This is a genomic window from Pseudomonas sp. ESBL9 (assembly GCF_036668715.1).
Classification (GTDB): domain Bacteria; phylum Pseudomonadota; class Gammaproteobacteria; order Pseudomonadales; family Pseudomonadaceae; genus Aquipseudomonas; species Aquipseudomonas lundensis.
Genome location: NZ_JAZEVV010000001.1, coordinates 1207821 through 1261616 on the forward strand (window position 1 = coordinate 1207821; position 53796 = coordinate 1261616).

Here is a 53796-nt window from a genome sequence, read left to right on the forward strand (position 1 = left end):
CAAGAACACCGCCTTGGCCGCACGGGTAATGGCCGAGTCTTCACCAAACGCGGCGATGGCTTCGCGCTCGCTGGTCAGCAGTACCAGGTCATTGGGTTTGGCCGATGCGGCCGGGCTGACGGTGTAGGTGTCGCAAAGGCCGATGATCGAGGTCGACGGCAGCGCAATGGTGCGCGCGCCGGTGTCGACCAGCGTTACGGTAACGCCGTGAAAACGGCTGGCTGTGCTCATACAGGTACTCTCCAGAAACAACAAAGCCCCGCAGGGCGGGGCTTGTGTGGGTCAAACGATGGATACAAAAACGCCCCGGGGTGCGGGGCGTCAGGCAAAGTAGTCAGCCAGCCAGTCCGGCTCGACCGGGCGCCGGGTGGCGTCCGGAAACGCCTCGGATTCGGGCCAGTCGCGCAGGTCCATGCGAAAGCCTTGCAACGCCCGGTATTGATCGGCGCCAAGCGTGGTCGGCCGACCGGCTTCGGTTTCATCCCGATGGCGAACGATCAGCGTGTCGGTACTCAGCAGCAGCCGGTCACGCCATTGGCGCTGTCCGGCGGCTTGCTGGGCAGGGCTGGGTGGCGGCCGGTCAACCAGACACGGCACACCGTCCTCGTCCAGGGCCACGACCTTGCCTGCCGCCGACGCGTGGGACAGTTCCAGGTACAACGCCTCGCTCAGTTCCAGCAGCTCGTGCTCAGGCGGCAGTTTACAGCCCGGGTTGGGCACGCTGATCAAGGGCGGTATGGCGTCCGGATCGGGCATTTCAATGTTCGGCGCCGACGCACTGAGGTTGTCGGCATCTGGTGACCAGTCCGGGTCCGGCACGTACACCACAGGCGGCGTCCACTCGGGATCGACCACGTCGATGCGACGTGGACCAAACACCGAATCACAGTAGAAATTCAACTGCGTGCGGTGCAGGTAATAGGTGTCAGTCTTCAATCTCCCCACGCCTCCCAATAACACGGCCCTACGCCGTCGTTGCCGTTAACCAGTGTAAACCCTTGTCGGGTCACGTCTTTGACGCCGTAGTTACCCACCGCGCTGGGCTTCATCTCGGCTTTTTGTATGAAGTCGACGCCGAACACTTCGTTAGGGAAGGTCATCGGCAGCGACACCGCCACGGCCGAATCCTGCCCGACACTGTTGGTCACCCCCCACATACGCATCAGCCCGGTGTCAGCGCATCGCCACCAGCCCGTGGCGCCCATGCTGCCGGTACTCTTAGGGGCATTGCCCGAGTGCCACACGGTGTAGGCATTGGCGCCCATCGAGAGCCCGCCGACCTTGAACTGGTTGTCCGTGTCCAGGCCAAAGTAGGCCCCAAAAATCCCTTTGCGGTGAAACAGCATCACCGCCGAGGCCGCGCTGTTGGCCTCGTTATGCACTTCCAGCGAGCCGGTTTCGCTGGTCATGGACGCGATATACGGCGAATTCCCAGAACCGCAATGCAGGTTGGAACCGCTGGCCAACGACTGGTTGACCTTGAGGTACTGCGCAGGCGGGTACTTGGACACGTCCCACAACGCGCCGCGTCCGTTGAACACGTCGCCGGTGGCAAAGTCGGCCGAAAAGATCTCTTTCGACTCACTGCCGTAATAGCCGATGTAGCGCAGACGCTGTCGGTAGACGTTCAGCGAGCCGACGCCCTCTTCAGACTTGAAGCTCATCGAAGGGCTGCTGGTGGTCAGGCCCGCAAGGGTCAGCGGGCCGGTCATGGTGTCGCCGGTGTTGCGCACGCGCTTGGCCAGTTCTTCGTTGATGGCCGTGGCGAAGTTCGGGTTATTGCCCAGCGCGGCCGCCAGTTCGTTGAGCGTGTTCAGCGCTTCCGGGGAGGAACCCACCAGCGCGGTAATCGCGTTCTCGACCAGCTGGGCCGTCTGGGTTTTGGTGTAGGCGTCCCCGATGCGGTAGCCCGCCAGCGTGGTCGCGTTGTCGGCCTTGGTCGCCAGTGCGGCCGTGACCGCTGCCGCGTCCGCTTTGGACGCCGGGTTGAAATTGCCGGTGTTCCAGAACGTCGACGGCGGATAGGTGACCACGTCCCACAAGGCGCCGCGAGCGTTGGCCACGTTCCCGCTGTTGAAGTCCAGCGAGAACAGTTGTTTGGATTGCGACCCGTAATAGCCGATGTAGCGCAACACGCCTTTGTTCAGGCTGAACCCGCCAATACCGGAGGCATCGCGAAAGCTGAGCGAGGGCGATACATCAGTGCCATTGCCGAGGGTCAGGCCCCCGGACATCTCATCGCCTTCGCGGGACACTTTGCGCGACAAGGCATTGATGATGGTGTTGGCAAAGTTTGGATCACCGCCCAAGGCGTCGGCCAGTTCTTTCAAGGTGTCCAGCGCACCCGGCGCGCCGCTGATCAGCGAGGCAACCAGCGCCTGAACGAAAGCCGTGTTGGCCAACTGCTGACTGTTGCTGGTCAGCGGCGCCGTGGGCGCTTTCGGGGTGCCGGTCAGCACCGGGCTGTCGAGCGCCGCTTTCACCTGCAGCAAGTCATTGACTTGCGTTTTGGTGTAAGCGTCCTTGATTCCGTTATCGGCCAGTGTCTCGGGGTTGCTGCCCTCGATCACCACGCCGCGTTTGTCGATCAGCACCTTGGTGTAACTGCCGGGCTTGCGCGTCGGCGGCAACACTTCAATGATGCGGTCGTCCACGTACTGCCGGGTCGCCAGTACCACGCTCGGGTCGATTTTGAGCGTGACGTTGGCGGCGCTGCTGACGATGAAGTTAATGCGCACCACTTGGGTCTTGCCGGAGCCCTGTGCCAGCTCCGGTTTAAAGCTGGGCGCACAGTTGGCCACCGCCACCAGATCGCCGTCCGCGTCGTACAGGCCGATTTCACGAATCCACCAGCCGCCGACGTTTTCCGGGATCACCTGCTCGGCAATGATCACGTTGGTGTTTTTCGGGTCGATCTTGACCTGATTCAGCGGCGCGCGGCGGCGCTCGTTGATCAGCTTGGTTTGCGCCCGGTTGGGCTGCGGGTCGGCACCGTTGGCATCGCCCACGCCCATTTGAGAGAACGTCCACGGGATGTTCATTGCGTCGGCGTTGGCCTGCTTGGCCTCGCCCACGGCCGTGAGGATCGCCATAAACTGGCTGCTTTGATCAATCATGAGTACACGTCCAGGTATTCGGTTTGATGTTCGCGGCCCGCCGGGCCGTAATGCCCCGTGACCTCGATGTCGCGCGGTGCCGGTGGGTACACGTCGATCACCTCGCCCTCGTACAGGCAGGAAAAGACGTTGAGGTGGCCGGTGCTTTCAAGGCTGATCACCAGTTCGGTCAGCGTGCGGCTGAGCGGTTTGGCGTCATCGATCAGGGCTGTCAGCTCGCGGTACATTTCCTCGGTGATGCCGGTATCCAGCACCCCGACCTTGAGCCCGAACGTGCCCGGCACGCCCAACGGCACGGTCTGCCACCACTCGATCACTTCCAGCAGATAGCCCAGCGGCTCCACCACCCGGCGCAGCGCGCCGATGGTGCCCTTGTGGGCATGGATGAAGAACGCCGATTCAATGGCCGCGCGCTTTACCTGCTCGCTCCAGCGGTTGTCCCAGCGGTCCACCGACCACGCCCACGCCAACTGGTGCAGCAAGTGCGCCGGGCAGGTTTTCGCGTTGTACAAGGTGCGAATCGGAATCGCCGGGTTGTGATCAATCGCCGCTTCGATACCCCGCTCTAACTGTGTGCTGTTGAGCGGAAGCAGGCTCACACGGCACCGCCTTGGGTCACGCTGTAGCCTATGCAGTATGCGGCTTGGTGCCTGGCCCGGGGGATGTCGACCCAGCCAGGTAAGTCCACGCGGCTGACGCCGGTGATGTGCAGTTGCGCATCAATGGCCGAGCGGGAGATTTCCACGCCAAGGCGCCGACGCGGGTTGATCCAGGCCGCGAGGCGCCGGGTGGCTTCGGCCAGAATCGCTTCGTTCTCCGAGCCGGTCCCGGCCATGTGCAGCACCGCGTCAATGCGATATTCCTGCACCTCGGCGCTTTGCACCGTGACCCGATCCCCGACCGGGCGAATGTCTTCGTCGCTGAGGTGAGCCAGCACCTTGTCTAGCAGCGGCTGGTTGGCCACGCCGTTGCCCTCAAGATGCAACACGGTAACCACCACGTGGGCCGGGCTCGGGCTTTCGGCCTGCGCGTCAGCCACCAGCGCCGAGGCGTTGCGCGCGTGCAGGATGTAGCTGTTGCGCGGCCCGGCCGTGGTCAGGCCCTCGTACACCAGTTGGATACGCTCGCGTAATGCGTCGTCCAGTTCCATCACCTGCGGCACCGGCGGCACGCTTTGCAGATCGGCTTCCTGAATCACCAACCGTTTAAGCCGCACGTTGGCGGCGAGGTGATCGAGGTCGGTGCGCTGGGCGTAGGCCAACAGCAGTGACTTGGACGCATCGTTGATCCGCGCCCGGATCTGCAGCCGCCGATACGCGCCCAGCTCCAGCAGCTTGACCACCGGGTCGCTCTCCAACGCCGCGTTCCAGTTGTCGCCCATATAGCTGCGAAACACCGCCAGTTCTTCCTGATAGGCGTCTTCAAAGTCCAGCGACTCCAGCACCTCCGGGGTCGGCAATGCCGACAGGTCCACGGTACTCATGCGCTCACCTCCATTGCTACGCCCTCGCCCCGGTACAGGCCCTTGAGTTCAAAAGTGATCACGCCATCGAGCACCGCCGACACCCGCACCGACTGCAGCTTGAAACGCGGCTCCCACAGGTTCAACGCGTGGGCAACCTCGGCCTGTACCGCGCTTTTCCAGCCCGCGTTGATCGGCATGTCGACGAACCGGCGCAACTGGCAGCCATACGCCGGGCGCATGCGCCGACTGCCCACCGGGGTGGTGAGGATGTCGGCAATGGATTGGCGCAAATGCTCGACGCCGGAAAGGGCCGCGCCGGTGTGGCGATCCATTCCGATCATCGCGGGTTACTCCGTCAGGCGTTCAAAATCCGGGTGGCTGTTGAGGTACTGAAACTGCTGATCGTCGACCGCCGTGGCACGGCCTTTGGCGACCGGAAGCGTGGCACCGCTGGGCAGGATCAAAGTGCGCGAGGTGTAAACCTTGTCTCGAAAGACACGGGCCAACTCAACGTCAGGGGTGTTCTTTTGAAGATCAGGCACAACAACAGCGCCTGCTTTATCGTCAGATGTCTTGGCCATGCGTTTCTCCTGGCATAAAAAAACCCGCACTGAGCGGGTGGTGTGAAATGTGAGCGACTAACGGCCCTGTGCTTTCTCAAGCTCTGCGGCCAGAGCCTTCGCTATCTCGCCAGAAGGCCCTTGCGCCGTCACTGTCACGTTAAAAACTGTCTGAGCTTGCTCTGACTTCTTTACATATTCACCCGAACTCAGAACGCAACAGAGAGCCTGCGCTATTACCTTTTTGTCCGTTGGGCTATCCAGCAAGCGTTGCCAAAACGTCATCATCCGATAACGATCAAACTCACGATCAAGCTGACCTTTAACCATCCGAACAATCTCTAGCATGTCCATCTCTGGCATAGGTCGATGGTCCACCGACGTATCATTTTTCTTTAGTCACAAAAGCCTCAATGTTTATGGTTCGGCGTGTTGCCACCGGTGTCGATGATTTTACCGAGACCGTTGACATCGCCTGTGACCAGAAGGGTGCCGTCGATTTTGACCTGCCCGATCAAGTCGATGGCACCCGCTGTTACCTTAACGGCGCTTTCAGTGACCACCGCCGAACTGCCACCGACCGCGATGGTCACTGTGCCGCTGGGCAAGGTGATGCTGTAGCTCTTGGCCTTCCAGTCGTAGACCAGCGAGCCGCCATCATCAAACCGCCACACCTCGACGTGGTCGCGGTTGTCCGGGGGGGCCCCGGCGTCGCCATACAAGCCCGGCACAAAGGTGCCCATGCCTGCCTGTCCGCTGGGGTTAAACAGCACGCCTTGCTCACCCAAACTCGGTGCGCGCCAATGCCGGGCCTTGCCCGCCGCCACGCTATGCCAGCGCACCCAGGCGCTGGTCCAGTCGCCGGTGGAGACCCTGCAGGCTGGAGGGGATGCGGCCAAATCCACCGCGACCACGTAGCAAGGAATCAACAGAGCCGCGATCATGCGGTCGTGTTCAGCACTCGCGTAGCTCATGCCAGATCCTCGGGGGCGACGTGGTCTTCGTCGTTGACGCTGATCAGCAAGGTGCCCGGCGGTTCATCAGGCCATGGCCATTCTTGTTCACCGAGGTAAACGGTCTGGGTCCACTCGACCAACCACACGGTGTAACCGTCCAGTTCCGGCCGGGTCCAGTCCTGACTCGACCGCTGAAACTCGGCCGGTTCAACCGGCAAACCCCACGACTGTGCACGCAGCAGCACCGCCAGTTGGGTGGCCAGGTGCACGGCTTGCGGGTAGTGATCGGCGCGGATCACGTCGACAATCACCCGCGCTTCAAAGGTGAAGGTCAGCGTGGTTTCACCGGTGCCGATATCGGTACCGGGCTCGATCTCGGCGATGTCGAGAAACACCGCCGGGAGCGGGATGTGCTGCTGGATGTCCGGCCAGAAGCTGACCAGTTGCACGCCCGGCAAGTGCTGCTGGAGGTGCTGCTCGATAGCCTGATACAGCTGGTCGAGGCTAAACGGCTGCTCAGGCACGGCGTGTCCCCTTCAAATATTTTTGCAGTTCGAAGTTCATCTCTTGTTTGAGGACGTGCATCAAGCGTTCGTCGGCCTTGCGGCTCCAGGCGTCGAAGTGGGGGCGCACGGCGTCCAGTGAGATTTTGGCTTTAGCCAACGGGAAGCGGTCACTGTTTTCACCGACGAAACCGGAGCTGGCCCCGGTACGGGATGAGACCTCGCTATCAGGGTAATCAGCCGGGTCGAAGTGCTTGCTCGCGGTGCGAATCCACACGTCAGCCTGATTACCGTACACCTTCTTATAGAAGGCGCCCTGATAACGCCGCCCCGCCACCGACACGCCCGCCTTGGTCTGACGGGCGCGCCCTGCCCGGCTGGCTTCCAGCGGGTTGATGCCGAACCAGAGTTTGCCGCGCATTTCACTGCCTTTCACCGGGTAAGTGATCAAACGCTGCCGCACGGCTCTCACTGCAATTTTTTCTTGCTTACCTACATTACTGGCGATTTTTCCGCGCAACCAACCGAGCGTTTTGTTGATCGCCCGTCGCTGAGCGACGGCGGCAGCCTTGGGCACCAGGATGGCCAAGTCTGCAAACGCTTTCAGATCCTCAGCCGAGGCCTGGATGTGCAGCATGCCGCTGTTTTTTTTGACTTCACTGAAACTGCCGATGCTCATGGGCGTTTCCTCAAGATCAGCGACACCAGCCCGTCGCCGCTGGGCTCCAGTTGCAACAGGTCGTAATCGCCGCCACCGTCCAGCACAGGCAGGTCGATGGTGACTTTCAACCCTTTGCTCAGCCCGTCGGAGTCCGCCACCCGCACCACAAAGTGCGGCTCACGAATGGCCGTGTTGAGACGCCCGATCTGCGGCTGTTTCCACGGTGCCGAGAACATGCCCAGCACCGGCTCGGCGCGGCCTTCGATGTGGCCGGTGTCGGCCAGCACGTCGAAGATCACGCTGTCGATGTCGGCCACCAGATCGCGGATGCCCACGCTTACAGCTCCAGCAGGATCTGCGCGCGCGGCCGGGTGCAGATGTGCAGCGGGTTGGACTGCGCTTCGCCGGCCATGCCTTTGTTGAACGGCATCGGCTCGATCTTGCTGTAGTACGGGATGCCCTGGGTGTTGACCGTTTCCATGTAGTCGGCCGGGGCGAAGGCCGAGATGTACAGATCGGGCACGCCTTCGGGAACGAGCAGAGCTTTGTCATCGTGGACAAAAGGCTGGCCAGCAATGCGACCCCGGTAGCGTTCCCATGTGATGCCACCGAACTCAAAACTTTCACGCGCATCACCGCGCAAGGCAGCAGCTTGTTGGGTGTTGAGATAGGTTTTTTCGACATCATCATGGGTGACGAGCGCTTCCCAGAAAGTTTTGCCACAAAACGCTCGCGAACCGCTGGTAGTGGTACTGCCCAAGGCAACCTCTTGCAGATCAAGTGCCTTGAGGCATTGAACGCGCAATTTGGTACCAGCGTTGTTGAAACCCATTTTTAGCGTTTGTTTGTCCACCCCAAAGCGCTGATACAGATCGAGCAACACGGTCTTGCCGTCAGCGTCCAGAATTTGTCCATTCAACGCGCCCATGCGCTGGAATTCGTGAGTCACGTCCAACTGGCGACGCGCCTTGAGCAAGCGCGCATTGACAACGTCCTGCACGGCCTGCAATTCGCTGCGGGTACCAAAAGCGCGGATGCCCTGAATCTCATCGGCCTTGATGGTGAAGCGTTCCGGCAGGTGCACGGTGTTGAACGGGATCAGCGTACGTTTGCTGGCACCGACGATCAGGCCCGAGGTGCCACGCTCACCAGCCGGGACCAGGGCCAGGGTGTCACCGTCCTTTTCGATCTGTACGGTCAGGGTAGTGATGCCCTCTTCCTGAAACAGGCCAAGGCTGCTCAGGCGGCCGGGCTGGTACGGTTGTTCGTTGATGGCAGCGGTCAGCGACGAAACAGAAAACGCATCGTCTTCAAAGATGGCGATGTCGGCCATGGGGGACTCTCCAGAATGTAAAAACCCCGCTCGTTGGCGGGGTGCAGTAAAGAGATGGTCGGCTTAGCGCACGATCACAAAGTGTTCAGCCAGCGACTTTTCGCCCTCGGGGTCGAGGCCGGTCAGGTGCGCTTCGCTGACTTCGGCTAGGCGCACCACCGCACGGCCACGACGCACGATGTCGGACTCGCCCAGCGGGCCATACAGTATGGCGACGGCGGTCTGGCTTCCGTCTTCGGCAGTAGGCACGTACGGCGCGAATTCACCCGACGCGGTCACCAGCCCCAGTACCTGGCCGGGGTTCAGGGCCGGGCCAGCGGCCACGTTGATGGCTTCGCGGGAGATGTTGCCCGCGCCTTCGGAGAGCAGGAACTCGCCCGCGTGCATCGGCTCATGTTTGATGGTCATGCTTTTACCCCTGTCTGGGCGGCGCGACGGGCCGCGTAGATCGCGTTGGTGTCAGGTTGTTTGGCCTGGGTTTTCGGCGCCGGGTCGTCGTTGATCGGCAGGCTGTTGTCGATCTCAAACCCGCCGCCACTGACCAATTTGTCGAACAGGCGACCGCGTACCGCTTCGGCGGGCAGCCCGGACGCCACGAACTGCTGGGTGAACTCCTGCAGCCGCGCCGCCACGCACAGGTCGCGCACGGCTTTGGCGTTGGTGATGGCGGCGTTGACCGTGGCTTCGTCGGCCAGCTTGGTGGTGTTGATGATGGGTTCGATCAGGTTGCTGATCCCGGCGGCGTTGCAGCTCTGGGTGATCAACAAGGCCAATGCGGCCGAGTCAACGATGGGCGGCTTTTCGGGGTCTGGTTCAGGCTCCGGTTCTGGCGGCTGCTCTGGCGGTTCCTCCAACTGAGCCAACAAGGCTTGCGGCGCATGCTGATAACGCTGCAATGCGCCGCCCTGGCCCAGACAAGCTTTGACGGTGACGCCCTCGCCCACTTCGTCGGCCAGCCCCAAGGCCACCGCTTCACTTGCGGTGAGCCAGGTTTCGGCATTGACCAAACGCCGCAGCTCCACTTCGTCGATGTTGGGCGACTTGGCCTTGTAGGCGGCGATGATCACTTCCAGCGCCTGATCCAACGCGGTGGCGACCTTGCGCAGATCCTCGGCATCGCCAGCCGCGTAGGTCCACGGGTTGTGGATCATCAGCATCGCGTTGCTTGCGATCACCACCTTGTGCGCCCCGCACACCGCGACACTGGCCGCGCTGGCTGCCAGCGCATCAACCCGCCCGGTGCAGCGCTCGCCTAACCGCGACAGGGCGTTGTGAATGGCCAACCCGTCGAACAGGTCGCCGCCGATGCTGTTGAACGCCACCACAATCGGCGACACGCCGTCGTCCATGGCTGCCAGATCGCGCACAAACTGGTTGGCGGTGATGCCCCAGGTACCGATCTCGCCATAGACGTAGACCTCAATGCTGCGGGCTTCGGCCTCGCCGCTGGCCTTGAGGCTGTACCAGTGTTTGTCCTGCGGCAACGGCAGGTCACTAGCCTTGTTGAAAATGCGTAGCCTGTTCATGGCGTCTCCTTGTCGGCCGGTTCGGTGGGCAGCTCGACGAGCGTTTTGTAATTGAGGCCCAGTTCGCGGGCGCGTTTTTGGTCAGCGGCGTTTTCTTCGTCGACGGTTTCGGCGTCGTAGCCCTGACGCAGGACCATTTCGCTGCGGGAGTTGAAGCCCGCGTTGACTTCCATCATTCGCGCCTGAATGTCTTGCACCGGCTGGATGTAGGCCCAGCCTTGCGGCACCCAACGGGTGCGCAGGTATTCACGGCGCCGTTGCGCGTAGTCGACCAGTGTCAGACGACCGGCGAGCACGGCCATGTCCAGCCACGCCGCGCGCACCGGGCGGCACAGTTGGTGCACGTACACGCCAAATTGCAGTTGCTCCAGACGGCGCCGGAACTCGTTGAGCACCACCCGCAACGCCCGGTCATTAACCTCGCGCATGTCGCCGGTTAGAATTTCGTACGGCGTGCCGGTCCCGGCGGCTGCGGCCATCAGTTGTTGGCGCATAAAGTCCGGGTAGTTGTTGCCCGCATCCGGCGGTTTGGAGAACTCCACCTCTTCGCCCGGCCCCAGTTCCTGCATGGTGCCCGGTTCCAGCGCGACCATCGGGGTGAAGCCGTCGCGGTCTTCGGTCAGCGGCAAGCCGGTGACCGGGTCGCGCGGTTGTTGCGTGGCTTCGGGCGGTGGCCGCGAGATAAAACCGGCAAACAGGTTGGCCACTTCCTGACGGAACAAAACCGCGTCGTCGTAGTTGTCGAGGCTGCGCAGGCGCTTAAGCACTGGGGCCAAACGCGGCACACCGCGCAACTGGCCCGGCTCGACCGGTTCGAAGATATGCAGCACTTGTTCGGCAGGGACGCGCACCAGTTGGTTGTAACCAGCGTTGAGCGACGAGGCGTCACGCGGGTGGACGCGGTACATATGATAGGCCACGCGCTGGTGGGCCGGGTTGAACTCGATCCCGGCGCGGATGCTGTTGCCGTTTTTGCACGGTTCGAATTTGTCGTGCGGCACAAACTCCGGGGCCAGCACCTGGAGCTGCAATGGCACCGCCAAATCCTCGTCCAAGCCGCGAGGCCGCAAGCGCACGAAACACTCACCGGCCGTTTCCACGGTACGGGCGATCAACGCCTGCTGGCCGTAGAAGTCGGTCAGGCCATCGGCGTCAGACTCGTCGACCCAGTCATCCCACAGGTCTTGCTGCAACTTGCGCAGGGCATCGTCTTCGGTTTTGGGACGCGGGGTGATGCCGGTGCCGATCAGGTTGCTGACGCGTTTGTCGATGACGTTGAACGCATACGGATCGTTGCGCACCGCCGAGCGCGAACGGGCGCGCAGGTTGCGCAAGGCCGGGGTGTTGAGGCTGTTGATGCCGATATCCGGCGCCTCCCAACTGGCCGAGCGCCTGCCCTCACCGGCCCCCTCGTAACTGGCTTTGATCCGCTCGGGCAACAGAAACCCGTTGCGGGTCAGGGTTGGATACTGGCGCGCCATTTAAAGCCCCTTGCCTGCGTGATACAGCCGGATCACCCGCGAGCGCGGCCCCGTGGCGGCGACCAGCGAACTGCGGATTTGATCGCGCGCCTTGAGCAGCTCATCGACCGTGCGGTATTCCACGGTGCGGTCGGCGTAGCGCACGGTTTTCTCGCCACGCGCGATGGCCGACTCAACGGCGTCGAGGTGCTTTTGGGTAAAGGACATAGGGGGTGCTCTTGGGTTGAGGTGACGCGGGGTGGTATCTGGGGCAAAGTAGGGCCGGATTGGCTGAACCGGCTACGATTCAGTCACTGTTTTGACTTTCTCGCGCTCAGCACTTATGGATCGGAGTCCTGTGACATGTCAGTTTCCAATATCGATAATTTCAACAACCTGACTGGCAAAATTTTTGATGATCTGTATACGCACTTTCCAATGCCCTGTGACTTGATCGCAGCCAAGCTCATGCCCCCGGCCACCACCCCGGAAGGCAATGATGATTGCCTGCTGAAATTGCCCGACAATGACGTGCAATTCTTTCTGGCGAGCGTCCGCTGGTTGATCGGTTCCGGTTTTCTGAACGGCGAAGTTACTCCCTCGGGTCAGGTGACAGGGGCAGTGCTGACGATCAAAGGGTTTGAGGCACTAAAAGCCATGCCGCACTGCCTCACCCATGGTCACTCCATCCGTGAGCGGATTGCAGAAACCATGAAAGAAGGCAGTAAGGAGACCCTAAAAAGCCTGGTCGCCGAAGAGATCGCCATCGGCGCCAAGCTCATTACCCCCGTGATCGAGATCCTTTAATTTCAACGGCGCTTCAAGTAGCCACTGCTGGAGCTGCGACGTTGTGGGGGGCGTGCGACCGGCTGCGGCTGAGCGGCCACAGGTGGGGCCGTTTCAACCGGTGATTGCACGGGCTTTGTGGGTGTTGCAACGGGCGCGGCAAGGCGTTCGGCCTGTACCGGTTTTTCATCGAACAACCCGGCCTGCGCTAGGGCTTGGCGGATGCGCTCCCAGTCGTGTTCCTTGTAGCGGTTCAGGCCCAGGTAATGCGCCATGGCCAGGTTGTACACCATCAGGTCGAGGGCTTCGTTGCGCTCGGCTTTGCCCTTCACCCACTCGATGCGCTTGTGGCCGCGCACGTAGCGCGCCACCTTGCGCTCGGCCACGCACTGGTCGAAGAACTCGTCCGGCAAGTCGTTGGCAAAGTGCAAGGCGCCCGGCCCGTCTTCAAACGGGTAGCGGTTGTAGATCCAGTCCTTGGCGGTGTCGGTACCGACGAACCACAGCTCAGCGCCGTTGCGTTCGGTCTGGCCTTTCCAGGTTACATCGACCATCGACGGGCGTTGTGCGATCACCGGTTTGCCCGGCTTGCTCGCGCCCTTGATGGCGAAGATGTTGCGCCACCGGCGCACGCGGCAAAACTGGTAGACCTCGTCGGTGTGGTGACCACCGGAGTCGACAGCGGTGGCCAAGATGCCAAGGCCCACGCCGCACGGATGTGGGTAGCGCACCTTGAGTTTGTCATCGAGCACGGCCCAGGTACGGTCGTCTGCCGGGTCGCCCCAGATGATCTGGAAGTCGATCACCCAGCGCTCCATACCCACGCCCCAACCCATCACCATCAGTTCCAGGCGGTTGGCCTGCACGTCGACCGAGGCAGTGAGCATCAGCACGCGGTGGACCATGGCGCCGAGGCCGAACGGTTCAAGGCGTGCGCGGTCTCTCAATACCGTGGCTTTGGTTTGTTCCTGGGCGCTGTCCCAGACCTTGGCCAGACGGGTGTTGTAGAACACCTGCATAGGCTCCAGGTCACCCCGGTTCTGCGCCTTCTTAGCTTTTTCAAACTGCTTGGCCAGCGACGGCCAGTCCATCCAACCCAGCGGGGAATACAGGGCGTTGAGGTGAAAGCCGATGGTTTCGCCGTCACCCTGCGCGTGGGAGCGCCATTCGCCATGAGCCAGCATCAGGCCCTTGTGGTGTTCTTCGATCAGTACGTCGCAGTCCGGCCCGGCGCATTGGTAATGGACCACGCGGTAATCGGCCGAGTAGTGCAGGTTTTCCCACTCCAGCACCTGCATGTGGCCGCAGTGCGGGCATGGCACGTAGTAGTAACGCTGGTCGCTGGTTTCAAACAGATCAGCAATACGCGATGCACCCTTGATCGTGGGCGAGCTGGAGAAGTAAAACTTGGCGTTTCGGCCGAAGGTACTGCCCCGGGTTTCGGCCAGCTCGATGGGGTCGCCCTCTTCGCCCACGTCGACATCCCAGCGGTCGATCTCATCGCCGTAGATGTAGCGCGCCGACAGCTCGGCCAAGTTGGCCGCAGAACCGGCGGTGGTGACGTACAGCGAGCCGCCTTCGAACTCTTTGGTGTCCATGGTGTTGCGCGAGTCACGCGAACGGGTCGCCGCCACGCGCTCGCGCAGCACCGGCGTGGCCTTGATGGTCTTGCCGATCCGTGACGAGACCCGCTTGGCCAGGCTCAGGCTGGGCAGCAGGGTCAGGATGTTGGACGGCACCATGTGGATCAGGCCGCCGATCCAGTTCAGCGCGATCTGGGTTTTCATTAACTGCGAGGCCACCATGGTGACCACGCGTTTGCAGGGGTGAGCCGGTGACAGGCAGCGCATGGGCTCGCGTGCATAGGGCGTGCGCGAGGTGCGGTACTGGCCGGGCTCGGCGGCGCCGGTGTCACGCGGGATGCGCATGTATTCGTCGGCCCACTGGTCGACCCACAGCGACGGGTCAGGCCGTAGCCCACGGAAATACGCCTCGCGGTACACCTCTGCACCGTTCGGGATTTCCGTGTGCATGGGTTAACTCTTGTGGTTGAGGGCGTGAACCAGGTCAGCCGAGGACATGCGCTCGGCGTCTTCCAGCGAAGCGCGGATCGCAGCGGTAAGGCGGCGTTCGATTTCCCACGGGTCGGTCATGGCGGCTAACTCGGGGGCCAGTTGTGGCGGCATGCCCAGCAGTTGATCGCGCAGCAAACGGCCCGCGTTGAAGGCGCCGGTTTTCACGGCTTCCAGCTCGACCTGCGAGCCCTGCACCTTGTGGAATTCCGCCTCGGCCAACTGCGCCAGGTAGTACTCGCGATGGGCTCGGGCCTTTTGGAAGTCAGGTTGCTTACCGGCCGGGCCGATGGCGGGCTGCGGCGCAGCCATGCTCGGCGTGGATTCGACCAGCGGGGACAACTGGCTGGTCACGTCGCGCTGCACCCGATCCGCTTGATGCCGGGCCGTGACGGCGGCTTTGCTGGGGTCGGCCGTCTCGCGAATCAGCGCGATGGTGGCGTAGACGTTAACCAGCTTTTCATCCGCTGACAGCACCAGTCGGTTGTTCTTTCGAAGCCAGGTGATGTAACTCGGCGCCTTGCCGATGTGAGCCGCAAAGGCGCTCTTCGACAGAAAGATGGGGTCTGTCACAAGCCCTCCTTTTCAACGGCTTTTCAATGCAAGCCTTTCAATTTCAATGGATTGAATTTCAATAAGCTGCCAGCCCAGCGGCTAACGATTTCCCGCGGGTTTCCTGCCCCGTACCCGTGGAAAATGCCCAGGGTCCCCGGCAGGATTTGAACACGGGGGGATTATTACGAGCGATCCGATGGGGTGGTAACGTCACAAACGCCGTCGTTTTAAGCACCTATCAGCAACGCGACTGCTACACAACCGCTTGATAGAACACCAACAGCCATGCCAACCGAGAACGGCCAAGCAGGTGCAGGATTAGTCTTGAACTCAGCGAGCCGGGCGGGGGCGGGCAGCGCAACACATGATTCAACCCGATCAATTGGCTGTACGCCATAGCCCAATGTCGGCTCACGCAACAGGTCGGACTGGACAACAAAACCACGATCAGACGAACGAGCTACGATTTCTCCGTCTTTTTCCAATGCCAGCTCACACCCAAAATACTTGAAGGTGTCAGCCTCAACGCAAAGGGGTAAAGGGCGGTCAGGAAGATATACAGTCAGCGTGGACTTGCTCATTAGCTCACCTTTGCAGGTATAAGGACCTGCCAGGATGGCAAGTCGCTGGATTGGCACTACAGAGAAATGATCGGCCTCGATAACCAGGTCGGCCAAGGAATTACCCAACACTCTTAACTGGAAAGGACATTCAGAATGTTGTTAGACATCTATAGTGATCAGGAACTTGAGAAAATTCTGATCGTTGAAAAAAACAAGAGCATCAAAGATATCTCGATCACCGATGTTAATTTCCTAAAAGGCTTAAGCCATCAGCGCTCAGTCGATAGTGAACACGACAAGCTGCCAACCGGCATTGATAAGGACGACGTAGTAAAACGGATAAATGAACAGGGCTATTACGCCGGCACTTCCACGGTAACTCTTCGCGAAATAGATATTCCAAGCTAAAAGCGTATCGGAACCAAGCAACCCACCATGCTCCGTAGGCCGGCGCCTACACCTACCTACGGAGCAGTCAGCACATCATTTTGTCGTTACTGTCCACGCTCACTATCCTTTGCAGTTAGGTCACAAACACCCAACCGCTTTGCAACCCAGCGCTCATAAAGCCCGATGGCCACATCCGCGCCGGCCATGGCTGTGAGGCAGCCCAGTGCCGAAGACGCCCAGAGTGAAACGCCGTTGACGTGAAGCAGCATCATCGTCGACAACCCGCACACGACGCAGGCACCGGAGCGCAAGACCAAGCGCCGCACCAGTGACCAGCCTCGCGCCCCGTCCTTGTCCGCCCGCCACATCTCGCCGGACACCCCGCCGATCATGGAGAGGACGATCAGTAGCCAGATCGGCATATCAGCTAACGCTTGTTGCTCTGTTGTCATCGCCTGCCCCATAAACGCAAAAACCCGGCGCAAGGGCCGGGTTTAGTGGTGGGTGCCTGCCGCTCTCTGCGGTCGCACCTATCGAAGATGACTACTTTTTACAGGTGGATTCTCATGGCAGCAAGCCGCTTTTAATGCCACCGGTGAATAAGTGGGTTACGCGGGTGAACGCCCGATGAATGTCGGCGAATACATCACCCCGGCTAGCGCTTTTGGGGTCTGTCTGCCCTGCCCCACTGTTCAGGTTAAAGGTGGGACAAGGGAGAACGCCTAAATCAAAGACTGTGCCCCACTGTCCTACTTCTTTTACTTTTTTCTCGTGTAGAGAGAGGTTTATAAAAACACGCGTGCGCGTGACACGCGCGTATGTCTGCCCGCTGCGCTCACATGGGCGGGAGGCACTTTTAAGCGGGACGGTGGGACAGCCCGTCAACGACGCGGCCTGCGGCTGACCCACTGCGACACAAAGCAGCGGGACAAGGCGGGCCATTGAGGTGTGATAGGCAAAGGTAGTGAGCAGGATCACGCAGCCTGCTTCCCGAGCAACAGGTTAGCGATGCACTGGTGTGCCTCGTGAAGGCGGCGGTAATAGGTCGGCGCACTGCATCCGCAATAAAGCATCTTCTGCGACAAGAAACTGTCGTGGTTGCAGTAGTGCTCATGCACCAACACAGACAACTGCGGCGGCAGGTGTTTGTTGACGATCAGCTCGATGTCCGCCGACTCGTCGAGCAACACCCGACTGCCACGCGTGCCACGAATCAGCTCGCCCTTGGTTTCCATCAGCATGGCAATCATGTTGCCGCTGCCCGTGCCCTCGGGTGATTCGCTGTGCAGGTCTTCCGCCCACAGCTTGAGCAAGGTGTCGATGCGCTTAATCAAAGCAAGGCTCCTCGACTTTCTGCACCTGCAAGGCCGAGGCGCCGCCCCAACCTTGGGGCTTCTTGTAAGCCCAAGGACGCTGCCCGCTTTTAGCCAATGCTGGCAGGCGCACACGTCGCCATCCGAGCCGGTGCATGATCGCGCCCACGCGCATTTGTTCAGGCTTGCCCCAATGGCCGAAGTCGAGTTTGAGCGCGCTGGCCAACACCTCGCTGCCGCTGGTGGTTTCACCGATCTGCGATTCTTCCAGCCAGTTCAGGATCGGACCTTCCCATTCATCCACCACAAAGCGCTCATCTTGGGCTTCGGAGAACATCGCGGTTTCGTCGCGGTTGACCCACCAGATCTCGCCTGCTTCGTAACAGAACATCGCCTCGGCCCACAGCTGGTCGCGGATCTCGCGCAGTTGCTCCAGATCGACCTTGGTACACGCGACCGGCCAGTAACGGCGGTTGCCCGTGGCGTCTTTAAGGTATTCGTCCTGGTTGGTGGTGCCCACGAACACACACTGGCGTGGCACGTCATTGGTTCTGCGGCCATAGCTCTCGCGGTAGGTGTCGGTGGACGCGGAGAAAAACTGTTTGGCCTTGGTGCTTTCGGCCTTGTTGAAGCTGTCCAGCTCGCCCAGCTCGATGATCCATTTGCCCCGGATCGCCTGAAAGCCGTCCTTGTCGCCCAGGGCAAACGGCGTGTCCATAAACCAGTCACCACCAAGAATGCTCATGGCCGTCGACTTGCCTTCGCCCTGCCCGCCTTCAAGGATCATCACCGAGTCCGCTTTACAGCCGGGGCGCATCACACGCGCCACGGCCGAGATCATCCAGCGCTTGCCGACCTTGGCGCTGTAGCCGCTTTGGGCTACACCCATAACTGTATTCAGCCACGTGTCGAGGCGAGGCACGCGGTCCCATTCCAGTTTATTGAGGTAGTTACGCACCGGGTGGAAGGCGTGGTCGTGGGCCACAACACTGACGGCCTCGATCACGCTGGAGGCTTTGACGCGCAGGTTGTATTGCTGAGCCAGCCACTTCATGACGCGGATGTCGTCGATGTCGCCCCAATCACCGGTGCCACCGCCATACGGCGGCGTGCGCAATTTGACGATCTTGGAGCTGAATGCGCTGAAGGCGATCACCCCGGCCCAGCGCTCATCGTTCCCCAGGATCAGCTCGACGTTTTGCATGTGCGCAATCAGTGAGCCGTTCTCAGTGCGGGCAAGTTGGTCTTTCCAGCCACCGGCTGCCGGCGGTTTGACCACCGCCAATACCTGACGGCGCACCGCGTCCAGCCCTTCGGCGCAATGCAGGTCGTTAAAGTCCGTCCACTTGATGTCGCGCTCACCTGAAAAGATCGGCCCGACCACTTGGCCGCCGACGATCAAGGCCGCGTTGCTGCCCTTTTCTTCACCGGGGTTCCAGGGCTCGCCGTTGGGGCGTTTGGTTTTCCAATCATCGTCGCGGCACACGATCAAGGCACGGCCGGGGAAACGCTCGCGCATGGCCTTGGCCACAGCGCTGAGATTGCCTGCATCAAACGCAATGGCCACCGCAAACGAGGTGGCCATGTGCAGGCTTGCGCCGGTGGCGTAGCCCTCACACACCAACACCGGCTCGCCGGGTTCAGGATGCGGGCCGATCAGGTGATAAGCGCCTTCTTTGGACATGCCATGTGGCCAATATGACTTGTCGCGGCCGGTATCAGCCTGCTTCTCGGGGTAGATCACTTGCAGCCCGACGATCTGGTCACGCGCGGTGGTCATGGGGATCAGCAATGCCCCGGTGCGAGGGGCATAACGTACACGCATCCCAATGATCTGCTTGCGTTCCAGATAGGCGCTGCGGCCCTTTTCCGGCATGTGTTTGAACAAGAACGCCGCGCGATTGGCAGCCCGGCGAGCGGCATTGGCGGCCACCTCAGCGGCACGCCGCTTGGCGTCTTCCTGACGAGCACGCATCACGTCGCGCTCCTCCTGACTCATGCGCCCGGGTTTTACTTTGATCTTGTTGCTGTCGCCCGTGCGCCAATCACCGAAGCTGCCGAAAATCAGAATTTCGTTTTTCTCGGTGCGGTGCTCATGGATCACGTACCAGCCGTTTTTCTCCTTGCCCTTGTCCTGCGTAGTCTTGCAGCGGGTGAGTTTACCGAAAGTCAGCGGTTGCGCAGGCTCAAGGCCGTGGTCAGCGAATTGACCGAGAACGTCATCGAGCATAACGAGTACCTACTTGTTCATTCAGTTGTTGGCAGGCTGCACAGCGTGTGCAACTGGTGACGGCCATGCGACGGGCCAAAGGGATAGTTGAATCGCAATCCACGCAGAACTCGTAAGACTCAAACACCGGCAACGCCTTACGCGCTGCCAGTGCTTGATCGATACGTTCCTGCACCAGGTCGTTGGCAAAATCAGCGATGTCAGCCACGGTCGCCACCTCGCGTGGTCGAGTTGACGTAGCAGGCACGGTTGAACAAACCCAGCAGCCCTTGGATACCGCGAAACACTTGCAGGCGGATCTCGGCCAGTTCGCTGTCGTTGACCACGCCGTCGCCAATGCTCTTGGCCCAGGTGTCGGCCAGATCCGCAACCTGACGGAAATACACGGCAAGGCCGGTGGTCAGCGTCTCGGGCATGTCATCGGTATACGCCTCGGCCAGCTCCTGCCAGATCGTGTCGCCCACCAACGCGTGCACCGCATCCAGGATGCGGCGGTCTTTGGTCAGCTCAAGGATCTCAGCGAACTCTTGAACGTTCACCGTGTGGCTTGGGTGAGTCGGGGACAGTTTATGTTGCAGCGTGGTGGGGTTACGGCCGGTGGTGGCGGCAATGGCAGCAGCGCCGCCAGGGTAATCGCGTGCAGCGTGGTACAGCGCCAAATCGAGCGGCAGGATTTCCCGACGCGCTCGCTGGATGCAACTCAGAGCAATACGGCTCATGGCATTAATCCTTGAATGTTGCCAGTGCCGCGCGGCGTATTGTGGTGGTACATTTGCCGCGTGGCTTGTAAGGGCCCAAAAAGCCGGTCTAGATTCTCAAGATCGAAACCGGCACCGTGCCAAGGCGAGCGATCCGTCGCTCACCTCTGGCGCAACAGCTGCCAGATCTGTGGTGGAGAAGGCAGCAACCCAAGGCTTCCGAGCCTTGGAAAGCGCGGTTAAAGGGAGGTGGTTTAGCATGTGGTGTGCCCGCCTACCTTTACCGCGACCCGACAGCACTGTGGTGGTGTGTGTCGGGAGGAACTGGGCGGCCTTATGGGTCGCCTTTTTTCTTTCTAATCTATGCTGCCGCTTTATGGGGCGACGATGCCTCTAACAACCATGCAGCTTCAAACGAGTGACCGTTTTTGCTTGCCGCTGCTGCTAACAGCTCGGCATAGCGGGTTTCACCGGTGTAATCAGTCCGAGGCAAACACGCTGCCTGACGCCATTTGTTCAGCGCCTGATAGCTACGTTTACACACCTTGGCTGCGGCACCGATGCCACCTACAGCTTCAAACGCGAACGCAATGGCATTCGGAAAATCTGCGGGGTTCAGCATGGCAACCTCTATTTATCAACTTGCGGTTGATATTAAACATCAACTGACTTTTGCGCAAGCTCTATGAGAGTCTCAACCTATGGTTGATAAAGATGAGTTACGCGCCGCGTTTAGCGCGCGCCTACATGAAGCACTCGACGACGCCGGGGTTCGCACCCGTGGACGCGGAGTGGACATTCACAAGCGCCTGAAAAGCGTGGGGGTCCAGAAAACCACCCAAGCGATCAGCAAGTGGCTGAAAGGCGAGGCTATGGCCGAGGCCGACAGCATGGTCGCCCTGTGCGACTGGCTGAAAGTACGCCGTGAGTGGCTGGAATACGGTGTTCTGCCTAAAGAGCAGATCGGCGAAGGCAATGTTTATCAACTGCGAGTTGGCGACGATAGCAACGTCAGCGGCCTGCTTGAACGCTTTGGTAAGGTGCCGCTCATTTCATGGGTACAAGCCGGGGCTTGGTGCGAGTCGATCTGCAACTTTGAACCTTACGACGCAGACGAGTGGCTTTCATGCCCAGTGCCTATTAGTCCGAGTGGCTATGCACTGAGAGTCTTGGGCGACTCAATGACTAACCCAGGGCCAGGTAGAAGCTACCCGACTGGCTGCATTATCTTTGTTGATCCAGAGGTGCCAGCCAACACAGGGGATCGTGTGGTTGCGCGGGTTCCGCGTACCAATGAAGTGACCTTCAAGGTACTGGTAGAGGATGCAACTCGGTTTTATCTGCGCCCGATCAATCCGCAATATCCAATCATTGATATTACGGAAGAGACGCATATTTGTGGAAAGGTAGTTGGGTCGTTTATACCTGAGTGAATATTAACCGTATTAAAGTACAGCTCTCAAGGGGGGGGTCTGCTCAAACGATATAACTTCTTCTTTTGATGTACCCTTGCCATCAAACTTATGAGGAATAGATATCAAGACGGACACCCCAACACCTTCCTTGATCCATTGATGGCATGCAATGTTCAACTCGTGACTACCAACTGTATCAACGTGGTATGCATTCCCCGAATCGAATACACAGTGCTTCCTCACCTCTAAACCATTTATACATGTCAGATTTAGACGAAATCCATCAGTGGGCTGCAATGCTTTAAAGGTAAACATAAACCAGTGATCTAGGCCGTACTCTCGCACATGCAATTCAATATCTAAATGGTCGTGACCACTTCCAATTTCGTTTGTATCAATAGAGCCCAGCCGATCATGTGACCCGACATTTTCTTGAGGAAAAAGCTCGACAGCATCAAAAACTTTTCTTTGCCCATCCGGCTTATGGACGATTACTTTCTCAACTCGGGAGTTTATGTCCCCCTCATCAAATCCGACCTGTATTGGTTGATACCCAGATGCTGCCGGAAACAACCTATAAGAATAGATCCCATTAACAGCCACTAACTTTTTTTCATAATCATAAAAAGCCCGCGCGGTAATAGTATAATTACTCCGAACACTTTTATTCTTAACTTCAAGAGTATTACTGACATGATGCTCATAAAATCTAGTAATATTAGAATACTTATTACTTTCCTCATCACTAGCTTTGAGAATGGCGTGCAACGCTTCTTCTTTATCCTTGGTGCTGAGATTACCAAGAAAACGCCTACTAACAACTACATCCTCTAACAGATCTTTAATTTTATCTACAAACTCAGCAGTACCCATCGTGTAAGTAAATATAGAGGCTACGATAATTGCTACTGCCACACTTTGCAAAAGCTGGATAATGACATAGAGCACAAAACCTATTTGACCGAAATATTTATTAAGGATAATAGCTAGAAGAAGAAGTATCACCCCCAGCCATAGATACTTAGAAAATAACAGCTGTGTGTGTCTCATTGTAATTAATCACTTATATCAACAAGTCTGAAATCAATTTTTAAGCGCTTTATTATAGCTAAAGCAGTTTTAATCCTGAGCGCTCAGCGCGCGACATCAATATGACATCATTTCGATTTTTGACAAAGAAAATTAGTTACGGTTTGCAGTAATCAATAGGCCTTTTTTAGCTGTTGACACAAATCAACCATTGGTTGATATTAACCTCACTCTCCCACCACAGAGCGAGGCAACACCATGCACACCACAGCAACCCTGCACGTCCACCCAACGTGCGCCAGTAACCGTCGACTGATTGAGCAGCTGCAAGCCACCACCGGCTGCTTGGTCGTCCTCCACAACCACAAGCCTACGCTGGTTCCGCGCAGCAATCGCCCTACCCCGTTCGATCCAAACAACGGAGGGCATGCGGCATGAACCGGTTTACTTTGGCGGATAAAACCCTTCGCCTACTGGCTGCGCAGGTCAATTTGAACGGCACGTTTAACCACGTTTGCCGCCCCCAAAATACCAACCAGCCGTTGACCTTTGAGTTACAGGTTGAGCGTGGTTCACCCGAGACGGTGTTCACTGTGATCATGGGCCACGAGAAGCACAGCCTAATGGTGCATGCCCCTAACAAAGACACGCACCTGGTGGTCGCTGACTTTATTGAGTCCATCGTCAATGGCCGCATGGACACTGCCGAACCGGCAACGCCACGCGTGAGCGCTGAGTCAGTCGAACGTGGACAATTGCTGGACGCCAAACAACACGAGCAGTTGCGCCAATTGGTGCGCAACGGCGGCTCCTTGTTGCTCGACATCGGTTTCGATGAAGACGTTCGAGTGGCTGTGCACCTCACCCTTAGCCGTACGGGCATCACGGCGATCATCGTCGCCGGCGACACATGCCCGCGCACTCAGTGTTTTACAGCCTATGGCGACGAGCAACACTGCGTTGATCGGCTGATGCAGTCCCTCACCCACTTAGCTGCGTCGGTGGTTCCTGCCGCGCTCGCCGCTTAGGAGGGGGTATGGAACGCACCCTCGCCAAAGCGGCCGCGCACCTGGGAACAACGCGGCCCAAGCTGATCAAGTTGATGCGCGATAAAGGCTTGCTCAATGACCGTAACTTGCCAGCCTTCCCGGTTCGGGATCGCGAGTTTTTACGGGTCAAGGACAGCAACTGGTTCCACGCTGAACTCGGCATGCAGTACAGCCAGTCGACCCGGGTGCGTCAGCCCGGCATCGCTTGGCTGGCCGAACAGTTAGGCCTAGCCCTGCCACCGATTGCGGCTGACCACCGTGACGTGGCCTAGGGAATACGCGCGGCAGATCGTGGCCATGCCGACACGCGAGGAGCGCAACGCTGCGCTCCTTGAAGTGCCGGAACATTTGCGCGAGCTGACCAAGCGCCACTGCCTGAACGCCTGGCACCACCCGACCCGTCGCCCACCCAAAACGAGCGCGCCCTCCCATGAGTAATGCCAATCAAAGCCCGCTGCGGCTAGTGCCAGCACCGGACGCGGCTACCGTTGAGCTGCTGTATCGCAACTTCGGTGACGTGCTGATCCCCCTCGACAAGCTGCGCGAACAGTACTTTCGTTACCTGAACGAACAGTCGTTCATCGCGGAAATCATCAGCGGCCGGATTCAACTGCCGATCACCACACTCGACAGCAGCCGCAAGGCCACCAAGTTTGCCCACATCAAACACGTGGCCGCCCTGATCGACATACGTGCGTACAAGGCGGACGAAGAGATGGGCAAAGCGCACACCGATGCGGCTGAACCGAACAACTGACCCAACGCTGCCACCACCAGCCAAGCACCAGGATCACACCACATGACTTCGACACAGATCTACGCGCTGATCTTTCTGGCCTTCAACGCTGCCTTTTTGTATTGGACCGGCTACAAAACCGGCCTGGCCGATGGCCGCAAGCATCAACACGGTGCCAGCACCCGGAGGAAAGCGGGATGAAGCCCTCACAGACAAACACCCCAACCGCGCCCGCTTTGCTCTGCATCGAAAGCGGGAGCGACACGCCTGTAAAAAACAGTCTCTGTTGCGCAGCAACAGGCGTTATTAAAGCCCTTCGCGCCACTGCGGGAGTGCTTATACCCCACGTAAAGCTGCGCCGGGCAGCGCGTGTTGATGCAACGCTAAACGCTCAAAACCGCCCGCTCGCGCAGCTTGTGGTGGGGTATACGGGCCAAACAAGATCAACTGCGTCTCTATCAGCAGCCAACATTCAGGCGGTGGAACTATGAATACTCAATTTCTGCTGCTTGCGCAGTATGGCGGCCAGGCAATCATTCCTCTTGAGCGAGTGTGCGCTGACTACTTTAGCCATCTGACACCCGAAAAGATGAAGATGAAAGTCGCAGCAGGCCAGATTGACCTGCCACTTGTAGCCATCGAACGCAGCCAAAAGTCAGCACGCGGGGTTCACCTTGCCGACCTGGCTGCCTATCTGGATACCCAGCATGCACGTGCTCGTACGGAGCATGACAAGCTGATGCGCAACTCTAGTCTACGCCGCGCTTCTTGATTCGCTTCCGGGCCTCAATGATGGGGCCCGTTACTATCGTCTCCAGCCAAGACCAGTTTTCGTAAGGATCGCCATTCCCTTTCAAGTGCGTATATCTGCGCATTGAATTCCAGTCCCGGTGGCCGGATACAGAGGCAACTTTCGGGATATCCCAGCCCATTTCAAATAGGCGGCTGACACCATCGTGGCGAAGGTCATGAAAGTGCAGGTCATCGATCTCAAGAAAGTGGCAGGCACGGGTAAAGGATGCCGAGATAGAGCGAGAGTTATACGGGAAAACATCCTCTGCAACCTTTGGCATAGACATCATGATCCGCCACGCTTCATCAGGGACATGGCACCAAACGTCATTGCCGTACTTCTGACCCGGATTCTTCATATCAGTGATCAGAACCATCTGGCGCTGTTCATCTAAGGCATTCCATTTGATGCGCGTGATTTCTTCCTGTCGACGCGTAGAGAACAGTGCAAAGGCAGTCACCCGGACCATGTCTATTTCCTGCTTGCGCCGGTCTCGCATCTCACCGAAGTATTTAAACAGCTTTTCCAGTTCTTCAAGTGTTGGGCGACGGTTCCTTTCCTTGCTGCGTGTCACCGCGCCCATCTTGCGCAATACCTTGCGCGCATCGGGCATGGCCATTGGATCGATGTCATAGCCCCACGCTGGCCGCGCTACAGAAAGCACGGCACCCAAGTGAGCCAGGTCATTGCCCACGGTCTGCGCCTGTATGCCATCGTCCGTCATTCGTCTATCAGCGTACTCCACCAGCTTCTGGCTGGTGATCTCTCTATCCTCCAGCTTGCCTAACCAGGTTTCACCGATAGCCTTGAGTGTGGCGCGCTTGGTCTTCCCTAGCGGCCTCAGCTTTTCGTACTCCAAAAGATAGCGGTCGATCATCTCCTTGACCGTCACACCTGATCGATTGGCCTTCTCGATTGCTCCAGGAACTGACATTTCAGTTTCGACACGTTTGATCCAGGCCTGCGCGGTCGCCTTGCGGTCGAACGTCTGGCTTTCCTGATAAACTGTCACACCCTTTTGCATGATGCGGATCTGCGCGGTGTAACCCGTCGATCCATCTCTGCGCTTGCGAACGGTGATAGTGCCCATGATTTTGCTACACGAATATTCGGATTTGCTACATTGTAGCAACGAGCATTCAAAAACAAGCAAAAACAGCGGTAAACAGTAGTGAACGAGAGTTACCCGAATGCACACCAAACCCGCAGAAAACCTAGCCCGCCCACTAGATTCGGTATCTAGGAGGTTTTCTGTTGCACCCATGATGGATGATACGTACTGAATCGCTAGCGCCTTTAAAACAAGGGCTTTAGCCCTGCCTGAATTTTATCTGTACCATTTTCGTACCAGCCAACTATCACGCCCTCCATTTAAAGCCTCCAGTCTTGAGCCTTCTCGTCGCCCCCAGCACATCCAGTGCAGAAAACAATATCGACCCAATACATCTATCCCATTCCATGCACCCTGATTCTATAGGGAGGTTGAACGGGAGATTCAAAACCGACAGCCTCCACTTTTCAACAAGGCCACCGGTTTAAAGAGACTGTAGAGGAGCGGTGTGCGCAAAAGCGCTCCCATGAGTTTGTGCGCCAACCTGTGAATCTGCCGCCTGATAGGGCATGTGTGTTTTTTTGGAGAAAGCCATCGGAAAAAGGTAAGAACGGTAAGTACTTGGGTAAAACGTCTGAAACGCCCGGATTCAAAAGGCTACAGCCGATACGGTGCAGGTAATATCTGAGTAACCTATAAGTAATCTAATTACTCTTTCATCAAGTAATTACCTATAAGGATCATAGCCTTATAAATCAATGACTTACGCTAAAATTACCTTGCGCATCACTCAAAATAACCTATCTGTGTAACACGCCAAAACCAACAAATACGGGGCTTCCAGCAGCCTCTAGGCCTGTTGTGCTATTGAATTACCTTTTTCCGTCAGCGCTCCTGAAAATCCGAGCTGATGGAATTGTTCGTGAGCGGCTACTATCGGCCGATTCTGTTGAAAAAGTCGGCTTCGAATTCCACGCTAGAAAAGCACGCATCTGAGATTGAAATATGCATTTTTGGCAGAGGGTTCAGTACTCGGATTTCACATAGCAGCGTGCAACAGAGGTGTTTTCACACCTCAATATTCGAGTGTTTTGGGAAAACCGCCTTTTTCAACACAATAAGCCAAATAGCGCCGCTCAAAAGTGCCTAAGAAAGCCGGGCGACTAAATAGAGCCAAGATTGCTCTGTTTAATATGGCATCCTTGCCGAAGTCAAAACTGCGATGTCGATCTACCTGCTCGCGCTTTCTCCCGACAAGGATTAATCAAAGCGTTACCAAAGTAGATCTGTTATCATTCTCAAGTTTCGAAATTGGATAGGCATTCGGCATCAAGATCAAAACCTAAAAATATTTTATCTTTATGCTGGCTTTGGCACGGCTGATACACACCAACTAACCAGCGATCCTCCAATATCTGCCCATAGACTTGATAACAATTCACATTCAGACGGATCCATTTTTGCGTATTGATGAATTTGATCTTTAACGGCTCTCTTCTCAGGCCAAGGTTTCAAAACTTCACATTGGCATTGTTTTGGAGTGCAGGTAGCAGGGCATGACAAGTTCCCCAAGCCTAGTGCCTCACGCCAGTAATCCCAACCACCATTCAATTGCTTCAGGCCACCCACAGAGAAACCTTTCTTATAATCCCAAAAAAGTTTGGCTTCAGGAAAGCCAGCAGTGTCTAAGCCTTTGATTTGCTCAGCAATCGCTTGAGAGGTTGGCGATGTGCATTTTTCTTTAAGAAAACTCATAGGAACCAAGTTTTCTACCTCATGAAAATCTAAGTCTAGGTGGGATGATAATGCTAGATTTATATCATTTACGGCCCTAACTTCGGCGCTAGTAGCTCCGGAAATATCTGTAGGGAACTTTTTGTCTGAGTCAGTAATACAAAGACAAAACTGATTGTTGCGCCTCTGAGCCTCGGCGTAAACTGCATGAGTTCTTCCTCCACCACCATGAATCGGTCGGTAGTTCCTATTCAAAAAACCTGGACTTAATTTTTCTTCGATATACCAGCGTGAGATTATCTCATAGATAAAATCATCCTGAATTTCTTCATATATAATTTCTGTAGGGCTTCGGAGATTAAGCTGCGCAACGTATGAGAGAGGGATTGATATTACATCCACGTCGCCACGCCGAGTCGCAGTGGGTATATTTTCAGATAGAACAATCTCAGCGAAAGTTGTAACCATGCTTTTTATAGATGCAAATTGAGCATACCTATTCGCTAATCCTCTGAATGCTGCTCGAGCAGAAGTGCCCAAGCAGTCTAGGCTAGCCAAATATCTAAGAGTGCTAATATTGCCCGTAACAATGTGCGTTCCCGCTCTAACAACTGCTGCAATATCCTCTAAAGAACCGATGATTCCGGGCATCAGATCATCGCCCAGCTGACTTATAGTATCATCAAGATGAATTAACAAATCACACCTCGAAATCAAAAAAACCAAATGGCCAGTTCAGTAGTGATCCAGAATTATCATAACGGCTGAACTCTACTTGAGTATTGGAAGTGCTTGATGATTTCGAAAATAAAATAATACTCGAATCTTCTTTGGGGATTGCACCATCAGAGGTCATTAGCCCAACTTTATTTATGATAACTTCGCTATGCGTTTCCAAAATTATGAATAACTGTGTCTGATTTTTCTTTGCTAGCTGGGACGCCCTCACGAGGATCTCAGCTAACTTAGCTTGAAAGCGGGGGTGTAAATGAAGTTCTGGTTGTTCTATGACACAGATGTGGGGTACTGAGTACATCTGCATCTGCGGTTTTGAAGCTTTATTTAAAATTGTCCATAGCTGAACGAGCACAGGCATGACTTGAGAAAACCCAAACCCCATGTCCGCCAGATTATAAGTTTGATTAGACTGCGAGAAAGTGATACGGAGACTTACATGCCCCCCGTCGAAAGCTGCCGAAATTTTTAATCCTAGTTCAGACATCATCCAGGTTTCTAATGATAAACGGTCGCGATCAGACAGATTACGGATAAACATTGCCAAGTTTTCGCCCTTAGAATCAAGTTCGGAAACGGCTAAGTCCTGAGACCTATAATATCGCTGAGCGGAGGCGCGCACAGGCTCAATATAACTCACCCTACGAAAAGTATAATCCAAAATATCATCAATGTTGTGCAATACCAGTGGTAGCTTGCTGAGTAATAGTAAGTCTCGATATTCAATATAGCTCGAGTCGCTAATGTCTACCTGCGCTGTTTTGTTTTTCCAAGTAACTGTATCATCCAGCGCCATAAACCCTAAAAACATATCTTCGTTACTGCCCACTCGAGCAATATGAGTATGCAATAAGAGTTTATCTTTGCTACTCCGTTTGTGGGAGTATTGAGTGAGAATACTCAGCAGTCGATCACTTACTCGCTGACTTGTGATCGACCCCCACCAACCACTGTAAATCCTTTCTTTACCTAAGTTTTGTCGAGGGCCTATAATGGGGAAAATTTTAGATGCAGGCTGATAATCAAATGAATCGCAATACTCATTATAATTGTTACCATTAACAGTTATAGATGAGATTTTTCCAGCCTCAGAAATATCGATTCTGATTGAATTCCCGTCAATATCAAGATCCACCCCTGCCGTTCGTGTAAGACCGTCCTTACCAAGGGATGCCAGCCGGAGTGAAATATGAATCTTTGATTCGAAATCAGACTTCCTCCTAAACACATGTCTTGCGGGCCCATAATACATGCCGGATGGAACCTTCAATCCAAACTCAAAGGCAATTTCTTTGGCGCCCTCATCCCGGATTAACGCTTCATCAAAATCGCCATAATCGACATATTTCCCAAACCATAGAATAGAGCTTCTAGTGCTTGATTCAGCACTCTGTCTAAGCAGCGGGAACGTGCGCAAGAAAGTGCTTTTGCCGCAACTATTCTCGCCTAGCAGAATTGTGAGAGGACATAACAACACTCTACCAGTATCTTTTAAGCTTCTTAAATTTCTTACTCGAATTGACTCTAGCATGGTTACTTCCAAGTCATAGAAATACAAATGTGCCATACGGATTATTTAAGATAAATTATCCTAAAATATCAATTGGCCACTATATATCATTCAATCAATATTACAGTCAAGCGCGCCTACAAATAATAGTTTTCAGCATGGCTGGATTATCAGGCTATTGTGCTTGTCAGAGTATTTAAGTCTAGAATCTGGTGTTGGAAAAATGCGCTACTGCTCAATGTTTTGTGCAACCAACCACAGGCCGCTTATAGCCGCTTTCTACCGTTGTTTACAGACAGCAATGGGTCGCAAGAGGTTTTCTGGAATGACGGCTATTGGCCGATTCTGTTGAAAACAGTCGGTTTAGGTTTCCACGACAGAAAAGTACGCGTCTGAGATTGAGGTCCGTGTTTTGCGCACGCGGTTTAGGACTCAGATTTGACATAGCAGCGTGCAAAAATGGTGATTTCACTACTCAATGCATGGGTCGTCATGCCGGCTCGACTTTTTCGACACAATCGGCCGGTAGCGGCCTGTGGCTACCTGGAGAAATCGGTGGGTCTTTACCGGACAGGCAAAAGAGCATTCGTCATCGTCTACCAATTCGAGCACAAACAAGTGCCACGTAGATGTGAATTCACTACTATTGTCTCAAAAACCCTACCTTTGCAGGGATCCGCAGGGTTTTCGTCTCCCGAAACTCTCTGCCCAGCTCACAGCCCTGCCAACTGTCAGCGAGGTGCAGAACTGCGGAAAAAAAGACCTATTAAGCCCGCAGGCGAGGTGGGGGGACGACGGCGCGCGCATGGTAAAGCCTAGCAACGGCACCCACCCATTTTTCTGAAGACTAAAGCAGAAAGCACCAGGTATAGTGTCATCAAAATAGACAGCTAATATTAAAAACCATTGGGAATAGAACATCATGATTCCGAGAAAAACCCTAGCAATCATGAACATTACAAACAAATCACTACAGGCTAAAAAAGGATATTGAGCATGGAAATCAAATCAATACTCACGGACCACAAAGTTTCAGCAAGAAGCATCCTTATTGAAATAAAAGTTGCGGACTATTTAAATCTAGCCAAAGAGATATTGAAATCCAACCAATTTCAGCGCAAGAGAGTCAGAGGGTCAAAAAGTGTATATTCACTTTTGAAAAAAGACATTCTTTCCGGATGCGTAATGCCTCCGATCGTACTAGCGTACACTAGAGAGAAAGGCAACTTAGAAGACAACCTTGAAAACTCAATCAAAACAGAGAGCGGGCACTTCTCCCTTTTAGACGGACTACAAAGAACCTATACTCTAATAGATATCGAACAAGAGACCGCTGACACTCCGAATATACAGGAGGGGTTTTTAAATGGGAAAATTCGATGCGAAATATATGAAGGCATAAACAGACTGGGTATTTTATATAGAATGCTGACCTTGAATACAGGTCAGACAGCTATGTCTCTGCGCCACCAAATTGAAATCATGTATCTTAATTTTCTAGATATCGATATTCAGGGTGTGCGACTGGTCAGAGAAGTTGATGATTCTAGAGCCAGGCAGGCTAACGAGTACAACTTTCGCGATGCCATTGAAGGATTCAACTCATATATAGAGAGAAGCGAATCACCTCTTGATCGAGGAGATATTCTCGATAACATTTCAAGCTTAGAGAACCTTGCAAAAGAAAATAATGATAAAGATTTATTCAAAGAGTTCGTTTCATCGTGGGATGATTTTATGAGAAAAATCCAATCACTCAACATCCAATATCCAAGTGATGATACTGATTCAACTGATCCTGACCACTCTGAGAACTCTACAAAAAAACTTTGGGCAGCCAATGGTGTGCAAGCTTTTAAAAGAGCACAAGCTATTTCAGGCTATGGTGCGGCTATAGGCTTACTAAGAGATGATGACGAGAAACTCCACTTCGATACTCTTTCGGTAGCAGATATTATTATCGGCTCAGAACCTGAAGACTTCATCACACAACTTAACGATTCTATAGACAATATCAACTCAAGAGCAAAAAAGATTGGTAACGCACAGCGACTTTTCTTCAGGCAGTTTTTCAAAATGCTGTTCTGGAAAGAGTCCGGTTGCTACCTCAACCTATTCAAGTCACAAGAAGAAGCTTACAAGAGCTCTATAAAAATCGGTATCTAATCATGCGAAACCAATACCGATTAAAACGCATTATAAAACTCAAACATAAAGATAATTCTGGAGAAATAACCACATTAGAAATACCTAAAAACCTAAACCAAGATAACCTTTCCAAAATAAATCTTAGCGAGTACTCCGTCTCAATTGTCGCTATTGACAGAGAACTCGCCGAAGCCGAAATAACGACACTAAAATTAAAAAACACAACTATCGGATTTCTAATACCAGGACAAGCAATTTTATCACCTGACTCACCAATGAACGAAAACAGCTACTACGGACCTTACTCTTTAATTGCTGCAATAACAGCCTGCAGCAACTCTTTTGAAAGCAATTACGATCTCTCCTCTCCTACAACTAATGACGGCATCTTCTTTACAGATCTATTTTATGCTGTCGTCTGGATCAAAAAGCTTGAGGTTTCTAAGGAAAGTTTCTTTGACTTGTATTTTGCTTGCCTAGCTAGGTCTGGTATTTACTTCTCCCCAAAAAAAGAAAAACCACTACCGAACAGCAGAACTCTAGAGACGTATAGCAATGAGATTCGCCTAACAAAAAACAAAGAGCAAAGATCTTATGTGAGCTTAATTACTGGTGAGCTTTCACCTTTCACCCCAGATCCATTCCTAAGATTTTTCTATCTATATCAAGTAATAGAAAGTCTGATGACTGATGAGTACGAATCAAAATACCTCGCGATCAAAACAAAACTCGACGCGCATGGTACGCCAACTATCACTCAACTTCATGATTTTTTAGACGACTTTCGAGACATATCAAAAGAAAAAACACGCATACTCAATGCATTACAACCAAGGTGTATCGATAGTGAAAAAAGCGCTGAAAAAATACTCACAGCGCTTGGTGAAAGTTTTGAAAAACTTGATTTCCCTGGGAAAATTTATTGCCTAAGAAACATCATATTTCATGATTTCAAGAGAATACATAAACTATCTGCCGAAATCGCAGAACTAGAGGAAAATTTAATGAACTACATATTAAACATCAAACTTATATAAAGGCACAGCACCACCTAAATCGCTTCTTCTCTAGAGAGATAGATTTCCTGCATATTTTCGAGGCTGACTCATACATAAGCTTTAACGACGTACAGTATGAGCCAGCTCAATTGATAATTTATTTTTTAACTTTACAACAACTGAAACCAACTCAATCTTCTGATCTATACGCTTTAAACCTAATAACCTCTTCCCCAGCCCACTCATTCAACTGCGCCATACGCGCCTGAATCGGCTCCAGCTCGTTCGCAACAAATATCTGCGCCGCTTCCCGGATCGACCCAAACCCACCCGCGTTCTGCGGCACGATGCCCATTAACTGCGGCGGTATGCGCAGGCTGGCCAGCACGTCATCTCGGGTCTGGTTTTTGATTGAACTAAACTCATCCTTGGCGGCAACCTCACTGACTGGGATCAACTGGATGCCGTCCTTCTTGCCGTTGGGCGAGTAGACAAACAGATTGCGAAAGTTGCCCGGCCCCTTGGAATCCTTCAGCGCTTTGCGCAGTGACTCGACGTCTGATTCGTTCTGCGCCGGGTCGGTCATGTAGAGGATGAAACCGGCATGGCTGCCGTTTTCGTAGTACTTGCGGCGAAACAACGTCGCCGATTCGTTGAGCAACGCTGACTGGAGCGCACTGATCCATTCCGGCAGACCGTACACCTCCTGGTGCAAGTCAGCTTCGCGCAGCTGGAATATGCTGCCCGCGTCGAATTCGTGTTCTTCCTTCCAGCCCTGCACCAGGAAATAACGCCCGTCCTGCCCTGCCCGCATGTACTTGGCCAACGCTGGTTTGAGTTGAAAGGTCGAGCCCAGCATCGAGCGGCGCGCTTCGATGTAGCCGTTGCCGAGACTGAGAAAATCCAAGGCGAACTGTTCAAACGCGGCCCGCGACAGCAGCCGGTGCGGGATAAAGGTTTTGCTCAGCAGGTTGCGCTTGAAGGTCAGGCCCGAATGCAGATGCACGCTGGAACCCACCGAGCGCGACAGCCCGTCGAGCGACAACGGCGGTTCGTACCAGCGCCCGTTAAACCAGCATTCCAGATAATCAAACACCGCACGACCGCCCAGCACCGGGGTCGGATCGCCAAAACTGAAGGCCTGAATCGACTGATTCACTTTGCCGTCTGCCACGTGAGGTGCGGCGACCGATTGATCGTTCATTAAAAAATCTCCATCCGCCCGGTATTCGAGGCGGTTTGCCCCTCCAGCGGTTCGTTGTGCAATGCGTGAAAGAGCGCCCAGGCCAGATCGGCGTGGCCGGTGGTGTCGTTGCGCCCTGCGGTGTAGGTGTATTGGCGACCGCCTGCGGTGACGGTTTTGCGGATGGCCATCAGCGACTGAGCCATGTCCGTCCAGCCGGCGTCGAACTCCAGCCGGCCGTTGTGGATCACGTCATAGGCTTTGAGCACCAAGCGGGTTTTGACTTCGGGCGAGTAGCTGAAGGTAGTGACATTTGGGAAGAACTGGCGCACCAATTGCGCCACGCCGCTGCCCAAGCCGGTGACATCGATGCCGATGTAGGTCACCCAATAGCGGTCGCAGACGCTTTTGATAAACGCCGCCTGTGCTGCGAAGTCCATGCCCCGGAACTGGTGGCGTTCCAGTACACGGAACTTGCCACCGGGCACCAGCGGTGGCGCGCACACCACCAAACCGGAACAGTCGCCGGTTTCAGCCGGGTCGTAACCGATCCACACCTGTCGGTCGCCGAACGGGCGTGAAGCAAACGGCTTGTAGTCTTCAGCCCACTCGACCCAGCTATCGACCATGCAGGACTGCAAAAGGGCCAGCGGAAAGATGCTGGCTCCGTCGTCAACAAAATCACACATCAACAGGTTGGCGAACGCTTCCGGGCTGTACTCGCGGCGCAGCTCCTCAATGTCGAACAGGTCACAGCCGCCCCGCTCCGCGTCCAAAATGGTGACAATCTGCCGCCATACCCGATCCTCACAGAACCGCCCTTGCTGCAGACTGCCGTGGGAGGTGTCGACTTTGGTGTGTTGCGCGGCGGGCTTGCCCTTGTTAAAACGCTCCCCCGTCCAGAAGGTATACGCCTCGTGGGCCATGCTCGATGGCGTGGAAAAGTAGGTTTTACGCCACTTCTTGTGCATCGCCATGCCCGAAGCGACCTTGTTCAGCTCTTCAAACTTGAACGTCCAGAAGAACTCGTCGAAGTAGAAATTGCCGTGATAACCCTGCGCCGTTCGGGCGTTGGTTCCGAGAAAAAACAGCTCAGCGCCGTTAGGCAGCACAATCGGATCACCCGTCAGTTCGACCCCGCACACCTCGCGTACGAACGCCAGGATGTAGCCCCGGAACAAGTAGGCTTGGTTCTTGGATGCTGACAGGAAAATCTGATTACGCCCGGTCTCCAGCGCATCGATAAACGCCTCGCGGGCAAAGTAGTACGTGGCGCCGATCTGTCGACTTTTTAGAATGACCCTGGTGCGTTGATTACCCGCCCGGTACCAGTCTTTCTGGTAATCGAAACAGCCATCAATAAACGCCTCGCGCAGCAGCTCGATCTGGTCTTCGCTGATCTCGTTTTTGACTGCTTTTTTCTTCGGCTCGCTGTTGCGCTTGGCAAGGTTCGGATTGAGGTCAGTTTCAGTACCTCCGCCCTGATAGCGCACGATCCGTGCTTGGCGCTCAAGCTGGCGATGCAGCAGATCAATTTCCTTAAAGTCGCCGCTGGTCTTGCCCTCTTTGAGGATCAACTGCACCAGGCGTGCTTCCAGTGCGCCGCCGATGCGCTCGACGTTGTCCGCCCGATCCCACTCGTCGCGGGTCTTCCAGCTGTGTAGCGTTTTCTCTTTTTCGCCCGTAGCCTCGGCGATCTCACAGATGCGCCACCCCATCCAATACAGAAATTTGGATTGGCGGCGCGCATCCATCGGTAACAAAGCGGTCGTAGTCATGGCCGCGATGCTGCCGCCCGCGCCCGTTCCTCAATAGCAGCCCCCCTTGTACACCCCGGCCCTACAAGGGCGCCTCGTTGCCGCAACACGCGCGCGTCCCGACCATGCCCTTCATTGCAACGCGTCTTTCCGATAGGAACGCGCCCCACGCATTGAGGATCTACGGCATGAAAAAATTTCGCAGCAAATGGTTCCGGGTTGCCGTTGAAGGCGCGACCACCGACGGGCGTCGCATTGAAGGCGACTGGATCGACCAGATGGCCACCAGTTACGACCGCAGCAAATACGGCGCCCGCGTGTGGATGGAACACATTCGCGGCACCCTGCCCGACTCTCCTTTCCGCGCGTACGGCGACATTCTTGCGGTCAAGGCTGAAGAGGTCGAAATCAACGGCAAAAAGGTGCGGGCGCTGTTTGCCCAGATTGAGCCGACAGACGATTTAGTCAGCATGGTCAACAAGCTGAAGCAGAAGATTTTCACCAGCATCGAAGTGCGCGAGAAATTTGCCGACACCGGCAAGGCTTACCTGATGGGCCTTGGCGTCACTGACACCCCGGCCAGCCTTGGCACGGAAATGCTGGCCTTCTCGGCACAGCATCCAGATGCCAGCCCGCTCAAATCGCGTAAACAATCGCCAGACAACCTGTTCACCGTGGCCGAAGAAACCGAGTTGGTGTTTGAGGAATACGAAGAGAAACCCGGCATCGGCGCCCAACTGTTCAGCAAGGTTCAAGACCTGCTCAAACGCAAAGAATCCCGGGACGACAGTGAGTTCGGTGCGATTGGCCAAGCCGTCGAGGCCATTGCCGAGCACGGCAAAAGTCTGGAAGAGCAGTTCTCAGCCGCCCAGACCAGCAACAGCGAACTGCGGACCCAAGTGCAGCAACTGAGCACGGACTTGAACACGTTGAAAACCACCCTTGGCAACACTCAGGATCATTCCCAACTCTCTCGCCCCCCGGTGACCGGTGGCGGCAGCCAGGCACTGGCTGAATTCTGACCTGACGGCCCACACCTGCACGCCCACGACCGGAGACACCCATGCGTAACGACACACGAAAACTCTTTACCGGCTACCTCAGCCAAGTGGCCAAACTCAATGGCGTCGAGTCTGCCAACGCCACGTTTAACGTAGACCCGAGCATCCAGCAAAAACTGGAAACCAAGATTCAGGAATCCAGCGAGTTCCTCGGCAAGATCAACATCATCGGGGTCGATGAGCAGGAAGGCGAAAAGGTCGGTCTGGGCGTTGGCAGCACCATTGCCGGCCGCACTAACACCAACGTCAAAGCCCGCGAGCCACGCAGCATCGGCACCTTGTCGAGCGACAAGTACAAAGCCGAAAAAACCGACTTCGACACCTTCGTCACCTATCGCCAACTGGATGCCTGGGCCAAGTTCCCGGACTTCCAGACACGCCTGTCGAGCGCCATTGCCCAACGCCAAGCCCTGGACCGGATTCAAATCGGCTTCTATGGCATCAAGGCTGCCGAACAAACGGACCGCGTCGAAAACCCGCTGCTGGAAGACGTCAACATTGGCTGGCTTGAGCAGTACCGTTTGCACGCTCCCGACCGCGTACTCAAAGAAGGCGCCGAGAAAGGCAAAATTCGCATCGGTAAAAACGGTGACTTCAAAAACATCGATGCCCTGGTGTATGACGCTATCCAGTTGCTTGACCCGTGGTATCGCCGCAATCCGGGCCTTGTGGTGCTGACCGGCCGTGAACTGGTACACGACAAATTCCTGGCCCTGGTCAACAAAGACCAGGACGCCACCAACACCCTGGCCAGCGACCTGATCATCTCGCAACGTCGCGTCGGCGGGCTGCCGCTATACGAGGTGCCTTACATGCCCGAAGGCGCTGTGCTGATCACCACCTTCGCCAACCTGTCGGTTTACTGGCAACTCATGGCCCGCCGTCGCTACCTGAAAGAAGAACCGGAGTGGAACCGCATCAGCAACTACGAGTCGTCAAACGACGCCTACGTGGTCGAGGACTACGGCCTTGGGTGCCTGCTGGAGAACATCACCCCGGTCGATACGGTTGAACCTGATCCGGTCAGCGAGGGTTAACTCATGGCGCTCAGCCTTGCTCAAGCCCACCAACGCCGCGCCCGTGCGGCGATGGAATCCGCTAAAACCGCGCCCATGCAGTCAATGGCGGGCGCGACGGCGTACGAGCATCAGCTCAACCAACTGCTTCAGGATCGGCTGCGCCTGAAGTCGATCCAGTCCAACGAAGGCAAGGCCGCGCTCAAGCTCCAGCTGCTGCCTGAATACATCCCTTACGTCGAAGGCGTGCTTGAAGCCGGGAACGGCGCGCAAGACGAAGTCATGACCACCGTCATGGTCTGGCGGATCGATGCCGGCGATTACAAAGGCGCACTGGATGTGGCGGCCTACGTGCTCAAACACAAATTGGTAATGCCGGACCGTTTTGAGCGCACCACCGGCTGTCTAGTGGCCGAAGAAATCGCCTCAGCCGCGCTTAAAGCGCAAAAGGCTGGGGACGACAGCTTCGACATTAGCGTGCTGTATCGGACCCTCGAAATGACCGAAGACCAAGACATGCCCGATCAGGCTCGCGCCAAGCTCTATCTGGCTGCCGGACGCGCCACGCTGGTCAGCCTTAATGCTGAGACACGTGGGCAAGCCGGTCAGTTGGAAGCAGGCATTGACCTGCTCAAACGGGCCATTGAGCTGCACGACGGTTGTGGCGGCAAAAAAGACCTGGATAGCGCCGAGCGCCTGCTGAAAAAACACACCGCTACAGCCGAATAAGCTGCAGCGGTTAACCGAGCGTCCCCACGCACCCCGCCGGCTCGGGACTGAACAGGCAGTGTCTTTAGCACTGACCTGTAACACCCCGACCACCGGCGACCTATTTAGAGCTTACGCATGAGCGGATTCATAGCCAGCGGCAGCACGCCCAGCGGCCATATCAACACCGACACTTTCTGGCCGTCCATCGATCTGGATGCGTTGCGCAGTACCTTGCGCGTCGATGCCAGTGTCACCCCGGCGCGCCTGGAAACTGCGTGTATCTCGGCTGCCATCAACCTCAACCGCGAGCTGAAAGACTGGCGTGTCATTCAACAAGCAGCCGGCTACAGCGAGCTGGCCCAAGTCCCTGCCGAGCAGGTGCAAGACGTTTCGGCGTTGGTCCACCTCTATCGTCGCGCCATTGAGGCCGGTACCGGCGCCGAAGTCTGTGAACGCTATCGCTCCTACGACAGCACCAACAGCGGCAATAAAAACGCCGAAGAACTCACCCCGAGTATCGACGACTACCGTCGCGATCTGCGCTGGGCAGTGCGTGATTTTCTCGGTACCAATCGCACCACCGTGGAGTTGATCTGATGACCATCTCGGTGCGCGCCCAACAAAACGACACGGTTGACGCCTTGTGTTGGCGCCATTACGGCCGCACGGCGGGCGTGACCGAGGCCGTGTTAGAGGCCAACCCCGGTCTGGCCGAACACGGCCCGTTTCTGCCACATGGCACCCCGGTGAACCTACCCGACGCCCAACCCGCCGCGCCTCAGCGGCACGTGGTGAACCTATGGGACTGAACCGCTGCAAAACCTGGAAACCACGCCCCTTGGACACTGGAAAACATCACATGCCTGAACGTCCCGACACTTGGGCTTGGTTGGCCACCTGGCTCGAACAGAATTGGCCAACCCTGTATGCCGGGGTTTTAGCCCTGGTCATTGCCGGCCTGCGGGTGATGTACGGCGGTGGCACGCTGCGCCGCGTATTGATTGAGGCACCGTTATGCGGCGCCTTGGCCCTCACTGCGAGTCACGGCCTGGCACTGATCGGCGTGCCCATCACCACCGCACCGTTCTTTGGGGGCGTGATCGGTTTGCTGGGCGTGGAAGGCACCCGCGCGGCGGCCAAAAAGTTTTTTATCCGTAAGGTAGAACAATCATGACCACCCTGCGCCACGGCGACCGCTCGCAAGCGGTGCGCATCCTGCAAACCAACCTCAACAGCCACGGGGCCAAACTCAAGGCCGACGGCCATTACGGCGACCTGACCGAAACCGCCGTGCGCGCTTATCAGTTGAAAGCCGGACTGGTGGCCGATGGTATTGCTGGCACTAAAACCCTCGCGAGCCTGTCAGGGGGCGATTGTCAGCAGTTGCTGAAAAACCATGACCTGGTCAACGCCGCCAAACGCCTCGACGTGCCACTGGCCAGTGTTTACACGGTCAATGAAGTGGAATCCAACGGCAAAGGATTTCTCGACAACGGCAAGCCGGTGATTCTATTCGAGCGGCACATCATGTATCGCCAGTTAACAAGCCCTCGTCACGAGGGGGATAACCCGGCCCAACTCAAACAGCACGCTGACGAACTGACCGCCTTGAACCCCGCCATCGTCAACCCAAAGCCGGGTGGTTATGCAGGAGGCAGCGCCGAGCATCAGCGGTTGAGCCATGCGCGGCTGATCGACGACAACGCGGCCCTTGAGTCCGCCTCCTGGGGTGCGTTCCAGATCATGGGCTTCCACTGGCAGCGCTTGGGCTATGACAGCGTCCAGGAGTTTGCCGCCGCCATGAGTGCCAGCGAGTCGCAGCAGTTCGACGCATTCGTACGTTTTATCGAGACCGACTCAGCGCTGCACAAAGCCCTCAAAACGCGTAAATGGGCCGAGTTCGCCAAGCTCTACAACGGCCCGGATTACCAGCGCAATTTGTACGACATCAAACTGCAACGGGCCTTTGAGCGGCATGCGGACTGCGGTTGTGGTCAGGAGGTGGTGGCATGATCGATCTCGACGAAGTCCGCGCCCTGCGGGTGCAGGACGGCGACCTGCTGGTGGTGCCACACAACACCGAAACCGAAGGCATGCATGACCTGATCGAGGCGCTGCGTCATGTGCAGCCCGATGCACGGGTCATCATCATTCGTGGTCCGGTCGAACACCTGGACATCGACACTATGAACCAACTGGGTTGGTACCGCGCATGAGCGCCCTGCGCCAAGTACTGTACGGACTTGCCCTGCTTGGCGCCTTGGCGCTGTTTATCTGGGGTCAGCAGCAACGCATCAACGTTGCACGGCAAGCGACGGAACTGGCGCAACACGATGCGAAAGCAGCACGCGAAGACGCCGCCCGCAATTTGAACACCGCCACCACCCTGAACCGCGCGCTGAACCTGGAGCGTCAGGCACAAAGCCAACTGCGTGGCCTGCACGACCAACTGCGCCAAGGCTTGGCCCAGCGCGAGCTTCAGATAGAGGGACTGAAACGTGAAAACACTGCACTGCGCGATTGGGCTGCCCAGCCTTTGCCTGACATTGCTCGCCGGTTGCGTGAGCGCCCCGCCATCATCGGCGCCGACGCTTATCGTCAGTGGCTGTCCGGCCGTGGTGCCATGCCAACTGCCAGCGACCGGCCCAAACCATAACGGCGACTTGCTCACCGATCAGGAGCGCACCGAAGCCGCGTGGGCCGAGTGCGCGGCGCAGGTCGATATGATTTTTCAACAACAGCAGGCCACGCCATGAACAAGCCCGACAGCCTGCGCGCTCACCTGCTCGCCACCATCGCCGAACTCAAGCACAACCCCGACCGGATGCTGATCTTCATCGACAACGGCAAAGTGCGCTGCACCGCTGCCGCGAGCCTGTCCTTTGAATACAGCTTCGACCTGCAAATCATCCTCACCGACTACGCAGGCCACCCCGACAGCGTGATACTGCCGCTGCTGGGCTGGCTCAGCGTCAACCAATCCGAACTGCTGGAAAACCTCGACAAGTCGGCGCAAGGCATCAAGTTTGAGGCGGACGTGCTGGATAACAGCAAGGTCGATCTGAGCATCCGCCTGCCACTAACTGAGCGCGTGGTCGTGGGCCAGGATGCGGACGGTAACACCACCGTCAAACACCCAGGCGAACCACAGCGAGTCGCCAACTATCTCGACCCCGCATGGCGCCCCGGCAGCTTGGGGCTCGATGGCGAATGGATGATTCAAAATGGCCAATGACCTGGACGCACTGGAAGACTGGGCCGGTGTGCTGCTCAGCAAACTGGAACCCGCCGCCCGGAGCAAACTGGCCCGTTCATTGGCCCAAAAACTGCGCCGCAGTCAGCAACAACGGGTAAAGCAGCAGCGTAACCCCGATGGCAGTGCCTATGCGGCGCGCAAGCCACGTGATCTGAAAGGAAAGAATGGACGGATCAAGCGTCAGGCGAAAATGTTCCAAAAACTACCAAAGGCCAGCTATCTAAAAGCAATGGGCGATGGGCAGTCGATCACTGTGGGATTCACCGGGCGAGTGGCACGGATTGCGCGAGTGCATCAATTCGGGCTGAAAGATCGCGCCGAGGCGAATGCCCCGGAGGCTCGCTACAAACAGAGGGAGGTTCTGGGCTTTACCTCGCAGGATTTGGAACTGATTCGAGACGGGCTGCTGGCTCACCTTAAGTCCTGAATGGTGCACTTGCCGATGGAAGTGCAACAGTTGGCTGTAAATAAGCGGAAGAGCCACAACAAGCGCTCAATCAGGAAAGCTCACGCCTTTATCCCACCAACTGATCACACTGTGCCATCATCAAAAGGAGCATCAAATGACCAAGTACGGGAAAATTGAATCGATCTACAACACCGACATCGTCAACCACTTCTTGTCCAAAGACTGAGAATTAATCGGTAATCCTACCAATGGAACTGACCCTGATACTGGAGCGCCAGCGCCGTGCTATACGCTGGGCAAGCCGGTAGAGCCTACAGGCGCCTAAGGTGTTACGAATAACGCCGCTTATGTCAAACAGGCATCCACACTTGAGCCAGTGCTGGGGCCCTTTTCTTGCCCACGGGAACCACTCCCCCTTAGAGTGGTAGGCCATACACTCCGGCTTTGGTTTTACGCACATTGGGCCGCAGACTCGGGCAAGGAACCGTACATGACCATCGAGCAAGAAGTACTAAGGCACAGCCTGCAAGAAATGAAACTTACATATCCAGCTGAGGCCGCGCTGACCTGCGCATTGCTAGAAATTCTCGACTATGGAAAAAGCCTCATCCGTGACCCCGATCAGCTTCGGGGAATGGTGTTTGCACTTGGCAAAAAACTGTCTATCAAAGGTAATAAGGGGCTGAGCAGCTGGAATGTTTAGCTGCTGCAGTTTGTGAAAGACGGTGCCTTGAGTGAAGAGCAGGCCGCCAACTTCAAACGTCAGGCTGAGGAGATCCGGCGATGAATGGTCGTTACAGTAACGATCCGTTTACCTCGATAAAAATGCCGCCCGAGGTGCTGGACCTCCTGCGCCGCTTGAACGCCATCGAGCGCAGCAGCGACACCCTGCAGGTGCTTCAGGCCAGCTAGCGGGCGTAAGGCGTGATCGAAGCGCTGGAAGCGCTCAAGGTGCTTAAGTCGGCGAGATTGAAAGCCTATACCTGGTCATGGAAAACACCGCGCAGGCGCGGGTTACGGCGCTGCTGTGATCGGGGAAGGGATTCACGAAGACGCGCTACAACACCTGGTGCAACAGAGCGCGGTCAGGGAGTTTGTCGTTGGGCCGTGATGCCAGCCGGGAGAAATGGACGTTTTCAGTGCGCCTCGGCGGGCCGCACTTGCGGCTGATCTTGGTTCGCTCAAGAAGAGAAACTATCAGGACGTGTGCCACGTCTGACAGCAGTGGGACGCATTACTGAAAGGCTCGGGGTTAGAGGCTTTGCAGTTGAGCTATGACCCACTACTGCGACTAAATCGCAGGCAAAAAAAACCGCCTTTGGGAAGGCGATTTTCTTTGCTAATCCAGCTATCAGTGAAGTGTTCTACCGTTCAAATTCATTTCAAGCCATTTATTTACATCAGAATCCCCATGACCGACAGCATTGTCAATCTCGGATACGTAAAGGCTTTCTTCATACTCAATGAAAGGCTTGAGCCGTTTATAAATCTCCTTCGGTGTGCAGTCCGTCTGAATTGCAAAGACCGAAGGTGTCAGCTGTGTTGCTGAAAACTTGTAGATTTCAGCAATAAGTTGTTGGCGCTTAACGCCCAGTTTTCCTGCGTTACAGGTGATCAACATGGTCGGCATAGCCGATATCTCCAATGGAGCAACATTAGTTTATGCCTTTCCTGAGGAGATCAACGGTCCGAATCAATGGTTGCTAAACACATCCATCTTTGGCTCAATGATCAACCGTCAGGGCCGACGATTCATTTCGGTTTCAGGTTCTAGATTGGTGCGGGTGAATACGGTATCGGTCTCCAAACTTAAGCCGTGTTCGCCTGCAAGCTTCGTCCCCTCCCAAACCTCACCAAATGAGGCCAGAGTTCACCATCCCCCCTACATCTAGGGTTTTCCGACGGCGTGTATACAAGATATGCGTTTGCGTAAGCACCTGCAATGCATGGCCTGTGGATAACTCTGTGTGTAAATTGTGTATGAAAGCTTGAATATTCACGTAGGCCGCACTGCATCGGCATTTAGCCGTATGTCACCGGATTTCACCGAACAAAACAAACTTACCTTTTTCAAATCAACAAAGCTTAGGCGTCTAAACCACGTTACAGCACGAGCTGAATGCTCGAGCTTGAAAAGTATTTAGAACAACAGGGCTATTCACTTTGTAGTCATTACATCTACAACCCCTATCTGCTGCACTCCCACACGCGCAGCGCCACCATCGGCGCCATGAACAACCTCCCCGCCCTCGCCCGCATGATCGAAAACCTCATCCGCTTCGGCACCATTGCCGAAACTCAGATGAACCCACCCCGTGTACGTGTAAAAACCGGCGAACTGCTAACCGGTTGGCTGCCGTGGCTCGCTATGCGCGCTGGATCTGATCAGGAGTGGGACCCGCCCACCATCAACGAACAAGTAATCCTGTTCAGCCCCTCGGGCCAACTCGCCAACGGCATCGCCCTCACCGGCATCTACAGCACTGCGCACCCGGCCAGTGGCGACCGTGAGGGCTTGCACCGCCGCTCCTACCGCGACGGCACGGTGATCGAGTACGACAGCGTCGCGCACCATCTGAATGCGGTATTGGCCGACGGCGGTACGACCAATCTGGTCAGCACAGGCGGCATCACCATTGTCGGCCCGATCACCCACCAGGGCGATTACACCCAAACCGGTAATCAAACCGTCACCGGCACAGTCACCGTATCCGACGATGTGGTGGCCGCAGGCATCAGCTTGGTCAAACACACCCACGGCGGCGTGATGCCCGGTGGTTCTGTAACGGGAGCGCCGCAATGAACCGTGAAACGGGTGCCGCGATCAGCACAGTCGAGCATATCGGCCAATCCATCAGCGACATTCTGACCACCCGCCTCGGCACCCGTGTGATGCGCCGCGAATACGGCAGTTTGCTGCCCGAGCTGGTGGATCAACCGTTCAACGACGTCACACGACTGCGGGTTTATGCCGCCAGCGTGATGGCGATTATGCGCTGGGAACCACGGGTAAACGTCACCCGCGTGCAACTGCACGGTGCTACGTTGCAAGGCCAGGTGGTGATTGATATTGAAGGTCGCATCCTCGACCGCAATCAGGCGCTGAATATGAGCCTGCCCTTGCAACTGGGAGGCGGGGCATGAACACCTTCGCTGCCATCGACCTCAGCCTGTTGCCGACGCCGCAAATCGTGCAACAAATCGACTACGAGCAAATCCTTGCCGAGCGCAAAGCTCACGCCGTCAGCCTATGGCCGGTTGAGCAGCAGGCCGATATCGCAGCACGGCTGAATCTGGAATCGGAGCCGCTGACCAAGCTGCTGGAAGAGAACGCCTACCGCGAAACCCTCTGGCGCCAACGGGTGAATGAAGCGGCGGTGGCGAACATGCTGTCGCTGGCCACCAACTATGACCTGGACAACCTCGCGGCCAATTTCAACGTCAAGCGGCTGGTGATTCAGGAAGGTAAGCCCAACGCGAGCCCGCCTGTCGCCCGCGTGATGGAGAGCGACGACAGCCTGCGCGAGCGAGCGCAGATGGCGTGGGAAGGCTTGAGCACCGCAGGCCCGCGTAACAGCTACATCATTCACGCCCGTGCCGCCGATGGTCAGGTGGGTGATGCCACCGCTGAAAGCCCCACGCCAGCCGCGGTGGTGGTGACGGTGCAAGCGTTACTCGGGGACGGCACGGCGAGCGCCGCGTTGTTGAAAACCGTGCTGGCATATCTCAGCGATGATGACCGCCGCCCAGTAGCGGATCGCCTGACAGTACAAACCGCACAAGTCATCCGCTACCAAGTCAAGGCAACGCTGTACCTGACCAGCAGTGGTCCCGAATCTGAACCGATCCTTGTCGCCGCAGAAAAACGCCTGCTGGCTTACGTGCATCAGCGCCGTCGTTTGGGCATGGAAGTGTCAGAGTCAGCCGTTCACGCCGCACTGCATGTGGAAGGTGTGCGCAGGGTCGCGCTGGATAACTGGCAAGACATTCGTGCCACGCCCTATCAAGCGCCCTTTTGCACCTCGGTTGCGCTGACGTTAGGCGTTGAGCCGTGACCAGCCCGTCGTTGCTGCCACGCAATGCCAGCGACCTGGAGCACCAGGCGGCTCAAGCATTGGCGCAGATACAACGTGTACCTGTGCCATTGCGCCAGTTGTGGAACCCCGACACTTGCCCCGCCGAATTGCTGCCGTATCTGGCGTGGTCGTTGTCGGTCGATCGCTGGGACAGCAAATGGCTGGAAAGCACCAAGCGCGCGGCGATCCGGGCGTCCTACGTCATCCATTCGCGTAAAGGCACCATCGGCGCGCTGCGCCGGGTGGTCGAGCCTCTGGGTTATCTGATCGAAGTCGTCGAGTGGTGGCAGACCGTCCCCGAAGGCGTACCGGGCACTTTCGCGCTAAAGGTCGGTGTGCTCGACACCGGCATCACCGAAGAGATGTATCAGGAGCTGACCTTTCTAATCGATGACGCCAAACCCGTCAGCCGTCACTTGACCGGCCTCACCATCAGTTTGGAAAGCACCGGACTTATCAACGTATTTGCCGCGCTGTATGAGGGCGACGAAATCGACGTTTACCCACCAGCTCAGCGTGACATTGAGGTCACCGGTCACTTCGGCTCATCTGGCCGCGAACACCACATCGAAACCCTGGACGTTTACTTATGATTGATCAAAACAGCCAGTTTATGGCGATCCTCACCGCCGTAGGGGAAGCCAAACAAGCCAACGCCGATGCCCTCGGCATTCCCTGGACGTTCTCGAAAATGGGCGTGGGCGATGCCAATGGCACGGATCCGATTCCGAATCGCTTACAGACCAAGCTGATCAATGAGCGAAACCGCGCCCCGCTGAATCAGGTCAAGGTCGATCCGAAAAACACCAACGTAATCATTGCCGAACAGGTGATTCCGGAAAATGTCGGCGGTTGGTGGATTCGTGAAATTGGTCTGTATGACGCAGACGGTGATCTGGTAGCTGTCGCTAACTGCGCGCCGAGCTTCAAGCCGTTGCTGGCTCAAGGCAGCGGCAAGACCCAAGTGGTGCGGATGAACTTCATCGTCACCAGTGCGGCCAATGTGACGCTGAAGATTGATCCGAGTGTGGTGCTGGCGACCCGGCAGTATGTGGATGACAGCATCGCTCACAGCACCACTGAAACAAACAATGCGCTCGCCAAAAAGGTATCGCGCTCCGGAGACGAGATGACCGGCGGGCTGGTCTTCTCAAACGGCACAAACGTTTCTCCCGCGCTAAGTTGGCGTGAACCGTCGGGGATTGGCGGTTTCAGCCTAAACAACAAAGTGCTGCGCTATATCGGTTATTACGGTGCGGAGTCCAAGCAATTATTCTCCTTGGACTTCAACTCGGGACACGTTGCCAACGCTCGGGGCACGCTGTGGGATGTAGTGACGTACCCGCCCTCAAATTATTGGAACACGTCCAATTTCAATCCCGCGACCAAAGCAGACGCTACGGCCATGGTTGCCGCTTTGGCTACTAAAGCTGAATGGGCTACGACACTGGCTGGCTATCGCATCAGTGATGCATATACCAAAACCCAAACGGGTGAGGCTATTGCAAACGCTATTGCAGAGTTGGTAGATGCGTCTCCGGAGGCACTGGACACGCTGAACGAATTGGCTGCTGCGTTGGGAAACGACCCAAATTTTGCGGCCACGGTTAATGATGAACTGAGCAAGCGCGTAAAGCGAAATGGTGATGCCATGACGGGCGCACTCACGCTAACCGGTAGTACCACAAGCAGTCCTTCATTGAGTTTCAAATCCGCCGAGGGTACGGGCTCGCTCAATGTCTACCAACAGCGGTTGCGTTACATCGGCTACTACGGCAGCGAATCCAAAGAGGTGTTCTCCGTCGACTTTGCTACCGGGGATGCTTTCAACGGACGTGGGGCTCTGTGGGACGTCGCCAAATACCCTCCCGGCCAGTTCATCAAACTGAACCAGTCACTGGCCAGCGGCACCAATCTGCGCTGCGGATCAGGAAATTCGCCCTACATCGCTTCGATGACCCGCGAGACCGGATCATTAGAGGTGCATAACGAAGCCAATAGCGCCGCATCGGCCGTCATTTTATTTCATCGCCGTGGCGCTTTTGGAGCCTACCTTGGATTGGACACCGACAATCAGTTCAAGGTTGGCGGACTCTCCATGGGGGCCAATGCCCACACGCTGTGGCACTCGGGCAACGCGCCTAAAAATACCGGCAGCATGGGCTCTACAGGGTGGTGGCGCTGCGCAGATACCGGCCGCATGCGTATGTGGGGTGTCACGGGCACGGTAGGCCAAGACGTGGCGGTTACCGTGGCGTTGCCAATGACCTTCCCGAACGCCATTTTCGGCGTCAACTTCATACAGATTGCAGAAATGAAAGCCAGCGCTACTGGCAACTACAGCGTTAAAGACGTCACACGATCAAGCTTCACAATCGTGAACGGTAATGACGGCGTAGGGCCTTGTTACTGGGAGGCATGGGGGAACTGACATGACTGATATCTACTACTTGCACCGAGGCCGATTGAATTTTTACTGCGATTCGGCCTTTGGCCCGCGTCAGATCGATGTGGCAGACCCAGAATGGGTAAGACCTACGCTGTTCATACCAGACCCGGACTGGCAACCAGAGTCGGGCAATCTGAGCGCTTCACCGCCACTGATCGAGACGCCTGACTGGCAAGCCGTTGCACCACAAATCACGGTGCAAAACCCAAACTGCCTGTTACCGCCAGAAGACGAACTGATCATCCTGAGTGAGGCTCAGTACCTTGAACTGTCTGCGGCCACAGAAATGGGCAAAGTCATCGCCCTGAATGCAGAGGGTACGCCTTGCCTCATTGATCCGCCTACAGCCACTATCGAGCAGCAAAGCGAGAGGCAGCGCCAATGGCGTGACCGTCTGTTATTGAGCACCGACACTTTGGTGGTTCGTCATCGGGACGAAACTGAATCAGGCCGCGCCACCAGCCTGACAGGTGAGCAATACAGAGAACTCCAGGTATTTCGCATGGCCTTGAGAGACTGGCCACAAACCCGGCACTTTCCAGCCATGAAGTATCAACCTGTAACGCCTGAATGGCTGGATACAGTCATCGACTAAGCCTCGGAACGGCTACGTCTGCGGCTCCCTGTAGGCGCACCTCGTACAAGCCTACCTGCTCGCCCAACCGCCGCGCGCGCGGCAGCCTGTGCAGTGTCATCCCACTGCGCAGGCACCACCCATGGCCGATTATCTTCACGGCGTGCGGGTCATCGAACTCAACGACGGCACCCGCCCCATTCGCACTATCCCCACCGCCGTTATCGGTATGGTCTGTACCGCCGAAGACGCGGACGCGGCGTTCTTTCCTTTGGACACCCCGGTACTCATCACCAACGTGCAAACGGCTGTTGGCAAAGCCGGGGTCAAAGGCACCCTCGCCGCCAGCTTGCAGGCCATCGCTGACCAGACCAAGCCCTACACCATCGTGGTGCGGGTCAAGGAAGGCGCCGACGAAGCCGAAACCACCAGCGCGCTTATCGGCACCACCACCGCCGACGGCAAATACACCGGCATGAAAGCCCTGCTCGCAGCCAAGGCTCGCTTGGGCATGGTGCCGCGCATTCTCGGCGTGCCGGGGCTGGACAGCTTGCCGGTGGCCACCGCACTGGCGAGCATTGCCCAGCAGCTACGCGCATTCGCCTACGTCAGCGCGTGGGACTGCAAAACCAAAGAGGAAGTGGTTGCCTACCGCGAAAACTTCGGCGCCCGCGAAATGATGGTCATCTGGCCGGACTTCCTGAACTTCGATACCACCACCAGCAAAACCACCGTCGCGTCAGCTGTGGCCCGAGCCTTGGGTTTACGCGCCAAGATCGATCAGGAATTTGGCTGGCATAAAACCCTGTCCAACGTCCCCGTCAACGGCGTGACCGGCATCAGTGCCGACGTGTTCTGGGACCTGCAAAACCCGGCCACCGATGCCAATTACCTCAACAGCAACGAAGTCACCACGCTGATCAATGAAGGCGGATACCGCTTTTGGGGCAGCCGCACGTGTTCCGACGACCCGCTATTTGCCTTTGAGAACTACACCCGCACCGCGCAAATCCTCGCCGACACCATCGCCGAAGCACACATGTGGGCAGTTGATAAACCGATGCACGCGTCCCTGGTGCGCGACATTGTTGAAGGGATCAACGCCAAGTTCCGCGAGCTGATCTCGCAGGGCTACTTGATCGGCGGCAGTTGCTGGTTCCCGGACGACATCAACGAAAAAGACACCCTCAAGGCCGGTAAGCTCTACCTCGATTACGACTACACACCGGTACCGCCGCTGGAAGACCTGACCCTGCGCCAACGCATCACCGACCGCTACCTGATCGACTTCGCCAGCAAGATCAACCGTTAAACCGGCCCTCCCCGTAAGGGGAGTCAGCCCCGCGCCTGCTCACCGGAGAACCGCGCCATGGCCTTACCTCGCAAACTCAAAAACATAAACCTGTTCAACGACGGCAACAGTTACCTCGGCGTGGCCAAGTCCGTCACCTTGCCGCCTCTGGCCCGCAAGATGGAAGGCTATCGTGGCGGCGGCATGAATGGCACGGTCAAGGCCGATCTGGGCATGTCCGACGATGGCATCCAGTTCGACTGGAAAACCGGCGGCCTTGATTTGATCTCCCTCAAACAGTTCGGCGCCGTCAACGCATCCGCCGTTGCCCTGCGCTTCTCCGGCCCGTTTCAGCAAGACGACACAGGCGAAACCAGCACTGTGGAAATCGTTGTGCGCGGTCGACACGAGTCCATCGAAATGGGCGATGCCAAACCCGGCGAAGACACCGAGCACAGCATGAAAACTACCTGTACCTACTACAAGCTGACCGTCGATAACGAGGAAATCATCGAAATCGACCTGCTCAACTTTATCGAGAAGGTCAACGGCGTGGACATGCTGGAAAAACAACGTAGCGCCTTGGGCATTTGATCCGAGTTCCGTCACCCATCCTCGTTAACGTCATCACCTGGAGCCACACATGAACACCTCTGACACCGCTGAAACCCTGCCCGCTGCCGACGACAACTGCGTCACCCTCGACCAGCCGATCAAGCGCGGCAACACCGAAATCGCCAATATCACCCTGCGCAAACCTTCGTCAGGCGAGCTACGCGGCGTTTTGTTGATCGACCTGCTGAACATGGACGTGTCGAGCCTGATCAAAGTGATTCCGCGCATCAGCAGCCCCGGCATCACCGCTCCAGAAGCGGCAGGCATGGACCCGGCCGACTTGCTAGCCATCGGCAGCAAGATCGCCAGTTTTTTGTTGCAGAAGTCGGCGAAGGCGGATGTGTACCTCGTTGCGTAGAAGACGCCATGGCTGATCTGGCTGTGGTTTTCCACTGGGCCCCGACTGATATGGATCAGTTGGGTCTGCAAGAGCTGATGGACTGGCGCGAGCGCGCCAGGGTGCGGAGTTCCACCGATGGCGAATGATTTAAGACTTAGGGTATTGCTCACCGCCATCGACAAGGCCACCGCGCCGTTGCGTAGCATTCAGGGGCAATCTGCCAAAGCGGCGCAAGCGCTTAAGGCTGCTCGCGACAGCCTTAAAGGCTTGGGTGCCGCGCAGAAACAAGTGGGCGAATTCCGCCAGCTCAAACAGGGGTTGGCCAACACCAGCGCCGAGTTGGTGGCTGCCCGCAACAAAGCCCGCGAATTGGGTCGGCAAATGGCCTCAACCACCACACCGACCCGCGCCATGCAGCGCGAATTTGACAAAGCCAGGCGCTCGCTCCAGCAGTTAAAGCAGCAAGAAATCAGTCAAAACCAACAGCTCAATCAACTGCGTCAACGCCTCAAAGCCACCGGGGTCGATACACGCAATTTGAGCGAGCATGAACGTCGGCTGAAACAGCAAATGGCCGATGCGAACCGTCAGATCGACACCCAACGCAAACGGTTAGAAGCCCTGACCAAACAGCAGCAGCGTATGACCCGAGCGGGCAAAGCCTATCAACAGGGCCAACAACTGGCGGGCAACTCCGCCGCCAAAGGTGCTGCCAGCATGGGCGTGGCCTATGGCATCGGTCGCGGGCTTTATGCGCCCTTAAAGGAAGGCAAGCACTTCGCGCTGGAAGAACAACGAGTGGCTGCGCTGGGCCTCGGTAAAGAGGACACCAGCAAGGCAATCAACTTCGCCAAAAAAATGAAAACCTACGGCACCAGCGTCACCGAAAACCTGACGTTGGTGCGTGATGCCATGACCGTGTTTGCAGATGAACACGAGGCGGAAATGGTTGCCCCTACGCTGGCCAAGATGAAGTTCGCCAACCACGCGCTGTTCGGCGAAGAGCAAGGCGCGGATAACGAACGCAAGTTCATGGACATGCTCAAGGTCATCGAAATGCGCGGCGGGCTGGCCAGCAAAGAGGCATTCATCAACCAGGCCGACATTGTGCAGCGCATCCTCACCGCCACCGGTGGCCGGGTCGGTCCGAACGAATGGCTGAACGTGATCAAGACTGGCGGCGTTGCAGCCAAAGGTATCAAGGACGAAGCCTTCTACTACCAAATGGAACCATTGGTGCAAGAAATGGGCGGGCACCGAGTAGGTACGGCGATGATGAGCGCCTATTCCAACATCTATCAGGGTAAAACCACTAAACGAGCGGCCAACAACATGGAGCAACTCGGCTTGGTCGATCCGAAAAAGGTCAAACACGACAAGGCCGGTCAGATCGCTTTTCTGGACGTGGGGGCGATCAAGGGCAGCGAGCTGTTCCGCGAGAACCAATTCGAATGGATGGAGAAGATCCTGCTGCCGCAGTTGGCTGCCAAGGGCATCACCGACAAGAACAAGGTGCTGGATACCATCGGCAGTATTTTCTCCAACCGCACCGCCTCTAACCTGTTCGCGCAGATGTATTTGCAACGCCATCAGATCCACAAAAACGCCAGGCTCAACGAGGGTGCTGATGGCATTGATCAGTTGTACGTCAAAGCCGTCGATAGCACCCAGGG

The 53796-nt window shown here is 56.3% G+C and carries 70 protein-coding genes (2 of these 70 running past the window's edge); 37 read left to right on the forward strand and 33 right to left on the reverse strand.

What is annotated here, in order from left to right; all coding sequences use genetic code 11:
- The 17 genes from V6F78_RS05165 to V6F78_RS05245 form a co-directional block, all read right to left on the reverse strand.
- Positions 1-231, reverse strand: the start of a protein-coding gene (locus V6F78_RS05165; RefSeq protein ID WP_332726760.1) for a phage tail sheath family protein. Its footprint begins 942 nt before the window's first position; only the first 231 of its 1173 coding nucleotides appear in the window; its start codon is at positions 229-231; its stop codon lies off the left edge, out of view.
- A gap of 90 nt (positions 232-321) precedes the next feature.
- The gene (locus V6F78_RS05170) at positions 322-936 is read right to left on the reverse strand and encodes a phage tail assembly chaperone (RefSeq protein WP_332726761.1); all 615 of its coding nucleotides are present in this window, start codon (positions 934-936) and stop codon (positions 322-324) included.
- Positions 933-3116: a phage tail protein gene (locus tag V6F78_RS05175; protein ID WP_332726762.1), complete on the reverse strand. Its 2184-nt coding sequence runs from the start codon at positions 3114-3116 to the stop codon at positions 933-935. The genes V6F78_RS05170 and V6F78_RS05175 overlap by 4 nt, the downstream gene beginning before the upstream one ends.
- Entirely contained in the window at positions 3113-3715 is a 603-nt protein-coding gene (locus tag V6F78_RS05180; RefSeq protein WP_332726763.1) for a phage tail protein I, read from the reverse strand. The genes V6F78_RS05175 and V6F78_RS05180 overlap by 4 nt, the downstream gene beginning before the upstream one ends.
- Entirely contained in the window at positions 3712-4599 is an 888-nt protein-coding gene (locus tag V6F78_RS05185; RefSeq protein WP_332726764.1) for a baseplate assembly protein, read from the reverse strand. The genes V6F78_RS05180 and V6F78_RS05185 overlap by 4 nt, the downstream gene beginning before the upstream one ends.
- Positions 4596-4922 (reverse strand): GPW/gp25 family protein, encoded by a 327-nt coding sequence (locus V6F78_RS05190; RefSeq protein ID WP_047275405.1) that lies wholly within the window; start codon positions 4920-4922, stop codon positions 4596-4598. Before V6F78_RS05190 ends, V6F78_RS05185 begins: the two co-directional genes overlap by 4 nt.
- A gap of 6 nt (positions 4923-4928) precedes the next feature.
- On the reverse strand, positions 4929-5162 hold the full coding sequence (locus V6F78_RS05195; protein WP_257011164.1) for a hypothetical protein: 234 nt from the start codon (positions 5160-5162) through the stop codon (positions 4929-4931).
- 57 nt (positions 5163-5219) lie between these two features.
- Positions 5220-5489, reverse strand: a complete 270-nt coding sequence (locus V6F78_RS05200; RefSeq protein ID WP_332726765.1) for a hypothetical protein — start codon at positions 5487-5489, stop codon at positions 5220-5222.
- 62 nt (positions 5490-5551) lie between these two features.
- Positions 5552-6115 carry a phage baseplate assembly protein V gene (locus V6F78_RS05205; protein ID WP_332726766.1) on the reverse strand — a complete coding sequence of 188 codons (564 nt, stop codon included), beginning with the start codon at positions 6113-6115 and terminating at the stop codon, positions 5552-5554.
- Positions 6112-6621 carry a hypothetical protein gene (locus V6F78_RS05210; RefSeq protein WP_332726767.1) on the reverse strand — a complete coding sequence of 170 codons (510 nt, stop codon included), beginning with the start codon at positions 6619-6621 and terminating at the stop codon, positions 6112-6114. The genes V6F78_RS05205 and V6F78_RS05210 overlap by 4 nt, the downstream gene beginning before the upstream one ends.
- On the reverse strand, positions 6614-7279 hold the full coding sequence (locus V6F78_RS05215; RefSeq protein ID WP_332726768.1) for a hypothetical protein: 666 nt from the start codon (positions 7277-7279) through the stop codon (positions 6614-6616). The genes V6F78_RS05210 and V6F78_RS05215 overlap by 8 nt, the downstream gene beginning before the upstream one ends.
- Positions 7276-7596, reverse strand: coding sequence for a head-tail joining protein (locus V6F78_RS05220; RefSeq protein WP_169836247.1), 321 nt, complete (start codon positions 7594-7596; stop codon positions 7276-7278). The genes V6F78_RS05215 and V6F78_RS05220 overlap by 4 nt, the downstream gene beginning before the upstream one ends.
- 2 nt (positions 7597-7598) lie before the next feature.
- Positions 7599-8594, reverse strand: coding sequence for a major capsid protein (locus V6F78_RS05225; RefSeq protein ID WP_169840317.1), 996 nt, complete (start codon positions 8592-8594; stop codon positions 7599-7601).
- Positions 8595-8657: 63 nt separating this feature from the next.
- Positions 8658-9002: a head decoration protein gene (locus V6F78_RS05230; RefSeq protein ID WP_047275417.1), complete on the reverse strand. Its 345-nt coding sequence runs from the start codon at positions 9000-9002 to the stop codon at positions 8658-8660.
- Positions 8999-10120: a head maturation protease, ClpP-related gene (locus V6F78_RS05235; RefSeq protein WP_332726769.1), complete on the reverse strand. Its 1122-nt coding sequence runs from the start codon at positions 10118-10120 to the stop codon at positions 8999-9001. Before V6F78_RS05235 ends, V6F78_RS05230 begins: the two co-directional genes overlap by 4 nt.
- Positions 10117-11601, reverse strand: coding sequence for a phage portal protein (locus V6F78_RS05240; protein WP_047293146.1), 1485 nt, complete (start codon positions 11599-11601; stop codon positions 10117-10119). The genes V6F78_RS05235 and V6F78_RS05240 overlap by 4 nt, the downstream gene beginning before the upstream one ends.
- A complete protein-coding gene (locus V6F78_RS05245; protein ID WP_047275423.1) occupies positions 11602-11808 on the reverse strand; it encodes a phage head-tail joining protein in 207 nt (68 codons plus the stop codon).
- Between the two features lie 135 nt (positions 11809-11943).
- Between V6F78_RS05245 and V6F78_RS05250 the strand changes: the two genes are divergently transcribed.
- Positions 11944-12387 (forward strand): hypothetical protein, encoded by a 444-nt coding sequence (locus V6F78_RS05250; RefSeq protein WP_332726770.1) that lies wholly within the window; start codon positions 11944-11946, stop codon positions 12385-12387.
- A 2-nt stretch (positions 12388-12389) separates the two neighbouring features.
- Here the strand turns inward: V6F78_RS05250 and V6F78_RS05255 are convergent, their stop codons facing one another.
- From V6F78_RS05255 to V6F78_RS05265, 3 genes are all read right to left on the reverse strand, one after another.
- A complete protein-coding gene (locus V6F78_RS05255; RefSeq protein ID WP_332726771.1) occupies positions 12390-14399 on the reverse strand; it encodes a phage terminase large subunit family protein in 2010 nt (669 codons plus the stop codon).
- Between the two features lie 3 nt (positions 14400-14402).
- Entirely contained in the window at positions 14403-15011 is a 609-nt protein-coding gene (locus V6F78_RS05260; protein ID WP_332726772.1) for a terminase small subunit, read from the reverse strand.
- A 209-nt stretch (positions 15012-15220) separates the two neighbouring features.
- Complete coding sequence (locus tag V6F78_RS05265) at positions 15221-15574, reverse strand: hypothetical protein (RefSeq protein WP_169964887.1); 354 nt, start codon at positions 15572-15574, stop codon at positions 15221-15223.
- A gap of 135 nt (positions 15575-15709) precedes the next feature.
- On the opposite strand from V6F78_RS05265, the gene V6F78_RS05270 reads away from it, so the two are divergent.
- A complete protein-coding gene (locus V6F78_RS05270; protein WP_332726773.1) occupies positions 15710-15964 on the forward strand; it encodes a hypothetical protein in 255 nt (84 codons plus the stop codon).
- Positions 15965-16050: 86 nt separating this feature from the next.
- Here V6F78_RS05270 and V6F78_RS05275 read toward each other — a convergent pair whose 3' ends face one another.
- The 6 genes from V6F78_RS05275 to V6F78_RS05300 form a co-directional block, all read right to left on the reverse strand.
- A complete protein-coding gene (locus V6F78_RS05275; RefSeq protein WP_169872821.1) occupies positions 16051-16398 on the reverse strand; it encodes a phage holin family protein in 348 nt (115 codons plus the stop codon).
- Between the two features lie 522 nt (positions 16399-16920).
- Complete coding sequence (locus V6F78_RS05280; protein ID WP_332726774.1) at positions 16921-17280, reverse strand: PA0613 family protein; 360 nt, start codon at positions 17278-17280, stop codon at positions 16921-16923.
- Positions 17273-19489 (reverse strand): VapE domain-containing protein, encoded by a 2217-nt coding sequence (locus V6F78_RS05285; RefSeq protein WP_169837199.1) that lies wholly within the window; start codon positions 19487-19489, stop codon positions 17273-17275. Before V6F78_RS05285 ends, V6F78_RS05280 begins: the two co-directional genes overlap by 8 nt.
- A complete protein-coding gene (locus tag V6F78_RS05290) occupies positions 19479-19697 on the reverse strand; it encodes a TraR/DksA family transcriptional regulator (protein WP_169836236.1) in 219 nt (72 codons plus the stop codon). The genes V6F78_RS05285 and V6F78_RS05290 overlap by 11 nt, the downstream gene beginning before the upstream one ends.
- A complete protein-coding gene (locus V6F78_RS05295; RefSeq protein ID WP_070413142.1) occupies positions 19690-20208 on the reverse strand; it encodes a phage regulatory CII family protein in 519 nt (172 codons plus the stop codon). The genes V6F78_RS05290 and V6F78_RS05295 overlap by 8 nt, the downstream gene beginning before the upstream one ends.
- A 340-nt stretch (positions 20209-20548) precedes the next feature.
- Positions 20549-20809, reverse strand: a complete 261-nt coding sequence (locus V6F78_RS05300) for a hypothetical protein (protein WP_332726775.1) — start codon at positions 20807-20809, stop codon at positions 20549-20551.
- 79 nt (positions 20810-20888) lie between these two features.
- On the opposite strand from V6F78_RS05300, the gene V6F78_RS05305 reads away from it, so the two are divergent.
- Positions 20889-21620: a LexA family protein gene (locus tag V6F78_RS05305; RefSeq protein WP_332726776.1), complete on the forward strand. Its 732-nt coding sequence runs from the start codon at positions 20889-20891 to the stop codon at positions 21618-21620.
- A gap of 12 nt (positions 21621-21632) precedes the next feature.
- Here V6F78_RS05305 and V6F78_RS05310 read toward each other — a convergent pair whose 3' ends face one another.
- Positions 21633-22652, reverse strand: coding sequence for a hypothetical protein (locus V6F78_RS05310; protein WP_332726777.1), 1020 nt, complete (start codon positions 22650-22652; stop codon positions 21633-21635).
- Positions 22653-22889: 237 nt separating this feature from the next.
- On the opposite strand from V6F78_RS05310, the gene V6F78_RS05315 reads away from it, so the two are divergent.
- The 7 genes from V6F78_RS05315 (at position 22890) to V6F78_RS05345 (ending at position 25188) form a co-directional block, all read left to right on the forward strand.
- The gene (locus tag V6F78_RS05315) at positions 22890-23069 is read left to right on the forward strand and encodes a hypothetical protein (protein ID WP_169859428.1); all 180 of its coding nucleotides are present in this window, start codon (positions 22890-22892) and stop codon (positions 23067-23069) included.
- On the forward strand, positions 23066-23659 hold the full coding sequence (locus V6F78_RS05320) for a hypothetical protein (RefSeq protein ID WP_332726778.1): 594 nt from the start codon (positions 23066-23068) through the stop codon (positions 23657-23659). Before V6F78_RS05315 ends, V6F78_RS05320 begins: the two co-directional genes overlap by 4 nt.
- Positions 23660-23667: 8 nt before the next feature.
- The gene (locus V6F78_RS05325) at positions 23668-23952 is read left to right on the forward strand and encodes a phage antirepressor KilAC domain-containing protein (RefSeq protein WP_169895302.1); all 285 of its coding nucleotides are present in this window, start codon (positions 23668-23670) and stop codon (positions 23950-23952) included.
- 25 nt (positions 23953-23977) lie between these two features.
- Entirely contained in the window at positions 23978-24118 is a 141-nt protein-coding gene (locus V6F78_RS05330) for a hypothetical protein (RefSeq protein WP_169836228.1), read from the forward strand.
- The gene (locus V6F78_RS05335) at positions 24111-24437 is read left to right on the forward strand and encodes a pyocin activator PrtN family protein (RefSeq protein WP_169837211.1); all 327 of its coding nucleotides are present in this window, start codon (positions 24111-24113) and stop codon (positions 24435-24437) included. Before V6F78_RS05330 ends, V6F78_RS05335 begins: the two co-directional genes overlap by 8 nt.
- 42 nt (positions 24438-24479) lie before the next feature.
- Positions 24480-24617, forward strand: coding sequence for a hypothetical protein (locus tag V6F78_RS05340; protein ID WP_156466854.1), 138 nt, complete (start codon positions 24480-24482; stop codon positions 24615-24617).
- Between the two features lie 286 nt (positions 24618-24903).
- On the forward strand, positions 24904-25188 hold the full coding sequence (locus tag V6F78_RS05345) for a pyocin activator PrtN family protein (RefSeq protein WP_047275453.1): 285 nt from the start codon (positions 24904-24906) through the stop codon (positions 25186-25188).
- Here the strand turns inward: V6F78_RS05345 and V6F78_RS05350 are convergent.
- The 3 genes from V6F78_RS05350 to V6F78_RS05360 all read right to left on the reverse strand — a co-directional run bounded on the left by V6F78_RS05350 (position 25166) and on the right by V6F78_RS05360 (position 30260).
- Positions 25166-26299, reverse strand: a complete 1134-nt coding sequence (locus V6F78_RS05350; protein ID WP_169862313.1) for a site-specific integrase — start codon at positions 26297-26299, stop codon at positions 25166-25168. The two genes, V6F78_RS05345 and V6F78_RS05350, sit on opposite strands and share 23 nt — an antisense overlap.
- Positions 26300-27619: 1320 nt before the next feature.
- The gene (locus V6F78_RS05355) at positions 27620-28645 is read right to left on the reverse strand and encodes a hypothetical protein (protein WP_332726779.1); all 1026 of its coding nucleotides are present in this window, start codon (positions 28643-28645) and stop codon (positions 27620-27622) included.
- A 49-nt stretch (positions 28646-28694) separates the two neighbouring features.
- Positions 28695-30260, reverse strand: coding sequence for an AAA family ATPase (locus V6F78_RS05360; RefSeq protein WP_332726780.1), 1566 nt, complete (start codon positions 30258-30260; stop codon positions 28695-28697).
- 975 nt (positions 30261-31235) lie between these two features.
- Between V6F78_RS05360 and V6F78_RS05365 the strand changes: the two genes are divergently transcribed.
- Positions 31236-32405 (forward strand): hypothetical protein, encoded by a 1170-nt coding sequence (locus V6F78_RS05365; protein ID WP_332726781.1) that lies wholly within the window; start codon positions 31236-31238, stop codon positions 32403-32405.
- Positions 32406-32407: 2 nt separating this feature from the next.
- Positions 32408-33424, forward strand: a complete 1017-nt coding sequence (locus tag V6F78_RS05370; RefSeq protein WP_332726782.1) for a hypothetical protein — start codon at positions 32408-32410, stop codon at positions 33422-33424.
- Positions 33425-33575: 151 nt separating this feature from the next.
- On the opposite strand, the gene V6F78_RS05375 is transcribed toward V6F78_RS05370, so the two are convergent.
- Both V6F78_RS05375 and V6F78_RS05380 read right to left on the reverse strand, forming a co-directional pair.
- The gene (locus V6F78_RS05375) at positions 33576-34589 is read right to left on the reverse strand and encodes a phage portal protein (RefSeq protein WP_332726783.1); all 1014 of its coding nucleotides are present in this window, start codon (positions 34587-34589) and stop codon (positions 33576-33578) included.
- The gene (locus V6F78_RS05380) at positions 34589-36346 is read right to left on the reverse strand and encodes a terminase ATPase subunit family protein (RefSeq protein ID WP_332726784.1); all 1758 of its coding nucleotides are present in this window, start codon (positions 36344-36346) and stop codon (positions 34589-34591) included. Before V6F78_RS05380 ends, V6F78_RS05375 begins: the two co-directional genes overlap by 1 nt.
- A gap of 167 nt (positions 36347-36513) precedes the next feature.
- Here V6F78_RS05380 and V6F78_RS05385 point away from each other — a divergent pair, with 167 nt between their 5' ends.
- The 14 genes from V6F78_RS05385 (at position 36514) to V6F78_RS05450 (ending at position 43690) form a co-directional block, all read left to right on the forward strand.
- On the forward strand, positions 36514-37347 hold the full coding sequence (locus tag V6F78_RS05385) for a GPO family capsid scaffolding protein (RefSeq protein WP_169863045.1): 834 nt from the start codon (positions 36514-36516) through the stop codon (positions 37345-37347).
- 41 nt (positions 37348-37388) lie between these two features.
- Positions 37389-38423 (forward strand): phage major capsid protein, P2 family, encoded by a 1035-nt coding sequence (locus tag V6F78_RS05390; RefSeq protein ID WP_332726785.1) that lies wholly within the window; start codon positions 37389-37391, stop codon positions 38421-38423.
- A gap of 3 nt (positions 38424-38426) precedes the next feature.
- Positions 38427-39131 carry a phage terminase small subunit gene (locus V6F78_RS05395; RefSeq protein ID WP_194862359.1) on the forward strand — a complete coding sequence of 235 codons (705 nt, stop codon included), beginning with the start codon at positions 38427-38429 and terminating at the stop codon, positions 39129-39131.
- A 117-nt stretch (positions 39132-39248) separates the two neighbouring features.
- Entirely contained in the window at positions 39249-39710 is a 462-nt protein-coding gene (locus tag V6F78_RS05400; protein WP_094992995.1) for a head completion/stabilization protein, read from the forward strand.
- The gene (locus V6F78_RS05405; protein ID WP_332726786.1) at positions 39710-39922 is read left to right on the forward strand and encodes a tail protein X; all 213 of its coding nucleotides are present in this window, start codon (positions 39710-39712) and stop codon (positions 39920-39922) included. The genes V6F78_RS05400 and V6F78_RS05405 overlap by 1 nt, the downstream gene beginning before the upstream one ends.
- A 50-nt stretch (positions 39923-39972) precedes the next feature.
- Entirely contained in the window at positions 39973-40287 is a 315-nt protein-coding gene (locus V6F78_RS05410; protein ID WP_094992997.1) for a phage holin, lambda family, read from the forward strand.
- The gene (locus V6F78_RS05415; protein ID WP_332726787.1) at positions 40284-41126 is read left to right on the forward strand and encodes an N-acetylmuramidase family protein; all 843 of its coding nucleotides are present in this window, start codon (positions 40284-40286) and stop codon (positions 41124-41126) included. Before V6F78_RS05410 ends, V6F78_RS05415 begins: the two co-directional genes overlap by 4 nt.
- A complete protein-coding gene (locus V6F78_RS05420; RefSeq protein WP_203305836.1) occupies positions 41123-41329 on the forward strand; it encodes a hypothetical protein in 207 nt (68 codons plus the stop codon). Before V6F78_RS05415 ends, V6F78_RS05420 begins: the two co-directional genes overlap by 4 nt.
- A complete protein-coding gene (gene lysB, locus V6F78_RS05425) occupies positions 41326-41769 on the forward strand; it encodes an Rz-like lysis system protein LysB (RefSeq protein WP_332726788.1) in 444 nt (147 codons plus the stop codon). The genes V6F78_RS05420 and lysB overlap by 4 nt, the downstream gene beginning before the upstream one ends.
- The gene (gene lysC / locus V6F78_RS05430; protein ID WP_332726789.1) at positions 41675-41869 is read left to right on the forward strand and encodes an Rz1-like lysis system protein LysC; all 195 of its coding nucleotides are present in this window, start codon (positions 41675-41677) and stop codon (positions 41867-41869) included. Before lysB ends, lysC begins: the two co-directional genes overlap by 95 nt.
- On the forward strand, positions 41866-42348 hold the full coding sequence (locus V6F78_RS05435) for a phage tail protein (protein ID WP_332726790.1): 483 nt from the start codon (positions 41866-41868) through the stop codon (positions 42346-42348). The genes lysC and V6F78_RS05435 overlap by 4 nt, the downstream gene beginning before the upstream one ends.
- On the forward strand, positions 42338-42796 hold the full coding sequence (locus V6F78_RS05440; RefSeq protein ID WP_332726791.1) for a phage virion morphogenesis protein: 459 nt from the start codon (positions 42338-42340) through the stop codon (positions 42794-42796). The genes V6F78_RS05435 and V6F78_RS05440 overlap by 11 nt, the downstream gene beginning before the upstream one ends.
- A gap of 472 nt (positions 42797-43268) precedes the next feature.
- On the forward strand, positions 43269-43481 hold the full coding sequence (locus V6F78_RS05445; protein ID WP_332726792.1) for a hypothetical protein: 213 nt from the start codon (positions 43269-43271) through the stop codon (positions 43479-43481).
- 80 nt (positions 43482-43561) lie between these two features.
- Positions 43562-43690, forward strand: coding sequence for a hypothetical protein (locus V6F78_RS05450; RefSeq protein ID WP_332726793.1), 129 nt, complete (start codon positions 43562-43564; stop codon positions 43688-43690).
- Positions 43691-44129: 439 nt separating this feature from the next.
- Here the strand turns inward: V6F78_RS05450 and V6F78_RS05455 are convergent, their stop codons facing one another.
- On the reverse strand, positions 44130-44408 hold the full coding sequence (locus tag V6F78_RS05455; RefSeq protein ID WP_332726794.1) for a hypothetical protein: 279 nt from the start codon (positions 44406-44408) through the stop codon (positions 44130-44132).
- Between the two features lie 600 nt (positions 44409-45008).
- Here V6F78_RS05455 and V6F78_RS05460 point away from each other — a divergent pair.
- From V6F78_RS05460 to V6F78_RS05510, 11 genes are all read left to right on the forward strand, one after another.
- Positions 45009-45581: a phage baseplate assembly protein V gene (locus V6F78_RS05460; RefSeq protein ID WP_332726847.1), complete on the forward strand. Its 573-nt coding sequence runs from the start codon at positions 45009-45011 to the stop codon at positions 45579-45581.
- Complete coding sequence (locus tag V6F78_RS05465) at positions 45578-45922, forward strand: GPW/gp25 family protein (RefSeq protein WP_203305842.1); 345 nt, start codon at positions 45578-45580, stop codon at positions 45920-45922. Before V6F78_RS05460 ends, V6F78_RS05465 begins: the two co-directional genes overlap by 4 nt.
- Positions 45919-46833 carry a baseplate J/gp47 family protein gene (locus tag V6F78_RS05470; RefSeq protein WP_332726795.1) on the forward strand — a complete coding sequence of 305 codons (915 nt, stop codon included), beginning with the start codon at positions 45919-45921 and terminating at the stop codon, positions 46831-46833. The genes V6F78_RS05465 and V6F78_RS05470 overlap by 4 nt, the downstream gene beginning before the upstream one ends.
- Positions 46830-47447: a phage tail protein I gene (locus tag V6F78_RS05475; RefSeq protein ID WP_332726796.1), complete on the forward strand. Its 618-nt coding sequence runs from the start codon at positions 46830-46832 to the stop codon at positions 47445-47447. Before V6F78_RS05470 ends, V6F78_RS05475 begins: the two co-directional genes overlap by 4 nt.
- Positions 47444-49285 (forward strand): phage tail protein, encoded by a 1842-nt coding sequence (locus V6F78_RS05480; RefSeq protein WP_332726797.1) that lies wholly within the window; start codon positions 47444-47446, stop codon positions 49283-49285. Before V6F78_RS05475 ends, V6F78_RS05480 begins: the two co-directional genes overlap by 4 nt.
- 1 nt (position 49286) lies before the next feature.
- On the forward strand, positions 49287-49898 hold the full coding sequence (locus tag V6F78_RS05485) for a phage tail assembly chaperone (protein ID WP_169863024.1): 612 nt from the start codon (positions 49287-49289) through the stop codon (positions 49896-49898).
- A gap of 121 nt (positions 49899-50019) precedes the next feature.
- Positions 50020-51189 carry a phage tail sheath protein gene (locus V6F78_RS05490; RefSeq protein ID WP_332726798.1) on the forward strand — a complete coding sequence of 390 codons (1170 nt, stop codon included), beginning with the start codon at positions 50020-50022 and terminating at the stop codon, positions 51187-51189.
- A gap of 57 nt (positions 51190-51246) precedes the next feature.
- On the forward strand, positions 51247-51762 hold the full coding sequence (locus V6F78_RS05495) for a phage major tail tube protein (RefSeq protein WP_094993990.1): 516 nt from the start codon (positions 51247-51249) through the stop codon (positions 51760-51762).
- 49 nt (positions 51763-51811) lie between these two features.
- Positions 51812-52141 (forward strand): phage tail assembly protein, encoded by a 330-nt coding sequence (locus V6F78_RS05500; RefSeq protein ID WP_094993989.1) that lies wholly within the window; start codon positions 51812-51814, stop codon positions 52139-52141.
- Between the two features lie 8 nt (positions 52142-52149).
- On the forward strand, positions 52150-52269 hold the full coding sequence (locus V6F78_RS05505) for a GpE family phage tail protein (RefSeq protein WP_097192435.1): 120 nt from the start codon (positions 52150-52152) through the stop codon (positions 52267-52269).
- On the forward strand, positions 52259-53796 hold the 5' portion of the coding sequence (locus tag V6F78_RS05510) for a phage tail tape measure protein (RefSeq protein ID WP_332726799.1). Its footprint extends 1189 nt past the window's final position; the window shows 1538 of its 2727 coding nt (coding positions 1-1538); the start codon lies at positions 52259-52261; the stop codon falls past the right edge of the window. The genes V6F78_RS05505 and V6F78_RS05510 overlap by 11 nt, the downstream gene beginning before the upstream one ends.

Bases quoted from the DNA above. Each gene is read 5' to 3' on its own strand.
- V6F78_RS05255 (WP_332726771.1), bottom strand. From the start codon at position 14,399: ATGCACACGGAAATCCCGAACGGTGCAGAGGTGTACCGCGAGGCGTAT.
- V6F78_RS05330 (WP_169836228.1), top strand. From the start codon at position 23,978: ATGCCGACACGCGAGGAGCGCAACGCTGCGCTCCTTGAAGTGCCGGAA.
- V6F78_RS05500 (WP_094993989.1), top strand. From the start codon at position 51,812: ATGAACACCTCTGACACCGCTGAAACCCTGCCCGCTGCCGACGACAAC.
- V6F78_RS05175 (WP_332726762.1), bottom strand. From the start codon at position 3,116: ATGATTGATCAAAGCAGCCAGTTTATGGCGATCCTCACGGCCGTGGGC.
- V6F78_RS05335 (WP_169837211.1), top strand. From the start codon at position 24,111: ATGAGTAATGCCAATCAAAGCCCGCTGCGGCTAGTGCCAGCACCGGAC.
- V6F78_RS05295 (WP_070413142.1), bottom strand. From the start codon at position 20,208: ATGAGCCGTATTGCTCTGAGTTGCATCCAGCGAGCGCGTCGGGAAATC.
- V6F78_RS05380 (WP_332726784.1), bottom strand. From the start codon at position 36,346: ATGACTACGACCGCTTTGTTACCGATGGATGCGCGCCGCCAATCCAAA.
- V6F78_RS05375 (WP_332726783.1), bottom strand. From the start codon at position 34,589: ATGAACGATCAATCGGTCGCCGCACCTCACGTGGCAGACGGCAAAGTG.
- lysB (WP_332726788.1), top strand. From the start codon at position 41,326: ATGAGCGCCCTGCGCCAAGTACTGTACGGACTTGCCCTGCTTGGCGCC.
- V6F78_RS05405 (WP_332726786.1), top strand. From the start codon at position 39,710: ATGACCATCTCGGTGCGCGCCCAACAAAACGACACGGTTGACGCCTTG.
- V6F78_RS05225 (WP_169840317.1), bottom strand. From the start codon at position 8,594: ATGGCCGACATCGCCATCTTTGAAGACGATGCGTTTTCTGTTTCGTCG.
- V6F78_RS05200 (WP_332726765.1), bottom strand. From the start codon at position 5,489: ATGCTAGAGATTGTTCGGATGGTTAAAGGTCAGCTTGATCGTGAGTTT.
- V6F78_RS05440 (WP_332726791.1), top strand. From the start codon at position 42,338: ATGGCCAATGACCTGGACGCACTGGAAGACTGGGCCGGTGTGCTGCTC.
- V6F78_RS05265 (WP_169964887.1), bottom strand. From the start codon at position 15,574: ATGAGCAAGTCCACGCTGACTGTATATCTTCCTGACCGCCCTTTACCC.
- V6F78_RS05365 (WP_332726781.1), top strand. From the start codon at position 31,236: ATGGAAATCAAATCAATACTCACGGACCACAAAGTTTCAGCAAGAAGC.
- V6F78_RS05415 (WP_332726787.1), top strand. From the start codon at position 40,284: ATGACCACCCTGCGCCACGGCGACCGCTCGCAAGCGGTGCGCATCCTG.
- V6F78_RS05190 (WP_047275405.1), bottom strand. From the start codon at position 4,922: ATGATCGGAATGGATCGCCACACCGGCGCGGCCCTTTCCGGCGTCGAG.
- V6F78_RS05305 (WP_332726776.1), top strand. From the start codon at position 20,889: ATGGTTGATAAAGATGAGTTACGCGCCGCGTTTAGCGCGCGCCTACAT.
- V6F78_RS05385 (WP_169863045.1), top strand. From the start codon at position 36,514: ATGAAAAAATTTCGCAGCAAATGGTTCCGGGTTGCCGTTGAAGGCGCG.
- V6F78_RS05240 (WP_047293146.1), bottom strand. From the start codon at position 11,601: ATGGCGCGCCAGTATCCAACCCTGACCCGCAACGGGTTTCTGTTGCCC.
- V6F78_RS05350 (WP_169862313.1), bottom strand. From the start codon at position 26,299: ATGGGCACTATCACCGTTCGCAAGCGCAGAGATGGATCGACGGGTTAC.
- V6F78_RS05315 (WP_169859428.1), top strand. From the start codon at position 22,890: ATGCACACCACAGCAACCCTGCACGTCCACCCAACGTGCGCCAGTAAC.
- V6F78_RS05480 (WP_332726797.1), top strand. From the start codon at position 47,444: ATGATTGATCAAAACAGCCAGTTTATGGCGATCCTCACCGCCGTAGGG.
- V6F78_RS05455 (WP_332726794.1), bottom strand. From the start codon at position 44,408: ATGCCGACCATGTTGATCACCTGTAACGCAGGAAAACTGGGCGTTAAG.
- V6F78_RS05465 (WP_203305842.1), top strand. From the start codon at position 45,578: ATGAACCGTGAAACGGGTGCCGCGATCAGCACAGTCGAGCATATCGGC.
- V6F78_RS05435 (WP_332726790.1), top strand. From the start codon at position 41,866: ATGAACAAGCCCGACAGCCTGCGCGCTCACCTGCTCGCCACCATCGCC.
- V6F78_RS05505 (WP_097192435.1), top strand. From the start codon at position 52,150: ATGGCTGATCTGGCTGTGGTTTTCCACTGGGCCCCGACTGATATGGAT.
- V6F78_RS05320 (WP_332726778.1), top strand. From the start codon at position 23,066: ATGAACCGGTTTACTTTGGCGGATAAAACCCTTCGCCTACTGGCTGCG.
- V6F78_RS05325 (WP_169895302.1), top strand. From the start codon at position 23,668: ATGGAACGCACCCTCGCCAAAGCGGCCGCGCACCTGGGAACAACGCGG.
- V6F78_RS05410 (WP_094992997.1), top strand. From the start codon at position 39,973: ATGCCTGAACGTCCCGACACTTGGGCTTGGTTGGCCACCTGGCTCGAA.
- V6F78_RS05390 (WP_332726785.1), top strand. From the start codon at position 37,389: ATGCGTAACGACACACGAAAACTCTTTACCGGCTACCTCAGCCAAGTG.
- V6F78_RS05420 (WP_203305836.1), top strand. From the start codon at position 41,123: ATGATCGATCTCGACGAAGTCCGCGCCCTGCGGGTGCAGGACGGCGAC.
- V6F78_RS05230 (WP_047275417.1), bottom strand. From the start codon at position 9,002: ATGACCATCAAACATGAGCCGATGCACGCGGGCGAGTTCCTGCTCTCC.
- V6F78_RS05250 (WP_332726770.1), top strand. From the start codon at position 11,944: ATGTCAGTTTCCAATATCGATAATTTCAACAACCTGACTGGCAAAATT.
- V6F78_RS05495 (WP_094993990.1), top strand. From the start codon at position 51,247: ATGGCCTTACCTCGCAAACTCAAAAACATAAACCTGTTCAACGACGGC.
- V6F78_RS05470 (WP_332726795.1), top strand. From the start codon at position 45,919: ATGAACACCTTCGCTGCCATCGACCTCAGCCTGTTGCCGACGCCGCAA.
- V6F78_RS05310 (WP_332726777.1), bottom strand. From the start codon at position 22,652: ATGAGACACACACAGCTGTTATTTTCTAAGTATCTATGGCTGGGGGTG.
- V6F78_RS05245 (WP_047275423.1), bottom strand. From the start codon at position 11,808: ATGTCCTTTACCCAAAAGCACCTCGACGCCGTTGAGTCGGCCATCGCG.
- V6F78_RS05285 (WP_169837199.1), bottom strand. From the start codon at position 19,489: ATGCTCGATGACGTTCTCGGTCAATTCGCTGACCACGGCCTTGAGCCT.
- V6F78_RS05355 (WP_332726779.1), bottom strand. From the start codon at position 28,645: ATGCCCGGAATCATCGGTTCTTTAGAGGATATTGCAGCAGTTGTTAGA.
- V6F78_RS05195 (WP_257011164.1), bottom strand. From the start codon at position 5,162: ATGGCCAAGACATCTGACGATAAAGCAGGCGCTGTTGTTGTGCCTGAT.
- V6F78_RS05300 (WP_332726775.1), bottom strand. From the start codon at position 20,809: ATGCTGAACCCCGCAGATTTTCCGAATGCCATTGCGTTCGCGTTTGAA.
- V6F78_RS05485 (WP_169863024.1), top strand. From the start codon at position 49,287: ATGACTGATATCTACTACTTGCACCGAGGCCGATTGAATTTTTACTGC.
- V6F78_RS05395 (WP_194862359.1), top strand. From the start codon at position 38,427: ATGGCGCTCAGCCTTGCTCAAGCCCACCAACGCCGCGCCCGTGCGGCG.
- V6F78_RS05370 (WP_332726782.1), top strand. From the start codon at position 32,408: ATGCGAAACCAATACCGATTAAAACGCATTATAAAACTCAAACATAAA.
- V6F78_RS05270 (WP_332726773.1), top strand. From the start codon at position 15,710: ATGTTGTTAGACATCTATAGTGATCAGGAACTTGAGAAAATTCTGATC.
- V6F78_RS05215 (WP_332726768.1), bottom strand. From the start codon at position 7,279: ATGAGCATCGGCAGTTTCAGTGAAGTCAAAAAAAACAGCGGCATGCTG.
- V6F78_RS05235 (WP_332726769.1), bottom strand. From the start codon at position 10,120: ATGAACAGGCTACGCATTTTCAACAAGGCTAGTGACCTGCCGTTGCCG.
- V6F78_RS05360 (WP_332726780.1), bottom strand. From the start codon at position 30,260: ATGCTAGAGTCAATTCGAGTAAGAAATTTAAGAAGCTTAAAAGATACT.
- V6F78_RS05490 (WP_332726798.1), top strand. From the start codon at position 50,020: ATGGCCGATTATCTTCACGGCGTGCGGGTCATCGAACTCAACGACGGC.
- V6F78_RS05460 (WP_332726847.1), top strand. From the start codon at position 45,009: ATGAACAACCTCCCCGCCCTCGCCCGCATGATCGAAAACCTCATCCGC.
- V6F78_RS05450 (WP_332726793.1), top strand. From the start codon at position 43,562: ATGAATGGTCGTTACAGTAACGATCCGTTTACCTCGATAAAAATGCCG.
- V6F78_RS05275 (WP_169872821.1), bottom strand. From the start codon at position 16,398: ATGACAACAGAGCAACAAGCGTTAGCTGATATGCCGATCTGGCTACTG.
- V6F78_RS05185 (WP_332726764.1), bottom strand. From the start codon at position 4,599: ATGAGTACCGTGGACCTGTCGGCATTGCCGACCCCGGAGGTGCTGGAG.
- V6F78_RS05340 (WP_156466854.1), top strand. From the start codon at position 24,480: ATGACTTCGACACAGATCTACGCGCTGATCTTTCTGGCCTTCAACGCT.
- V6F78_RS05345 (WP_047275453.1), top strand. From the start codon at position 24,904: ATGAATACTCAATTTCTGCTGCTTGCGCAGTATGGCGGCCAGGCAATC.
- V6F78_RS05445 (WP_332726792.1), top strand. From the start codon at position 43,269: ATGACCATCGAGCAAGAAGTACTAAGGCACAGCCTGCAAGAAATGAAA.
- V6F78_RS05205 (WP_332726766.1), bottom strand. From the start codon at position 6,115: ATGAGCTACGCGAGTGCTGAACACGACCGCATGATCGCGGCTCTGTTG.
- V6F78_RS05400 (WP_094992995.1), top strand. From the start codon at position 39,249: ATGAGCGGATTCATAGCCAGCGGCAGCACGCCCAGCGGCCATATCAAC.